Source organism: Clostridium sp. YIM B02569 (assembly GCF_022320765.1).
GTDB lineage: Bacteria > Bacillota > Clostridia > Clostridiales > Clostridiaceae > Clostridium > Clostridium beijerinckii.
In genome coordinates this window covers 115,344-173,014 of the sequence record NZ_JAKJJX010000010.1, presented here as the reverse complement: position 1 = coordinate 173,014, position 57,671 = coordinate 115,344, and the positions used below count along the sequence as shown (strand labels likewise).

Below are 57,671 nucleotides of genomic sequence, written 5' to 3'. Positions count from 1 at the left end.
ATTATGAAAAAATACTTTAACTATGTAAAAGAGGGGGAGTTAATATGTCAGTAACAAAAGGATCAGTGATATTTTATGGACTAGATGGTCTTGATAAGAAGGTTAATGATATCATTGAGGTTTTGGATTTAAAAAAACAATCTTTTGAAGTGAAACTTATAATATTTGAAGCCGTTAATAATGCGTATATTCATGGAAATAGTAGTGATAGCAACAAACCAATTTATGTTGATTGGGAATTGAAAGATAATTTACTAAGCGTTATAGTAAAAGATTGTGGGCAAGGATTTGAGAATATAAATTTGCATAAGAAAATAGACGAAGAGAATATATTAGATGAATCAGGTAGAGGCTTGTATATTATAAGTTGTTATACTGATGAACTAATCTTAGACGGAAGTTCTATAATTATGCGTAAGAGTCTTTTATGTGACATATAGATTGATATATGGTTAGTAATTGATACCTAATGAATATTGTACATGCTAGGGAGGCAACTCGATGAAAATTTCTTTGAAGATAAAACTTATGATCACTTTTTTTGTACTCATTTCCTTACCAATGGGGTTACTTGGGTATATATCGTATAGAATGTCCAGCGCATCTATACAAACGGCTGTTCAACAACAATTAAAGGAACAGACTTACGATACATCTAATTTAATAAATAAAACGATAGATTCAACAAAACATTCTTTGGAAGTTGCAAGTTTGAATGGCGATATTATAAAAGCAGTTGAAAATTCAAATACAAGCAATCTAGATACAGCTTCTGAATATATAAGAGCGGTCCAAGAGAAAAATAAAGATTTTATGGAAGTATTAATTATTACAGATGCTTATGGCAAGGTAATTGTAAATACTCAGTCAAAAGAGAATGATATAGATTTAAGTGATAGAGATTATATGAAACAAGTACTTAGTAGCGGTAAGGAAGTTGTTAGTGAAGTATTAACTTCTAGATTTACTGGTAATCCAGCTATTTTTATAGCTTATCCATTGAAGGAAAATGGTAAATTGATTGGTACACTTGTAGGAAGTATAAAGTTTGATAGTATATCAAGTTATGCATCTCAAATAAAAGTTGGTAAAAGTGGATATGCATATATGATTGATAAAACAGGGTTAATTGTTTATCATCCAGATTCAAGTAAAATCCTAAAAGAAAATGCAAATGATAATGCAGGAGAAGATTTAAAAGTTTTAGTTCAGGAAATGAAAGAAGGAAAATCTTCAGAAGGATTCTATACATATGGGAATATATATAAATATGTTGTTTTCCAACCTGTTGGTAACTGGGTGATTGCAGTTACAGCGCAATATGACGAATATATGTCAGCGGCTTTAAGTATAAGGAACTATACAATAATTATTTCTTTAATATCAATCATTATAGCAATGATATGTGCTTATACATATTCAACAATAGGAATAATTAATCCAATTAAGAAACTAGAGAGATTAATGAGATCTGCAGGAGAAGGAGATTTAACTGTTAAGATTGATATACAAAGCAAAGATGAAATTGAGGAACTTGGAAAATCATTCAATGAAATGATAAAGCATCAAGATCGAATAGTAAGAAATGTAACTAACGCAGCAGAACAGTTGAATGCAGCATCAGAAGAAATGGCAGCTTCTTCAGAAGAAATAAGTGCCGCAACTGAAGAAATAAGTGCTACAGTTAATCAAGTGGCGCAAGATGCAGAAAAACAAAACGAATCTATAGTTGATGTTTCAAAAGTGTTGGTTCAGCTTTCAAGTCTTGTTCAATTAGCTCAAAGTAGAGCTAAAGCTACAAGTTCAAATGCAGCTAATACAATGTCAGCAGCTGATCTTGGAAGAGAAAAAGTTGAGGAAACTGTAAAGGCAATGGATATTATAAGTAAAGGCAGTGAAGAAACTTCGCAGGCATTAGAATCTTTAAGTGGATTATCGAATAAAGTAGATGGTATTATAAACATAATAAATTCTATTGCAGAGCAGACTAATCTTTTAGCATTGAATGCAGCTATAGAGGCTGCTAGAGCAGGGGAGCATGGGAAGGGATTTAGTGTAGTTGCAGATGAGGTTCGTAAATTATCCGAAGAATCAAATGATAGGGCAAGAGAGATTGCTGTACTAGTTAGTGAAATGGTAAAGCAAACACAGAATGCTGTAATAGCAATGGAAAGATCTAAGTCAGAAGTAAACAATGGAGTAAAAATAGTATCGGAAACAGATAAAGCATTTGTAGATATAATTAATGCAATAGAAAATATAGTTAAACATGTCACTGAGATACTTGATATTACTGGTGATGAAGTAGCATCGTCTGATAAGGTAATTGGGCTTATAAATGATATAGCAACAGTAACAGAAAGCAATGCGTCAAATAGTGAAAATGTATCTTCGGCAGCAGAAGAACAAGCTAGTGCAATTAATAATTTAACAGCTACAGCACAGGAAACAAGCGCTATGGCAGAAGAATTAACTAAACTTGTGGAAAGATTTAAAATATGAGGTGATAATTGATGGAAATAAGTATACCAAAAGACTTTGTTGTTGATGAAGTCGCAAATTTTAGAGTAAAAGTAAATAAATTAATAGATGAAGGACAAAAGAATTTTATATTCAATTTTAATGATTGTAATTTTATAGATAGTACAGGACTTGGTGCATTAGTAGCTGTTTATAAAAAATGCGCTGAAAAGAATGGAAGTATAAAATTAAAAGGACTAAAGCCAGAAGTTGAGAAGTTATTTAAATTAACAAGGTTAGATAAGGTATTTGAAATTTGTCCGTAAAAATATCTGGAGTTTTTATGAAGTGAAATTCAGATAGAAAGGACTTTCGATTGTATGCGTGAGGGTAAAGAAAGTATAAAAACATTAGATGAAAGCGTAGAAATAAGTCAAAGTAATTACAAAGAAATTTGGGACAAGGTAAATGAGTTAGTGTTTGTAATTGAGATTAGCAAGGAATTTGTTCCAAAGAACTTTATAGATTTTAATAATAAAGTTTGTAGTAAATTGGGTTATTCTAGAGAGGAACTTATTAAAATTTTACCTTCAAATGTTTTGAACTTAACTAATATAGAAGATAAGATTAGTATATTTGAAAATTTAAGTAATAAGAGAGTATGCGATAAAATAGAGCTTACATTAAAAGCAAAGGATGAAAAACGTATTTACGCTAAATCTAATATATCTATATTTAGTCATGAAGAAAAAGATTTTGCTTTAGTAATTGCAACTGATATTACTGAATACAAAATATTAGAAGAAGAGCTTAAAGGAATATTAAATGGAATACCTGATGTAATAAAAGTATACAATACAGATTATACTATATCTTTTTTTAATGAAGCAGGGTATGAGTTTTATAATAAAACCTCAGAAGAAATAAAGGGAAAAATGTGTTATGAGGTGCTATCTAGAAACGAAAAATGCTTAGATTGTTCTTTTGAAGAAGTAGTGGCGACTAAGAAAATGCTATCGCGTGAAAGATATATTCCAGAATTAAATAAATTTATGGATGTATGCTATAATCCGGTGTTAGATAAAAATGGAGAATTATTATTTATTGTTGAGAGGCTTAGAGACATAACAGAGAAAAAAATGCTTGATAACATAACTAAAGATAGCAGGGAACGATATAAACAAATAATTGATAATTCACCCGATGCTGTAATTATTATAGTAGACAATAAAATTGCTTTAGCTAATAATGAAGCCTGTAATTTGTTTGCAACGCTTTATGATGATTTGATTGGGAGTAATGTATATAGACATTTTGAAGACAAATATAAAAAGGCTTTGCATAAAGTATTTAGAAATATAATATCTGAACGAAAAATGAAAGAAATTTATGATTATGACTTCTACGTTCCAAATAATAAATTAATAAATGTTCAAGTTTCATATAGCTACATATTATACGAAGGTAACCAAGCCATATTGGCAGCAATAAGGGATATTACTGAAATGAAGCGAGATATAAAGAAAGCTGCTGAGTTACAAAGGAGTACGCTTCAAAAAGAATTTCCTGCTCAAAAATTTATTGATACTATGAGTGTGTATATGCCAGCCCATACAATTAGTGGGGATTTCTATAGAATTTATGAAATAAACGAAGACTTTATTATTGGAATGATAATTGATGTTAGAGGTAAGGGGATATCGGCAGCTCTAAATATTTCTGCATTTGATATTTTGTGTTTTCAAGAAGTTAATAAGGGTCACCATGATCCAATGGAGATAGTAAAAAATTTAAATAAGAAGTTAGTAAAATATTACGAAGAAAATTATGTTGCTGTATGTTGTTTTAGCATGGATTTTAATAGTAATGAGCTTAGAGTAGTTGGAGCGGGAATTAATCAATTTCTTTTTCAAAAAAAAGGAGAAAGTTTAGAAGAGAAGATTGTAGAAGGATCTTTTCTAGGTATGTTTGATAATAGTGAATTCTGTGAGCAAACGATCTTTTTTGAATCAGGAGATAAAATTTTCTTTTTTACTGATGGATTAGATTTTATTCTAGAAGAGGATAAAGTTATACAGGAATATATGAGGGATGCAAGCATATTTGAATTTAAGAATTACTTAGATGATTTCTTAAGTGATAGTATTTTAGAGAGTGGAAAATTAAAAGATGATTGTACAATGGTTGCAATAGAAATAAAGTAAATTAAGATTTATTGATTTATATCAAAGGATAAAATTTATAATAAATATTATCCTTTGATTATTAATTTAAAACTTAAAATTTGTAAAATTTTTTAATAAAAGTATTTAATGATTTTAAGTTATAATACAGGATTTTTTGATTGTTGATTCTAACTAAGTAACAATGTACCAGTTGACACTTAGCATCTATTAAGTTAGAATAGGTTATACAAGATGAACATTTCTTTGAAAACAAAATATGTTATTAAACCATCTTTAACTTGGGGGCGTTTTGGCTTCGACGGGGGTAAGAAGGGTTTGTTAAGCGAGTCGAGGGACGCATGGAGCCTCGTTAAAAAAGTATGCACTAAATGTAAACGCAGAAGATAATTTTGCATTAGCAGCTTAGTTTAATAGCTGTTCATCAGCCCAGGTTGCCTACGGCTTGGATCACTGGTGTCATTAAAGTGGGAAACGAAGCCTAGCAAAGCTTTGAGCTAGAGGGGTATTCATGAAGCTACTGAGAAGTATAGCCTGTCTAAGGGCGATACTTTGAGGGAATTTTAAAACTTAGACTGCACTCGGAGAAAGATAAATCAATCTACTTTCGGACACGGGTTCGACACCCGTCGCCTCCACCATAAATGCCTAGGTTTACGGCTATTTGACATCCTTTTTGACATCCGAACGTTTTACAATAGAGTCAAGGATATCTGCTGACTTAGTTTTCATATTAGATAATACATGTTGATATTTTTTAGTCATATTTGTATCTGAATGACCTAATCTTTCGGCCGCTTCTTTATCGCTTATACCGTTTTTAAGCATCATAGTTGCATTGAAATGTCTTAAGTCGTGGAAACGAGTATGAGGAAGACCAGCATTTTTTAACATTCTAGAAAATCTTTTGCTATAATTACCGCCATTCTCTGCAGTCCCATCTTTTTTAGGGTAAACAAATCCTACGTTTTTATATAAAGAAAGCCTTTCTATTACATATTTAGGGGCAATAATTTCCCTATATGATGTTCTGGTTTTTGTATTCTTCTCTATAACATCGCCATTTACATGTACATATGCCTTTCTTATGTAAATTATTCTCTTATCAAAATTTATATCATTCCAAGTTAAACCCATAATTTCAGAAACTCTCAATCCACATAATCCTGCTAATAAAACTGGAATTTCCTCTTTTGTATCAATAACTAGATCTAATAAAGAGTTAAATTCATCCTCATTGTATATATAATATTCATATTTATTTATATCATTTGGAATTTTAATTCCTTCACAGGGATTATTTTTTAAAGTTTTATTAAGTATTGCATATTTAAATACGCCACCTATATCTGAAAGTAAATTTCGGCATGTTTTTTGGGAATGTGTTTTAGAAAATTCATTTATCATTTCTTGGATGTGAATTGGGAGTATCTTGGACATAATAGCATCACCTATATGTTTACAGGCATACGTAAATATACTTATTTTGTATCCGTTCAAAGTGGTGGGAGATAAATTTATACAATAAGTATCTAGCCAAATTTGTGCAAATTCTGTAAAAGTTATTTTGCTTGGATTTAAAACACCATCATTTTCTATTTCTTCAATTAATGCATTTAATTTTTTTCTACACTCTTGACGTGTAGTTGCATAAACATATTTCCTAACTCTTTTTTTTGTTAATGTAGGAACGTCAACAACTCCCTGCCAACGTCCATCTTTGCGTTTTGTAACAGAGCCTTCCATACTTATCACCTTTCTTTTTCATATAGATATGTAATATATTTAATAGCATCTTTTTTTGATTCTTCCGATAATTTAGAAAACATATTAATTAGGCTTTCTTCATCAGAATTAACATCCTCACCACATAAATATTCAATAGTTACATTAAAATATTTAGCTATATTATGAACTAAAACTAAATCAGGATCACGTTTGCCAGTTTCATAACGTGAGATTGTTGCATTGCTAGTTCCAACTATTTCTCCTAATGCACGTGTACTTAACCCATGTTCTTCTCTTAATTTTTTTAATCTCTTTGCAAAAATTTCTAAACTTACCTGTTTCATTATTGATATCCTTTCTTGTGTTTACTATACAATATATAATATTATAAGTGTTACCAAAATGCAATACAAATGTACAAAAAAAAACAAAAAAACTTCAAAAAAGTATTGACTTGGTGCCTGAATAGAAATATACTGATACCAAGAAGTAACAAAAGGAGGTAAACAATATATGATAAAAGATTTAATATATGCAAATGACAATATAAAATTACTACTAAAATATAAAAATTGGACTCAATTAACTCTTTCTAAAAAAACAGGAATGACATCCGTTACTTTGCAAAGAAGATTAAACAGCAAAATACCAAAATGGACAATGTTAGAAGCTTCAAGTATTGCAAAAGCATTCGGCTTATCAGTCGAAGAAATTTTTTTTAATCCTATGGTACCAAAGTGTAACAAAGAAGAAAAAAACACTATCAATTAATTAATTTGCTTAAGTTAAAACCTCAAAAACTACAAATCTTATTTATCATATCTCACAACTCAAAGCAATTACAACCTTGTGATTTTCAGCTAAGAGTAAATATTAAATTTAAGTATAGAAGGAAGTGAGGAAATTATAAAAATGAATGATTTAATTATTGACAATGAGTTTAAAGACTTACTACCTCCATTATCAGAGGAACAAAAAGAAGAGCTTGAAAAAGACATAATTAAAAATGGTTGCATAAATTCACTAACTGTGTGGAAGAACATTTTGATAGATGGTCATCACAGGCATGAGATATGCACAAGGAATAATATTCAATTCGATATAGTTGAAATGGAATTTAAGGACAGGCTCGAGGCTATGGAATGGATTTGGATGAATCAAAAGAATAGAAGGAATTTAACTAAGTATGAGTTAGCGCAAATAGCATTGAAATTTAAGCCAGTAATAGAAGCTAGAGCTAAGGAAAATCAAAAATTATCAGAAGGTAGACCTGAAAAAGGTTTGTCAACATTGTCAAACCTTAAACAAAATACCGTTTTGACAAAACGGAAAGATAAAGAAGATTTTGAGGAAACTGAAGATAACACAAGAGTAGTTGATTCTGATGGAAATCAGCCAATAGATGGACAAGTTGATTTTTCAGAGATAAATGAAGAAAAAATAAAAACAATAGAGTCAATAAATACAAGGAAAGAAATTGCCAAAATTGCAGGAGTATCAGAAGGGACCATCCATAAAGTTGAACTCATAGAAGAAAAAGCTCCAGAAGAAATTAAGCAACAGGTTAAAAAGGGAGACATAACAATTAATAGTGCTTATGTTCTTACTAAATCAGCTATAGAAGCAGAAAAAAAGAATGCTGAATATGAAAAAGAGTACCAGGAGCAATTAGAAAAAGAACAGCAAGAGAATGAAGAAAAAAAGAAGTTAGCAGAAATTCAAAAGAACCTTCCTGAAAATGCGGTTGTACTAGATAAATTCAGGAAACCAAAAGAAGCTCATATTTTTGGAATTGAAGACTTCAATACCCTAACAATGGATCAATTTAATGATTGTATAAAGCATTCTAAAAAATATCGCGATGCAATTAGTAAAGTAGCATTATTAAGTACAGACATAGAGGCATTAATGGCATGGGGGGCAATAGCTAATACTACAGATATTGTAGAAATAGAATTACAAGATATTAATTCAGCTATCCAAAATTTAATTAAGATACAGAACTATTTTAAAGGAGGTAAGTAATATGAGTGAAGCATTAGAAAAAAAGGCCAAAGAAAAGATACTAGAGCAGATGGACGAGCTTGGCGGAGAAATAACTACAGATGATGTTGTAGATCTATTAAGACCACACTATATATTTAATATCCGTAAGCTTAGGGAACAAGCGTTAAGAAGGACAGCCAATAATTTAATGGCAACATATCGTGATAATAAAGGTGTTAGAACTTGTTTTAGCTGCAAAGATGATAGCGGAAATTCAAAATATTTTAATATCGAAACTACAACTGATTTAAAAGCATTAAAAAACATTGAAATCCAGTTAAATAAAAAATATAAAGGTCTTAATATTTCTAAGAAAAAAGTTCAAAGAAGAAGAGATGAACTTTCAGGACAAGTATCATTTAAAGAAGTTAATAATTAATAGATTAGGGGTGGAACAATGGTAGAAAGAACTATTTTTGAATGTGAACATTGCCACAAAAAAAGATTATTTAACCCAACTCAAATGAAAAAGCATGAACAAATATGCTGGTATAATCCTAAAAATAAAACTTGTTTAACATGCGCTAATTACACATATGAGGCACCTTATTCAGAACCTCATCCAGAATTAGAAGGGTGCCCTAACGAATATGTACCAGCACTAAAATATTGTGATTTAACAGGAGATTTGCCAGAACAACCATATACAAATTGTGAAGGTTGGGTAGAAAAAGAATCTATGTAACCACAACCAAATATTTAAGGAGGGATTATAAAATGTCAAAATACAGATTACACGTTGATGAGACAGTAAACAGATTAAATTTTATTGATATTGAAACAAGCTTAAATGAAAAAGAGGTTGATGCATTACTTACTAAAATTGAAAAAGATGATATTACAAGTGCATTAGATTTAAAGCGAAGATTAGAGGCGCAAGGCGTACAGGTAAAATCAATAAAAGTAACTAATGAACCTTATTACAGAAGAGCTGAAACATTGGAAATTGAGGAGCTAGAAGACGTTAAAAGAGAAGGTATTATGGTTAAGTTCAAAGCTTGTGATTTAAGCAAATCAATAATTGAACAAGCTATCGATGAACTAAGGGAAAGGATGCATATTAGTATTTCAGTAAATGGACCACAGTCTGATACAACTATTAAAATAAGTCAGCAACTAGATGAATTGATTGTTGTAGAAATGAGGTCTAGGCTATGAAAAAATGTGAAGATTGCGATGAATGCACATATATAGGCGAAGGTGATTATGTCTGCATTAAGGATGAACCTAAAATTGTTATTACTGAATTTATTATTGCAACAGATGATTATGGACAATGTGGCAGTAAAAACAAAAAAGCTATCAAGGAAACCGACCAAAGTATTCCAAGATAGCGCAAATGGATTATATAAATATTTTCAAAAACATTATAACACATGAGAGGAGGAATTCAAGTGTTAGTTAGATGTCAGTGGAAAACTTGCATTAATTACAAGGATGGAATGTGTAAAGCGCCTGCAATAGAACTTAAGAGCTTTGACTATGAAGAAGATAATGAGGAACTTGAAGGATTAAAATGCGACAGTTATAAATATGATTCCTTTTGGATGTGTGAAAAAGGTAGAGAAGTTGATTCTAAAGATTTTAATAAGGAGGCTGATGTAGTTGGCAAATAATCAAGTACAGAAATACGTAATAGGTGCAGTAAATGAAAAATTAACTAGCATGTTAGAAATAGAAAAGCAAGCACTTCCAGAAGGGTTTAATGGACTTAGGTTTAAGCAAAATGTTTTAAGGGTTTTAAATACTGTTAACTTAGAAAATATGAAAGGGCAGGAGTTTAACCTTGCTAAATGTATAATGCGTGGAGCATATCTGGATTTAGATTTTGCTAACAATGAATGCTATGTAATTACCTATAAGGGCAAACCAGAATTTATGACAGATTACAAAGGCGAAACCAAGCTTGTTAGGAAGTTTAGTTCTAAAAAAATTAAGGATATTTATGCAAAGCTAGTTCGTTATGGTGATGAGTTTGAAGAAGGTGTTGACCATGGTAAGCCATATATAAACTTTAAGCCAAAGCCATTTAATAATGATGATATTACGGGAGTTTTTGCAGTTGTTTATTACGAAGATGGTGCGATGGAATACGAAACCATGTCTAAGGAAGAGGTTGAGTATATTCGAGACAATTGGAGCAAAAAGGATAAGTATGGGAAGTTTTCTGCTGCATGGGTAAAGAGCTTTGGTGAAATGGCCAAAAAGACTGTTTTGAGAAGACTTTGCAAACATATAAATATTGATTTTGATAACATTAAGCAGCTTGAAGCATGGGAAGAAGGTTCGGATATGGAATTTGAAAATGAAAAGCCAAAAGAAGCTGCTACGGAAAAAAGTGATCTTGAAAAAGAGTTAGAGGATAATGAGGACATTGTTAAACAAACTGATTTTGTAGATACTCCATTTGAGGAGGTTAATGAATATGAGGATAACTAAAGAGAACTATTACAGCCTAGAAGCCGATTTAAGCACTATGTCAGTATCACAGTACAAACTATTTAAGCAATGTGAATTAATGGCTATGGCAAAGCTAAAAGGGGAATATAAACAGAGTGAAAGTGATGCATTCCTATTAGGCAAATATATTCATTCATGGAGTGAAGGAACTTTAGATGATTTTAAAAAAGAAAATCCAAGCTTATATTCAACTCAAGGCAAAACTAAAGGGAAATTAAAATCGACTTTTAAAGTAGCTGAAACAATGGTTAAGTCCTTAGAAGATGATTCAAATTGTATGAAATTTTTACAAGGTGAAAAAGAAGTGATTATTCAAGGCGAATTATTTGGTATTAAGTGGCGTGGAATGGTTGATGTATTGAATTTAGAAAAGGGATTCTTTACAGATTTAAAAACAACCCAAGGGATCCATAAAAAATATGCTGGATTAACTTTTATTGAGCATTACGGATACGTAGAACAAATGGCAATTTACAGAGAATTAATTAAACAGCAATTTGGCAAAGATTTAATTCCATACATTGTTGCAGTAGAAAAGAATGATAACCCACTTAAAGCAATAATTAAAGTAGACGAAAGGTACACAATACCAAAGCTTGAGGAAATTGAGTATAACATCGGGCGTATTATAAAAGTTAAAAGTGGAGAAGAAAAACCAATTGCGTGTGGTTTATGTGACCAGTGCAGAAAAACATTATATGTAAGTCAGATATTCACTATTGAAGATTTATAGGGAGGAGAGCCAATGGAAGAAGAAAACTACTTCAAAATAGAAGGAGTAATGTCTAAAGGTTATGGAATAATGCCAAAGATGGTTGCGTTAGATGAAAATCTGTCTATTGAATCAAAAGCAATATATGCATTCTTAACCTCATTTAGTGGAGTTGGACAAGGAGTATATCCTTCAGTGGAAACCATATTACATTATTTAAAGATATCTAAAAATAGATATTACAAATATAGAGATGAACTTATTAAGTATGGATATATAAGTATACAACCCAGACGTAAAGGTCAAAGGGTTATGAGTAATCTATATGTATTGAACATTTCTCTACGTCCTCATTTTGAAGATACACAAAATGAAGATACACAATTTGAAGATACACAAAATGAGGACACAAACAATAACAATAATAACAATAACAATAATAACAATAACAAATCTAATTTAAAAAAGAAAAAGCCTAGTGATTTTGATACCTTAATAACTGAATATACAACTAATGAGGAATTGAGAATTAACATTTATGAATTTATAAAAATGAGAAAAGGAATAAAAGCAGCTATCACAACGTTAGGTCTTAAAAAAATGTTAAATCAATTAGATAAACTTACAACTAATGATTCTGTCAAAATTAAAATTCTTGATAAATCTATTATGAATAGCTGGAAAGGAATCTATGAGTTAAAGGGAGAGAGTTATGGAGTCACTAAACAGAATACTGGATCAAGTGAAAAGAAGTTCAATGTTAAAATCCCAGAATGGAAGCCAAGCTATACAGAATCAACAGGAGACGAACCTATATAAATGTGAATTATGTAGAGATACAGGCTATATAATAACGCCTCAGATAGATAAACAGCCCTTAATGACACCGTGTAAGTGCTTGGAGAATGAAAAGATAAAAAGGCTATGGCAGAATAGTGGAATTAATACAGATAACCTAGGAAAGTCTTTTAGTAACTTTGAAGAATGGTCTAATAAGTCTAAGGAAATGAAATCAAAGGCAATAGAATATTATAAAAGTTTTAATACTTTAAGAACTGAAAGAAGGAATTCAATCTTGCTTTGTGGCAATCCTGGAAGTGGTAAAACTCATATGGCTCTAGCACTAGCAAATAACTTTTTAAAGAAAGATATAAGAGTTGTGTATATGCCTTATAGAGATATAGTGACAAGCCTAAAACAAAATATGATAGATGAAGAATACTATAAAAAAACATTAAGCAAATACCAGACCTGTGAAGTGCTGCTATTAGACGATCTATATAAAGGAAAGGTTAATGAAACAGATATTAACATAATGTTTGAATTAATAAATTATAGATACCTTAATCATTTACCTTTAATAGTGTCTACAGAGTTTACAGTTGAGAAACTTTTAAGCTTTGACGAGGCAATAGGCAGCAGGATATATGAAATGTCTAAAGACTTTATAGTTGAGATTGAAGGAACGGAAAATAATTATAGGTTAAGATAAAGGAGAAACAAATGGTAGTAGTTGAAGGAACAATAAAAGGCAAAGGACGGCCTAGATTTTTTAATGGACATGCAACAACTCCTGAAGATACAGTGACTTATGAAAATTGGGTAAGAATTTGTTATCAACAACAGGATAGAAGGTATTTAGAGGGTTCTATAAAGGCAACAATTATAGCTTACTACAAAATACCTAAGAGTTATTCAAAGAAAAGGTTAGAAGCGATAAGGTCAGGGATAGAGCGTCCACAGAAGAAACCTGATATTGATAATGTGGCTAAGGTTATTTTGGATAGTTTAAATAAAATTGCCTATAAAGATGATAGTCAGGTCACAGAATTGATTGTTAAGAAAGTATTTACTGAAGAATTAGAAAGAGTCGAATTTGAATTGGAGGGAATAAGATAATGGGTAAAACAAGTGAATTAGCGGATTTGAGTAAGAGAGTATTAAGTATAGATATTGATAGCCCTGTATTTAATGCAATGTTAACTGATTTAAATGAGGAAATACAAAGAGTTATAAAAAGTGTATATAATGGCGAATTTGCAAGCGGAGAAATATCTCTTAAACTCGAATTGAAAATAAGAGATGCTTACAAGGAAATACCTGCAACAGATGATTATGGCAATATAATAAATGATAAGTATGAATATAAAAAACCTAATTTTGAACACAAGATAACATCAACTTTAAAGAAACAATATAACTCAAAAGGTTGCTATGACGAGAATAAAGAAGTTGTATGGGATGATATAAATGGCAAATATGTAGTGCAACCACTAATAAATCCGCAAATGAATTTCATGGATATAAATAAAAATAGAGAGTAAGTGAGTTCTTGCAGGACTAGGAGTGTTAGCAGCAGGGATTACAATTGCTAATGTTAAGGTTACTGCAAATTAAGAGGGGGATTATTCCCCTCAACATAATATGTAGATGTTACAAAGAAACGAGGTAATATTTTGGGTAGAAAGTGGATTTCGGTAAATGATAAGCTACCTACTTCAAGTGGAAGATTTGAAGTTACAATAAAAGGTTGCAACAATAAACGTCATGTGGAGATGTGCAATTTCAATAAAGATTCCGAAGTCCATGCATGGGGAGACAGGTGGAATCAAGTTAAAGTTATTGCATGGAGAGAACGAGATGTTCCTTATTTGGGAAGTTAAAATCGTTTCATGTTGAAAGAGCAAAGAAAGGATTTGAAATATGATAGTGAAAATACAAAAATCCCTAAATGATAACAGTATGCTTATCTATAGTGAGGATAGAGAAATAATGTATCAAGATACTTTGGATCCTGATATAGATAAAGTATTAGGTAATAAATGCAAAGGATATTTTCAAGCTGAATTAGATAAAAACAATCAATTAGTAATTGGTAAAAAAATAAGAAATCAAAATTGGTAATAGTACACCATATGTAGATATGGCGTATTAGTTTAAGTAATAGTTTATAAATAAAAAATGACTTCATGACTTTCTAGAGTTATATATATTTTATTTAGTTTCACATACTTATAGCTATTAGCTATAAGTCTTCACTCTAGATGAAGAAGATTAGTACAGTTTCTATAGCAATAATTATTGCAAGAATAAAAGCTATAGCTTTTTTAAAAATCTCCTTAGTCAATGAAGTCACCTCCATTCAACGCTGAATGTAATATTCAATTATTTTTATTATAACCAAGAAAAATAAGTTTATTCAAAAATAAAAATCGGAGTAATTCTAGATAAATGTATGGCCATACCTCCAGACGTGGAGGGGAAAATGAAAATATTATTAGTTAATGTAGATTCAAAATTTAATATAGCAATAAGGCGAATGTATAACTATTTTAAAGATGATCATGAGGTAGTTATGAAAGATTTAAAGTTGGATGGTTATCCAGATAGAAAAAAAGTAATAGTTGATGCAGCTGGGTTTGATAAAGTTTATTCCAGCAATATCTTTGAAATTAATCAAGATAGATTTGAAATATTAGGTTGTAATAATGTTGAATATGGTGGTATTGGTTCAATAAATCCTTCATTAAAATTGCCTATAGAGATAGAGCAAACAGAACCATTTTATTATCCAGAAGAAGATACAAGCTATGGATTCCTCACTAGAGGATGTATAAGAAATTGCTTTTTCTGCAAGGTACCCAAATATGAGGGGAAATTAAAGGTTTATAACTCTCTAGAGAGCATTATTAAACATCATAAGGTTAAGTTTCTAGATAACAATATACTTGCTTATGACAAGCACATGGAAGTATTTAAATATCTTATAGAACATAATATCAGATGTGAATTTAACCAAGGATTAGACTTTAGATTGATTAATGAAGATAATGCTAAGTTACTATCAGAACTTAATTACATGGGTGAATATATATTTGCTTTTGATGATCCTAAATACCAATCACTATTGGAAAAGCAATTAAAAATCATAAAGAAATATATTCCTAAGGATTGGAAAGTTAAATTTTATATCTACCATAACAAAGATATGAGTATACCATTATTAATTCATAGAGTTGAATGGTGCAGAAAAAATAAGTGTCTACCTTATGTTATGAGAGATGTTAATTGCTGGGATAGTGAAGAAAGAAACTTTTATATAGATTATGCAGCATATTGTAATCAGCCAAGTTTCTTTAAGAGTATTGATTTTGAAATATTTTTAAATAAAAGACATAAGAACCAGGAGCGGATCAGAGAGAGTTTGAAAATTTATAACTCTAATAGCACTTTTGAATGTGCAATCTAATTCGCAATACTAAAATAGGGTAAATAACACTATTGTTACAAGTCTTTATTATCATATGAAAATCAAGTGAAAAAGAAGGCGAGATAATTTTGAAGAAAATAATTGTGCTAGAAGGGCAAATTGATTTATTTAATATGCCAATTCAAGAACCTATTATAAAGCCTAAAGAAAAAGTTATAGTTGATAAACAAGAGATGAATGAAGACCACTTCCAGAAGATAATAAACCTTTATAAAGAGAGCTGCAATAGAATCATAAAAACTGTTTCTGGAGCATTACTTGTTGAATTAGAAGATAAGACAAAGTATTTTAATGGACAAGGCGTGCATGAATTTGATTTAGGTACAGATGTAGGATTGATACCAGCAGATGAAATTCTTATTGTTAACCAAGACAAAACTTTAAATGAAATGCAGCTCAAAAAATTAGGAGAGATGAATCCAGATAGATATATAAAGCGTAAAGGTGATGCAAATATAATAGTACCTGGTGAGAAAACTACAGTTATAACACCTCGCGGATGGATAATAGAGTGGGAACAGAAGCCAGTATATAAAGAGGATGAAGTTGTTCCGTTAGAAATAAAAGATGAAAACCTAAATATAGGCGATACAGTTGAATTTATGTATAGCGAAGAGAAACATAAAGGAAAGATAGTAAGCATGTATAACAACGGTGAAACTGTAAATGTAGTTTGGAATGGAAAGCATACAGCCTTTTATTATAAATGTGTAAGAAAGATAGCATAGGAGGGCAGATAAATGAGATATAAGTTTACAGAGACAGAAACAACAGAATTACTAAATAAATTGGTTATTTTAGTAGATACAAGAGAGCAAGCGAATCAACATGTAATCCAATGGTTAAGAAAGAGGAAAAGACCCTTTAAAATACAAACGCTTAAATATGGGGATTATTCATGTATGTTACCAATAGGAAGCTTTAAGGGACAAATAAGGGATATTTATTTCACTGATGAAATTGTGATTGAAAGAAAATTTTGTATTGACGAATTGGCCATGAATTTAAAAGATAATAAGACTAACATCAATGAAATTAAAAAAGAAATAATCGAATTGTTTGGAGAAAAGTATTTAGAAAAAGTACTTAAGACTGATTATAACAGGCTAAAATACGAATTTGCCACCTTGAATAAATACAATATAAGATTCTTCATTTTTTTGGAGGACAAAAATTTTGATATAAATATAAGAGATTCATCTAGTTATAGATCAAAATACGAGCCAGATAGATTATACAAAAGACTTAAAGGCCTACAAAGTGAGTTTAATACTCAAATAAGGCCAATAGATAAGGAATTTATAGGATGCGAAATATATAACACTCTGAGATATGAAGTGAGAAATGTATTGGTTCATAAAGGATTTATAGAAGATACAGATTTGTTTTTGGAAGAATCAGCGCTATAAAAGAAACATAGTTTGAAGGTTAGGTGAGTAAATGGATAACACAGTATATAGGATACGGAAATATAAAGAGCTTAAAGCAGACATACAAGAGATTGATATAAAAGTCCAAGAACTTGAGGAAGAAATATTAGGAGTAAGTGGACAAGGTACAGAGGAAAGAACAGGAAAGACCTACAAGATAACTTCTAGTGTTGAGCAACAAGCGGAAGCGTTAATGGAAAAGAAAGAAGAATTATATAGACAACAGGCAGTTAAAAAGAGAGAATTAAGGCGAATTGACAATGCACTTACAATGCTGACTGATGAAGAAAAGGAAATAATCCAGATTGTGCTAATAGAACGCAAGAAATACTGGAGAGTTGAACAAAAATTAAATTTAAGTTACTCCAGGATCAAGCAAATGGAATATGAGGCAATAAGGAAAATGAAGAAATATATACCCTAAAATTTATTGATTATAGAAAAACAGTAGAAAAACAGAAGGAAAACAGTAGAAAGTCTGTAAAAAATACTGGAAAAGTGAGATATAATAATATTGTCAAGAATTTCATTAAAGCCCTTTTAGAAGGCATTCATTAAGTTGGATGCCTTTTTTGCGTGGTAAATAATGTGATCTTAGATTCAACGAAAGGAGATTTAGAACATGGCTAAAAGAAAGAAAGTTAAATTGAATGTGAGATTTAAAGAAGGAAAAATAATATGCGCTAAGTCTCCGGATGAATGCAAAGATTGCGAAAAAGAATGTGAGAAGATGGACTTTTATTATTGTCCATTCAATAATAGAGATCTAATGGAATGCTTTAAAAATAATGAAAAAAGAAGATGAAAGTTTGCAGGAATGAATTAAAAGATTTGTTAGATATTAATCTTAATGCTCTAAAGCAAATTGAAAGGCGCAATACATTAGAAAAAAGGCTATTGGAAAGAGGTTATATCTTGCTAAATAAATCCATTGAGAATAAAAAGACAATATACGAGTTGGGAATAAGCAAAGATAAGCAGATAATTAATAAACTCTATAATATTAGCAAAACTGAATGCTTTATTAATTATTTCAACATAAGAACTGCTGAGGAACCCGACACAATAGACGATATAGCCAGCAAGGTAAAGATAAATAAAAACACTGTTATTAAGTGGGATAATACGCTCCAGGATAAAAAGATAATTTCAAAGGATGGTTATTATTACTTTAAATTGGATAAAGCGCTGGGAGAACTGTCTCAAGTAACGATTGAAGAATACAAATCATTTTGGAAGAATAAAGCGTATGTGAACGCATTTAAGAAACTCCAAGATAAATATACACGGAGTGAAATAACCCTTGCTGAATTGCAATTAGCCAAAGGGGAACTGGACGTAATAATAAGAACTATAGAAAATAAGTATTATTACAAGGTTAAGAAATATAAAGTTAACAAAGATAACAAACTTTATATTGACACGATGAATTTAATCAGGGGGTACGTTGAGTAGTACATATATATTAATATATATCTCCTAGTGACCGTACCCCTTTAGTAAATGAATAATGCTATCTGTTTCAATGTACTTATTAGGCGCATAGAGAGGTTTTATTTGAATGTGAAATAGTACTCAAGAATTTGGATAGAACTTAACAGTGGAGACGATAGATATATAAAACGGGTAATATTATGTAAGAATTATATATAATTTGATGTAAAGATGTAAAAAGGGGTGATTATGATAATATGGCTACTAAAGAATTAAATGATAAGCAGCTAAGAGCAATTGAATTATTGGTTGAAGGTGAGAGTGTTAATGATGTTGCAACAACTATTGGAGTAAGTAGACAAACAGTATCGACATGGAAGAATAAAGATGAATTGTTTAAGGCCGAGCTTGACAAATGCAGACAGGGTTTAAAATCTGAGGTTGATGGTAGATTATTAACGCAGGTTGTCCCACTAACAGATAAGCTTATTAAGATTGCCCTTAAGAGCAGCAGTGATAAGACCTCACTAGATGCTATCATATACGCAATCAATAGACTTTGTGGTACTCCTACTAATAAGATACAGGACGTAAGCAATGATAAAGATAATAACGTCGAGCTTGATATAGATCAGTTAGTTAGTGAGATTAAAAGTGATAATAATGTGATAGATATTTCCCAAGCTAAATAATTGTGAAAGGCTGAAATATTCAAAGTTATTTCGCAAAGGATTTATTTAGCGAAATAATTGCATAAACTGGAATTTTAAAGAATGGCTTGCCTACTGGAATAGAATAGATTTCGCATTTTATGAATAAAGAAATGCATAAAAAGTGTGAATAATTCGTGTATAATTATTGTTTTATGCACTGGTAAATGAATAAAAATAAATAATTATTTCCCTTGTTTTATGTGCTTTTTTTATTGCAATTATATCATATATCCTGTAGGGTGGGTAGGTTCTAAAATTGAAAAAACCAAAATCTAGGGGTGGCAAGCTCCATAAAATTTTGTAGTATTTTTTAAACTTGAACCTTAAAATAGAGTAAAGGGGTTGATTAAGTGATAAAGCAAGGCAAAAATACAATATATTGTGATGAATGTAAGTCTGAAATTAAACAAACTAAGGATTTGATCGAAATTAAACATTTAAATGGCGGAATACAAATTAGATTCTTTAGGTGTAAGAATTGTGGAGTTAAATACTTGGTTGATGTTACAGATCGTGAGGTTAGAGAAAAAGTAATCAAGTTGAATAAATGGTCAGAGCAGCACAAGAAAGCCTTAGATATTGTAATTGATGGAATGAGTAAAGAAGAATTAAAGAAACTTGCAATCTTAGTTGATGAAACTGCTTTTAATATGGATAAACTGCAAGAAGAAATAAAAGTTACTAAAGCTAAATTAAAAGAAAAATATGAATCAGAACTCTAGAAATAGGGTTCTTTTATTATGCCCAAAAGGAGGAATAACATGATATACTTTGACAACTTAAAATTCGATACAGAGCTTAAATATGAGGTATATCTGTTAAATAGATACCTCGCTAAGCATTATGATGAAGAGACAGCTGATAAGCTATTAAAAGCCAATAACAGGGATTTAGGCAGGCTTGCAAAGGCATTGGGTGAAAAAGATATTGAATTTTTCTGCTTATATTTCATAAGTGATATATTTGTACCTAAAGGATTGAATGAAGACAATTCATACCCAGAAGATCATAAGCCGAATGTGGCTAGACAACTTTCTAAAGGTCATTATGAATTATGGGATGTAGCTAATGATATATTTGTAAAGGACAAAAGAGATAAAGCAGCAATAATTGAGCCTAGAGGATTTGCAAAGACAACAATATTTGATATGGCTGTTAGTGTATATTTACATTGTTATAAAAAATCTTTATTTACTTTACTGGGTGCCAAAACCGATACAGATGCAACTCAATTCTTGGATTCCATTAAGAAAGTATTCAATGAAAATCAAAAGATAATTAAATGTTTTGGTAAATTAATTGATATAAAGGCTGCAAAGGTAAATGGTGAAAGATATACCGTTAATGCCAATGAAGTTGAGTTTACCAATGGAACCTATATAAGAACTGTTGGTTCTGGAACATCTGTCAGAGGTGCGAATTGGGGAGGAATTAGACCGACTGTATTTATCGGTGATGACTTTCAAGATGAAAAGAACATTCTTACAGATGCAGCAAGAGAAAAACAATACTCTAAATGGACCAAGGAAGTTGAAGAAGTTGGAGACAAGGCAGTATATAGAAATGGCAAGAAAATAAAGTCTGCTACAAAGATTATTGCTATTGGTACAGTATTGCATATCGATTGTCTAATGAGTAGATTGAGCCGTAATGGTGATTACTATAGTATCTTAAGACGTGCAATTATTCTTAAAGATGATGAAACTGTTGAAGATATCTTTGAATATGGAGAAACAATCGAGAATGAATTTAAACCCGGTTTATGGTTGCAATGCCATAATATATATTTTGATGAAAAACTAAATAAAGAGGAAAGAAAAGAAAAAGCAAAGCAATTCTATGAGGACCATAGGGAAGAAATGCAATTCGAAACCTGGTGGCCTGAAAAATGGGATTGCTTTAATGATTTAGCGGTTAAGTACTGGGAAAATCGAGCGGCTTTCATGTCAGAGCTTATGAATGATGCAAGTGCTATAGGTGAAAAGTGGTTTAAATCAGTTTCAACTAGAACTAGTGCAGAAATAGAAAGGAATAAATTCTTAAAAACAATTCTAGTTATAGATCCAGCAGCAAGTACAAGTAAGAAAAATGACTATACTGCTATGGGTGTAATGAGTAAGGCAACAAATGACTTTACTTATGTTAGAGATTTACTCATGAAAAGGCTAGGATATGATGATTATTGCCAAAAAGCTGTTGGTTTTATTAAAAAACATAAGAATATTACCCATGTTGTAATTGAAAAAAATACGTTTATGGGTGCTGATGTTCTTAAGATAAAGGAATTAATTAATAAAAATCGTAAATTAAGGGGCAGACGTATTGAATTTATCAATAAAATGCAAAGAACAAATAAAGATGAAAAAATAAGTACTGTTATGGACCCTATGAATAATGGTCAGATAGTTATTTGTTCTGATTGTGAAGACAGTGCAGCAGCTGTAAAACAAGTTCTTGAATTTCAAGGCCAGCAATACACTCCACATGATGACTTTATAGATATGATTTCAGAAGGAGAAAATGCTCTAAAGGAAATAAAAGTAGTAAGGCCACTTAAAGTTAGAAAACTAAGTGATTTATACGGGTAGGAGGTGAATTATGGATATTTCAGAAGAGATTATTAAAAAAGCTTATCAAAGATATCAGAATAACTCAAAACATTACAATGATATAAATAAATATTATTATGGCACTACAGAAGCTTTAAAAGACTTTAAACCTATAGAGGGAAGAAGTAATTTAAAAGTGAATGCTAATTTTGTACAAAAACTAGTAGATGAAGAAGCAACTTATAGTTTTGGAAATTCAGTTACTTATGTATCTACTGATAATAACTCACAAGTCACCAAGGATATAGAATATAATTTGAAAAATAACTTAGAAGATCATGATTTAAATGGTGGTATTGAATTAGTTAAGAATGGAACAGGATATGAAATTAATTATCTTGATAAAGAAAAGAAATTTAAAAATAGAATGATAAGTGCTTTAGATGGATATATGTATAGGGTTAATGAGGAGCCTTTATTTTTCTTGCATGTTCATGAAGAAGATACGGATGATGGAGGAACTGAAACATTTATTGACATGTATACTGATAAGCAGATTATACATTATGATAGTGAATTTAATGAAGTTGAACTAGCTACACCGCATTACTTCGGAATAGTACCTGTAGGTTATGGAATAGTTGGTGGTAAGGAATATAGTGAAAGAAGAGGATATGTCGAAGGTGATAAAACAATCTACAGGACCATAAAAACAATTCAGGATGCACTTGAAACTAATTTATCTGATATGGTTTGTGAAATTAGTGATTTTAGAAATGCAATCTTAAAATTGTTCAATGCTAGTCAAGAAGACGAAGATGGAACTAAACAGCCTATAATTAAGGATAATGCAGTAATGGAATTCGAAGATAAGGAAACACAGGATGCAGAATGGCTAATAAAAGAAATTAATGATGCATTTATCAAAAATACTCGAGATGATTTAATTGCTCTAATCTATGTTTTAACTTGTCATATTGATAATAATGAAAAGATGCAGAGTAATTTAAGTGGTATTGCTCTAAGATCTAGATTACAAATGCTAGAAAGTAAATGCCGAATGAATGAAAAGGCAATGGCTAATATCATAAAAACTAGATTGAAATGCTTATTTAAGTACCTGGAGATAACAGAAGGCAAAAAGTATGATGTAAATAAAATAGAAATTAAGTTTACTCCAAATGTTCCAGCTGATTTAACTGCTTTAGCTGACATAGTTTCTAAAATACCTCATGAAGTTATGAGCAATAGAAGCAAAAGAGCTTTGATTCCAACAATCACTGATGTAGATAAAGAAGGAGAGCAAATAGAACTAGAAAATAATGCTGAAAATCAAGGAATGGGTGATTATACAGAAAATAACAACGCTGATGATATAGTTGGTGATGGAAATGAAACTGAATAGATTTCAACTATTTTTTCAAGCTGCATATTTAAAGTTTACAAAATATATTTTTGATAAGGGCGAAGAAGATATCAAGCCATTGCTTGAACAGCAATCTAAAGATATGAAAAACTTATTAAATGAAATATCTAATATGATGCTAATTTATAAGATTCATGACACTGTTATGAGCATGTCTGAGAGCGACCAGAAGAAAGAGAAGAGTAGACTTGATAAAGTTATCGAGAACACATTTAAAAGCCAATACAGAGCCGAGCGGAAGCAAATAACAGGCATGTTAAATGAAGTGGGACAAGATAAATATAATTCAAATAGTTTTTTATTTACTTTAGATAAAAATAATAAAAGAAAAAGACTTAATACTGAAGAACTTAAGAAGATTATTAGTCAAAAAGTTGAAGGTAAAAGTTATTCAGAACGTCTGTGGGATGATAAGAACCAAGTAGCAAGCACCTTACAAAAAGAAATTAAGAAATTTATGCAAGGTAAGACTAATGTTAATGATATTAAGCAGGTAATAGAAAAAAGATTTGCTGCTAATGAATTTAACACTAGAAGAATTGTAGCTAGTGAAATTGCAAGAGTTCAAAGTGCTGTAAGTGATAAATGGTGTAAAGACAATGGTATAGAATATCAGATATTCTCAGTAGTTCTTGATAGTGCAACTTCAAGATTTTGTAGACCTCATGCAAATGATCCACCATATAGGATTAATGATATTAATAAGCCAATACCACCACTTCACCCCTTTTGCAGAAGTACATTGATTCCAATTACACCTATAGGATATAAACCCAATATACCTAAAAATGTTGATTGGGGAGATTATGAAGAGTGGTATAACGCATAAAGGAGTTGATTATATTGCCTAAGAAAGTAAACAAGCATCCTGAATTTAATTTACAGAAGTCTATCTCTAAAGGTGGTAAAAAGTACAATGTAGGCGTTGGAAAAGATGATGATGGTTATTTTGTACACACTCATAGAGCTAGAAGCAAAAGTTACAAGAGTAAATCAGATATTCCTATTAAGGATTTAAAATTTATTGAAAGTACAGGTTAAGGAGTGATTAGAATGAATATTAAACTAGATTTAAATCAAACTTACACAACAGAAGAGGAAAAAGAATTAATTTGCTATGAAAAGACAGATAAGTTTGCTTTTTTATGCCCTTATAAACTTTTAGATGAAAATAAAGTTGAGCTGAATATAAAAGAAACTTTAGTTTATTCAATGCAGAAACAAGATGAAACACCAATAGAAGCAATTGAAAATTTACTAGTTTTAAAATAGAAAATTATTTTAGGAGGAATGTATAAATGGAATTTCCATACATTAAAGTTAACCAAGGTTGTGTCGAGCTTAATGGTAAAAGAGTAGATACAATTCTTGAAATGAATGTACATTATAAACCAGAAAAGAAAGGTATTGCAGAAGTCACAATGAAGATAGATGCAAAAGTAGACTTAGAAGGGATAGCGGAAATAAAAAAAGAAAATAGCATAAGTAAAAATGAAAAGTAATTAAGTCTTAGAAATAAGGCTTTTTATTATGTCTTTTATTACTATACAGCAGAGTTTAAAGAACTGGATTAGTAAAAGTAATTTATACTTTGTGGGACATTGGACTGCAAGGGATAAGGAGGAACTTAGAATGAAAAAAGCAGATATAAAAGCATTAATTGAAAGTGCAACAGATGACCAAGACATTAATGAAATTATCCTAGGACATGATGAATTTAAGGACTTGGGAAAGGTTGATTTAACTAAGCTAAGTACAGAGGATTTTAATAAATTAGTAACTGAAAACGCAACTATTAGTGGTTATTATAAATCCAAAATTGATAGCGCTATTGGAACAGCAATAACTACACATGACAAAAAATTCAATGAAGAAAAACTTCCTAAAATTATTGAAGAAGAACTAAAGAAGAAATCAAATGAAAATAAAACACCTACTGAAATTGCACTTGATGAAGTAAAGGCAGAGCTTGAAAGAATGAAAACTGAAAAACAACTTTCAGATATGGTCGCAAAATATCAAGGAGTTTTAACAGAAAAGAAAATTCCAATAAAAGCAATTGAGTTAATTTTAGGTAAGGATGAAGAAACAACAGATACTAAAATTGCTTTACTAGAGGAAATATTACAACCTTTAGTGGATGAAAAAGTAATGGAAAGGTTAGGTACAAGTTCTTATGAACCACCTGCAGGTGGAGGAGCACCAAAAATAAAGAATCCTTGGGCGAAGGAAACTTTTAATTTAACAGAGCAAGCAAAAATATTAAGAGAAAATCCAGAACTGGCTAAAAAATTAAAAGCTATGGCTGGAAAATAATTAGAAAGAGAGATGATTTTAAATGGCAACAACAAAAATTAGTGACATTATAGAACCAAAGGTATTTAATCCATATGTAGTAGAAAAAACCATGGAGTTATCAGCGCTTTATAGTAGTGGAATTGTTCAAAATAATCCAGAACTAGATGCATTAGCTTTAAGTGGTGGAAGAATATTAAATATGCCTTACTGGGATGATTTGAATGGTGATGATGAAGTTCTTTCAGACGATGGAGCATTAACACCTGAGAAAATCACATCAGGTCAAGATCAAGCAGTATTATTAATGAGAGGTAAAGCATGGTCAGTGAATGATCTAGCAAAGGCACTTAGTGGAGATGATCCAATGAGAGCTATAGGTGATTTAGTAGCTGGATACTGGGCAAGAAAAATGCAAAAAACTCTTATTGCCATGTTAAATGGTGTTTTCAGTTCAGCTTCAATGAGTGGAAACGTACATGATATTTCAGGGAAAACAGGAGATGCTGCCATTATAGGTGGAACAACATTTATTGATGCAGTTCAACTTTTAGGAGATGCTAAAGATAAACTTACTGCTATTGGAATGCATTCAGCAGCTGTTTCAGAACTTGCGAAAAGAGATTTAATTCAAACAGTAAGAGATAGTGAAGGGAAAGTCGTTCTTAAAACTTATATGGAAAAGGCTGTTATTGAAGATGATGGATGTCCAGTAGATACTGCTAATGGTATTTTTACTAGTTATATATTTGGAGCTGGTGCAGTTGGTTTGGGTAATGGAAATGCACCAGTACCTACAGAAACCGATAGAGATTCACTTGCGGGTAATGACATATTAATTAATAGAAAGCATTATATCTTACACCCAAGAGGAATAAAATTCACAAATTCAAGTGTGGCAGGAGCTTCACCTACTAATACAGAACTTTCAACAGCAGCAAATTGGCAAAGAGTATATGATAACAAGGCGATTAGAATTGTTCAATTTAAACATAAAATAGTTTAGTAGAGTAGCAAATGCTGCTCTATTTGTATTTAAGGAGGAAATTACATGGGTTTAGCTGCATTCAATAGAATGAGAAGAGAACAGGAAGAGTTGAAAAAAAATAAAGAGAAAGATGCCTTAAAACTGGAACAGGAAAGGTTGGAAAAAGAAGAAGCATTAAAGCAAGAAGCTATGAAAGCTGAAGAGGAAAGATTGAAGCAAGAGGAATTGAAAAAAGCTGAAGAAGAAGCATTGAAACAAAAAGAACAGGAGCAGGAAAAAGAATCTTCAACTGAAAATATTGAAACAGATGATAAAGGGGCAGATAAAAAGGGCAAAAAAGAAGGTGAATAATTATGTTTACTGATGATGAATTACACGAAATGGCTCTTACAGCTATCTATAATCATTATAATGGCAAATATGAAAAGGCTGATATAGAAGCTAATTATCCATTAGCAATTAAATTATTTATCAATAATATAAGTAAAATAATGAACTCAAAGACTCCAGGAGTAAGGTCATTTACTGAAGGTAAACAGAGCATGACTTTTGATAGTGAACTTGAAGCTTTAACTCTTACTAAAGATGTGCTTGCATTGTTACCTAAAAAGGGTAATTTAAGGGTGTGGTAAGTATGGTTATTAATAAAAATTGTGATATAACCCTATATAATCGCTATGTAGATAAATCTACAGGCATAGATAAATATCAAAGAACAGTAATTGAAGGTTGTAACTGGCAAGGGGGAATAAGTGTAACAGTAAGCGCTGATGATAAGGGAATAACCTTTATGAATGGTGTTTCTATTATTATTGATAGGCTGAGTAATTACATGCCACCTAAGAAGTTTGCTAAGTTGCCTGATAATGAAAAACCAAATTATTTTACTTTTAATATTTCTGACAAAATAGTTAAAGGAAAAATTGACTTTGAAATTACAGGAGTTAAACCAAACGCATTAGCTGATTTAGTCAAAAACTTTGATGATGTTATAGATATTAAAGGCATTGATACTAATTTACCAAGTCATTTTGAAATTGAGGGGGTATAAGCTTGGCAGTAAGAATCCAATTAAACACAGGTGAAATATTAAGGAAAAGAGGCTTAGACAAAAATGGAGCTGTTCAAAGAGCTTTTACACAAGAATGTGCAAAGGAAATGAATCCTTATATACCCTATAGAACAGGAAATTTAAAGGACCAAGATGTAAAAATAAATGTAGATAGTATTGAGTATTCCGCAGAGTATGCAGAAGAGCAATACTATGAAAATGAAGGCCAAGGAATGAATGGTACAGCTAATGGAGGAATTAGAGGCAAGCAATGGGATAAAAGAATGTGGGCAGACCAAGGCGAAAAGATTGTAAAGAAAATGGCTGATATGGCAGGAGGCAAAGCAAAATGACAATAGTTGAATCTATTAGAGATTATATAAGGACATGTCCTTATTTAGAAATGTTTGATGATGCTATAAAGGTTAATGTGGATTATCTTAGCGGTGATGCAGATAGCTATTCTATTGAAGAGGTACCTTGTGAACCTATAGTAAAAAAATATATTGATAGGAGTTCAACAAGGCAATTTGAGTTTATATTTTGTAGCAGAGAACCATATTCAGAAAACATACTTCAAAATATAGATAATAGTGGATTCTATGAGAAATTTGCTGATTGGATAGAGGAGAACACAAGGGCAAATATATTACCAATAATGGGAGATGGCAAGCGTGCGGAGAAACTAGAGGTATTAACACATGGTTATTTACTTCATAACACTCAGAACACAGCACGTTATCAAATACAATGTAAGTTAACATATTTTCAAAAGAAATAATTAGAGAAGGATGATGAAGAATGAGTAATAAAAAAATAGGACGATATGACATAGCTGATTATTTGCTTATTAAAGATACTGGAAAGAATGCTTTTATGGGTACAGGCTTCAATACTCTTAACGAAGATGTTGGGGCGCAGGTAGAAGGCAAAACATATATAAAAGATAAGAATAAATCAACTACAATAAAGGGATATGATACAAAATTCTCTTATGATCTAGATTTAATGTATAACGATGCAGACGATGAAGAAAAAGCGGAAATTGAAGCAGTCCAAGAATTATATTTTATAGGAAGAAACCATGCAGTAGGTGTAGAGGCAGAAAGATATTACGTTAGAACAGAATTATTTTTACCTGCTGTGCCAAATTCAACAAGATACTTTAAGGCTAGAAAATTTAAGGTTGCAGTAGAAGTAACAAACAGCCAAGGTGCTGGTGGTGAAACAATGACTGGGGCAGGAAATTTAAACTGTGTTGGTGATCCTGTCTTTGGATATTTCGATATTCAAGAAAAAGAATTCCATGAAGGAGAGTACTTAGAAAGTCTTGGAACATTAACAGTTACATCAGTTGAAGGTTCGTCTACTGGAACAACTAAAATTACAATAACTCAACCACTAACAAGCGGTAATTTCTATATGTATAAGACAGCAAGTACAGTAACGACGCCAGCGTTAAATGATGATTGTTCAGGATATCAAGTATGGAATGGAAGCGCGGATATAACCGCAGTTACAGGTAATAAAATTTGCATAGTTGAAGTTGATTCAAGTCTAAAAGCTAAAAAAGCAGGTATTGCTACAGTAGTAGCTAAAGCATAGTAAGAAAGGGGCAATGATATGAGTATTTTACTAGAAAAATTGCCCGAATATGTTTTAATAGATGGAACGGAAGTCAAAATAAATACTGACTTTCGTTTTTCTATTAAGTTTGAGCAATTATTTAATGACAAATCATTAGATGATCAAGAAATATTTACTAGAGCATTAGAGATTTATTATCCTAATATTCCATTAAATATAAATCAAGCTATAGAGCAAATGATTTGGTTTTATAGGTGTGGTAAAGAAGAAAGTAAAAAGAAAAAAGCAAATTCTAATAAAGAAGATATTTATAATTTCGACTACGATGGAGATAAAATTTATAGTGCATTTTTAGACCAATATGGAGTAGATTTACAAGAAACAAATCTTCATTGGTGGAAATTTAAAGCTATGTTTAATTCCTTAAAAGAAGATAATGAGATATCGAAAATAATGTCTATAAGAGCTATGGATTTAAGTAAAATTACAGATAAAAATATAAAAGATCATTATACTAAAATAAAAAAAATATACGCAATACCGCGAAGCAAAGAAGAGGTTAAGCATACTAAAAACTTAGCAGCAATATTAAAACGTGGTGGAGATTTATCAGAACTACAAGAGTAACTTAGGTTGCTCTTTTTTGTTTGGAAGGAGGTGTTACTTGTATGGCAAATGACGGAAAGATAATTATTGATACTAAGCTAGATACCAGTGGATTTGAAAAGGATGTTGATACTGCCAGTAAAAAGGTTGCTGATGGACTTGGAAAAGGCGTTGATAAGGCAATGAAGCAAGCCGAAAGTTCTATTAATAATGTTGGTAAAGCAGCTAAGAATATTGATTTTAGCAAAATTCCTAAGCAACTAGAGAATGTTTCTAAAAGTATAGAAAAAACTAGCACTCAATTGGATAAGCAGAAAGAAAAACTTGAGAATTTAAAGAAAGCTTATGAGAATGCTACAAATGTAAAAGATCAAAACAAAATATCTAGTCAGATGGAAAAAGCTGAAGCCAGTGTTGCGAAGTTAGAAACTAGATTGAATAGCTTAAATAATAAAAAAATAAGCTTAGATTCTGCTAAGGATGCTATTAATGGTTTGGATGGCAATTTTTCTAGTGCCAGTATGTCTGCAACTAAATCTATTGATAATATAAAGAAAAAGGTAGAAGAGGCGGAAAAGAGCTTTAAGAACTTTTCTGTAGCTGAAAGTATAAGTAAAACAGGGAAATTAATTTCCGATGTAGGAGATTCTTTCACAAGAAATGTAACAGCTCCACTTACATTAATGGGGGCAGTAGCATTAAAAACTGGTGCTGACTTCGATGCGCAAATGTCGAGAGTTAAAGCCATCTCAGGCGCAACTGGAGAAGAATTTAAACAACTACATGATCAAGCTTTACAGTTAGGGAAAGATACTGCTTTCAGTGCAAAAGCTGCAGCTGAGGGGATGGAAGCACTTTCTGCAGCTGGGTTTAATACACAAGAAACTATGGCAGCAATGCCAGGACTGTTAGATTTAGCAGCAGCAAGTGGGGAAAATCTCGCAACAAGTTCTGATATTGCAGCTTCAACATTACGTGGGTTTGGTTTAGAAGCTAACCAAGCTGGACATGTAGCTGATGTATTAGCAAAGAATGCGAATGCAACAAATGCAGCGGTAGCAGATACGGGCGAAGCGATGAAGTACATTAGTCCAGTCGCTCATTCTATGGGGCTATCTTTAGAAGAAGTTACAGCAGCCATCGGAGAAATGGCTAACAGCGGAATCAAAGGAAGTCAAGCTGGAACTACTTTAAGAAGTGCATTAACTAGATTGGCAAGTCCTAGTAATGAAGCAGCCGGAGCAATGGCATCTATTGGTTTTAATGCTTTTGATTCACAAGGAAAATTAAAATCTTTGAGTACAATAGTTGGAGAATATTCAAAAGCTTTAGAGGGTAAGACAGAACAGCAAAAGCAAGACTTAACAGCTACAATCTTTGGGCAAGAAGCTATGAGTGGAATGCTTGTTCTAATGCAAGGTGGTAAAAAAGGCTTAGATGATTTAACAGAGTCTTATAAAAATTCTGACGGTGCAGCTAAAGATATGGCAACAACTATGCAAGATAATGCTAAATCTGCTATAGAACAAATGACAGGTAGTATTGAAACAGCAGCTATTAAACTAGAAGAAGCAGCAGCACCAGCAATAACGAAAATAGCAAATGAAGTTCAAGACATGGCGAATAGATTTGCTGATTTACCAGAACCAATGCAAGAAAGCATTATTAAAACTGCTTTATTTGCAGCGGCTATCGGACCAGTTACCAAAACTATCGGAACAGTGACAAACAGTATAGGTGGATTAATTAAATTAGGTGGAACTTTAGGAAAAGGGTTAGGACTAATTGGAACAGGAGCAGAAGCTGGAGAAGCAGCACTTGCTGGTTTTAGTGTAGCAGGAGGGTTAGCAGCTGGAGCAGCTAGTGCGTTGATAGTTGGAATAGCTGGAGCGGTAACATATCACGAATTATTAAGCAAATCAGTAGATGCTAGTACAGATGATTTGAATGGCTGGGAAAAAGCAGTCAATGCATGTACTGGCGGAGTAGTTAAGTCAAAGGCAGAATTACAAAAGGCTAAACTTATTTACAAAGACTTCGGGGAAGGCGTTTCAGATTCTTTCAAAGATGGAATTGAAAAAGCTACAAAGCAATATCATGATTTTGAAATGGTTCTTACTGGTGCGAATTCAGATGATAAAATGAGTAAGGAAAACCAAGACAAAATACAAAGCAAGATAAATGAAATGATTGATGGTGCTAAATCTACAATCAATAAAAGAAAAGGCGAACTACAAAGCGAACTTTCTAAAATGTTCAATGAAAAAGGCGGAATAGATGCAGATGAGCAAGGCGTTTTAGATGAAGCCGGAAAAGCAAGCGACGAAAAATTAAAGCAAGTAGAAGATATTCAAAATAAAATCACAGATAGATGGCAAAGGGCGATTCAAGAACATGGAAAGCTAAGTCAAGAAGATGTAGAGACTATTGAAAGCTACTTACAACAAGTAAAACAAATTCAAGCTGAGGTTGAAGCTAAGAATACAGCTGAATCAGATTTTACTAAAAACCAATTTGGCGAAAGATTAAAAGGAATTAGTGCTGAGGATGCAACCAAGGAATACCAATCAGCGTCCCAAGATCTTTCAAAAAGTTTTGCTGATGCTCGTGCAACTTATAAAACTGGTTTAGATGAACTTGCCAATATGGAAAAACAAGCTGAAAAAGCTGGTGAGACCGCAAGAGCTGAAAGTTATAAGAAGCAAATTGAAGATAAGAAAAAAGAATATGATGATCTAATTAATGTTGAGAAGTCCAAACGTAGAGAATATCTCAATATGCTTTATGAGAAAAATCCATCATTAGAAGGTAATTTAAATGAAGTTGATGGAACAATGTTTTCGCCAGCTGATAGGAATACACAAGGCGATTTATATAAATTAAAACAACAATATTCTGAAATAGCTGATGCTACCGAAAGTGGAATGAAAAGAGTACAAGATAGCACAGGTAAGTGGCATGATATTTATGTTACAGTAGATCAAGCTACAGGAAATATTACAAGTGCTTATGATACTTTTACAGGGAAGTTTGGCGGATATAGCGAGAAATTTGCTAATGATGCAAAAGCAACAGGTGAAAAAGTTTCTAAGGAAATGCAACAATTAGCATCTAATGTTCAGTACGGTATGAGCAATTTAAAACTTGACGGGAACAGCATCATAAAAATAGATACTGGTGAGACAGTTTCTAAAATGCAGACTATTATTGAAAAAGCTAATGGAATGAAAGTAGCTATAGCAAATATAAATGGAGAACAAGTCAAGATCGAATTTAATAAAGATGGAACTATTGCAAATGCAGATGATGTAAAAAAAGCAGTAGTTGACCATTTAGCAAGCAGTCCAGCGAAAGTGGATATTGATGTTAATAATAAAGACGCTTTAGAAAAATTTAAAGAAACAGAAGATAAAGCTGATGAATTAGGATCTAAAACCCCAACAGTGGAAACGTCAGCTAATAATGAACAAGCAAATGCAAATATAGACACTACCAATCGAAAGATAGAAGACTTAAATGGGAAAGAAGCTAATACATCAGTGCATGTTGATGCTGGTAATTCGTTATCCATATTAGAAAGTATAAGTGACTTTTTTAGGCAACTTTCAGGGAAAAGTGTAAATGCTGCCGTAAATGTTGCTAAAAGTGTAATAGATTCAAATTATACTGGTACTAGTGGTGGAGATGAAGGGCTAACAACTTTGCATGAACATGGCTGGGAAATGTCTACAGGTGAAAACGAACTATACTACTTAGGCGGCGGAACTGGAATCTTAGACCACGGTTCTAGCGTTAATGCAATGAAAAAAGACGTTTCTAATGCTGTAGATAGTCGTTTTGGCGTTGTTGTTAACAAATTGCTTAGTGCTATGAGCGCCCAAAATAACTTATTAGGTAATATATCTAGTAATACAAAAGAAAGTGCTAAAAATGGCGTACAGCTAAATGAGAAATTAGCAAATGGCTTAGTTGATGCCTTTAATTCAAGTTCTGGTAATTCAAGTTTCTCAAGCCTAAACAACGAGCTAGATATGGCTAATATTTCAAAAGATAAAGCTAGTAAAATGAAAGCTGAAGATGATGCCAATTATGCTTCACTGAAGAGTCAAGTTGATAGTTTAAAAGCAGATATAGATGATTTAGATACAACAATAGATAATACAACAGATTCTAGCACTAAGAAGCAACTAGAAGCACAAAAGAAGGTTTTAAAGGCAAAACAAGATAGCGTAGAAAAAGAAATGGATTTAGCTAAAATGGTTGCTGAAAATGAAATCCAAAATGCTAAGGATTCAGCAGAACAGCAAGTCAAAATTGCGGAGGAAAAGAAGGATAAGCTTACAAAAATAGCCGAAGCTGTAACTACAGCGATAGAGAATGAATTAAAAGCCGAAGAAACCGCAGCTGAAAATTCAATAAATTCTAAATTAACTAAACTAGAAAGTAATTATAATAAAAAATTAGCTGCCTTGGAAAAAGAAAGTACAGAGACAAGCAGGAGTGATACTGAGCAGGGATATAATAATAAAATTGCAGTATTACAAGCTAAAATGAATAACACTGCTAGCTATGCAGATAAACAAGCTTATGCGTTACAAATTAAAGACTTGCAAAAAGAATTATCAAAACAACAGGATGAATGGAATACAGACGATAAAAAGAAAGCCTTAGAAGAAGAATACAATAAGCAAAAAGACACCCTAGAGAAGCAATTAAAAGATACTAAGGATTATTATTCTAAACTTCAAGAAACTGATTCAGTGAATGCACAAGCTAGATATATATTACTAAATGGCAATAACCAGGAGTTAGTTGATTTATTAAATTCCTATAATCCACAATGGCAAAATGCAGGTCAAAGCTTATCAGATTCGTTGTTAACTGGGCTAAATTCTAATAAACAAACTATTCAAGAAGCAGTAGGAGAATTAATCCATATAAGAAGTGGTAATGAATATGGTTCGGATAGCGATTCTGGAACTTATACTTATTATGATACAGCGAGTCAAAGTACAAAGATAGGACATTATGCAACCGGAACTAGTTCAAATCCTAAAGCTGGATTATATTATACAAATGAAATAGCACCAGAAATGTCCACTAAAGGTGATGTGGCATATGTAAGCCAAGGTGCAGCAATTAAAAATCATATGCAAACAGAGCAGTTTATAAAGTCAGAGATATCTAATCAAGTAGCAGCTATGAGATCTGCTGTAATGGCTGAACAAGCTCAAATGCAATCTTTATTATCTGGAAGTATTACTAATAGCATAAGTAATTCAACCACAAATGATTATGGGAATACGCTTAAAGTTAATATAGAAAATTATCATCAACATACTGACCAAGACCTAGAATCATGGTCAAGCGATATGGGATACTATGCATTTAAGAAAAAAAACTATTAAAGGAGGTTTTATAATTGAAAGAAAATAAAATATTGGTATTTAATGGTAAAAACAATGTAGATATGAATCTTGAAATTGTGAGCCTCCCTCCTATTCAAGATTCTACAAAATCAACTAATGATGTGGATATTGATGGAGCAGACGGAACTTTAACAGAATTTAATAAGTATACGTCAGATATTAAACAGGTGGAATGTGACTATAAAGGTAATGACCCAAATAAAATAGTCCGTTGGCTACGAGGGAAAGGACATGTTATTTTTGGAAATAGGCCGGATAGATTTTATGATGCTGAAATAGTTAACCCGGTACCTATAAATCAAATTGTTGAAAATCAAGTATATGATTTCTTAGTACAATTCAAGTGTCAGCCTTTTGGTTATTTGCTAGATGGTCAAGACTTCAGGACCATTACAAATGGAACTATATTAAACCATAATAAAGCGGACTATATAAGCTTGCCAATAATAACTATTTACGGAACAGGAAGTTGTATAGTTACTATTAACAATAGGAATTTTAATATTACAGAAATAGGAACGAGCATCACAATAGATAGTTCGATTCAAAATTGCTATGCTGGAAAAGAAAATAAAATAAATGGTCCTTATCCCTACCTAGACATTGGTGAGAATCTAATCACATGGACAGGAACAGGAGTTACTAAAGTAGAGATTAAACCAAACTGGAGGTGCATATAATGATAAGCTTATTCAAAAAGGGCACAACAGATTTTAATAATAATGGAATGGTACTAATTGATTGTATAAAAGATTCTGTGAAAATTACTGAAGATATAGAAGGGATCTTTGATTTAGAATTGGAATACCCAATGCAAGATAGAAAAAATATTAGTCAATTTCTAGTACAAGGCAATATAATTCGTTCGCCTGTATATGATGATAGACCAGACCAATTATTTAGAATAAGAAAAGTATCTGTAGATAGCAATGATAAAAAGATAAGCATTTATGCTCAAGCTATAGCAAGATGCGATCTTATGAATGATTTTGTGTTTGGTGGTGGGAATTCCCCTTTAGTACCTAGTGGGAAGACAAGAAAACAAGCAATAGCATTAGTATTAGGATCGGTACAAGATAATGTAGGTAAATTTCATGTAGGGAACTTAGATACTAGCACAAATACAAGCGTTAATCTTGGTTTAGATGATAATGGGAATATTATAAATTATGTTGATGTTGCTTATGTATCTCCGTTAGCTGGAATATTAGATAATTCAAATGGTTCTAAATCAATTTATAACGCCTATGGTGGAGAAATAATATTTAATAATTTCACCATAGATATGGTGGACGAGAGAGGAAAAACCGATAGTCCTCTTGTAATAAGAAGTGGAAAGAATCTTCAAGAATTTCAGCAGGACGTTGATGATATAAGTGATGATTTTGCGACAGTTCTTATTATGAAGTCTAGTGACGGAATCTATCTTCCTAACAATGAAGTCATAACTTCCCCTAATGTGGGTGTTCTAGGCAAGAAATATAAAGTCATAACTTGCGAAGATGTTTCGGCAGTAGATGATACTCCAGCTGCCTTAAATGTAGTCTACAACCAATTAAGGGAGAGAGGACAAAAGAAATTCACAGAAGACGGAATCGATTCTTTGACAGTTAGCAATACAGTTAAATTCGCTCAATTAAAAAAGACAGAGCAGTATAAAGATTATGATATTTTAGAAAAATGTGAATTAGGTAATAATGTTACAGTATACTATGAAAAACTAAATATAACAGCTGTAGCTAGAGTAACAAAGATAGTTTATAATCCCCTTGCTTTAAATGGACAAGGGAAAATATTAGAAGTAACTATTGGAAACAGAAAGAAAACCAATATAGTTAATATTATTAATAATACAAGTAATTTAGCCAATACAGTTAATACTAAAACTAATACAAATACAGCTACAATTAAAAAAGTCAAAAAGAAATCAGAAGAATTTCAAGTGACCATGGAAGCCAGAGCAGATTCTATAGAATTAAGTGTAACTAACCTAAAGGAAGATACAGAAGCTTCAATTGAGGTACTAGATGATAGAATACAATCTAAAGTAAGCAAAGGGGAATTTGGTTCTTATATAGAGCAGAATGTCGATAGTGTAGTTGAAGCGATTAAAGATGCTACAGGAACTCATTCTATGACGTTAGATACAAACGGAGTTACTATAGAAAATGGTGGGTTAATAGTAAAAGTTAATGGAGACATGGTTTTTAATTTTACAACATCAGGACATGCGGTGGTTAAGGATATTGATATACAAAATACAGATGATAAAAGTGATTTTTACAGAACTTTAAGGAATATGGACCAAGTTGAATTTTTTGGAGATGTACATTTTAATAGAATATACGTTGGAGACGGTTCAAGCATACTCATCGATAATCAAACATTGAGAGATTATATTGATTCTAGGATAGATGATAAAATGTAAACAAAACTATTTGACAAAAGTTCCAAAAAATATATAATTTAAGTAAAAAGATAAGGAGTGATATTTATGAAGAGGGTAATTTTGTCGCTTGTTATGAGCTTAATCGTTATATCGTCATTTGGAGCTGAAGCTGCTACAAGGCAATCAATACAAGAAAACAAATCTACAGGATGGTTTTACGTAGATGAGACTAACAATGAAGGATATTTTGTAAATGGAGTTCAGATTATAAATAAATGGCTAAATCTAAACGGAAAATGGTATTTTTTTAAGGAAGATGGTTCTAGGGCAAAAGGATGGTTAGAATTAAATAACAACTGGTATTATTTGAATTCTGAAGGAGCAATGGAAACCGGATGGGTTAAAGACAATAATAAAAAATGGTACTATCTAAATTCAGACGGAATAATGGCGCATGATACTTATATAGGTAACTACCATGTAGGTTCAGATGGAGTTTGGATTAAATAATTATATAAATCAAGAACTTATGTTAAAGCATAGGTTCTTTTTATTTTATCTGAAAAGGAAGGAGGGATAACATGCAAAAGCCTATAAAGTTATCTATAGACACAACAAATGCTAATGGGGAATGCCTTTATGAAAACATACGTAAGGGTGATACATTAGCTATGACTATAAAAATATTTCAAGGATCTGCAAGCCTTGATTTAACAGGACAGAAAATGCATATAGTTCTACAAAAACCGGATGGATATAGTGTTGAAAAGATAGTTCAAAGTGTTACAGGGAACCAGTTCGTAGTTAATTTTGATGTGCAGGCGACTCTTGGAATTGGTGATGTTGAGGGAATTGTTGAAATATCAGATTCTAATGGTACCAACATAACTAATACTTTTACCTTTGAAGTAAAACCAAATCCAAGTACTAATATTGTTATTAAATCTAGTGACCAGATAGAAACCTTGCAGCAGATTCAAAAGCTTATAGATAACTACAATGATAATGCTGATAATTTAGCGTTGCAAAATCAATTAGCTTTGCAACATGAAAATACATTAACCAATTTAAATAATACAAGCGGAACTCTTGCAAGTAGGCTTGAAACTGATATTGCAACAGGTACAAGCGTAGCAGAAAGGTTAGAAGATGATATAACTACTGGAAATGCACTAGATGCTACATTAAAAGCTGATATAGCAAATGGAACTACATTAAATAATAATTTAACCATTACAATATCTGATGGCAAAAACGTTATAGCTCAGTTACAGAATAATGCTAATTGGCAGCTAATTCAGCAAATGTTTTTTCTAATAAATAAAATGTCTATCAGTAATCTTGAAGATGAAAACGGAGATTATTTGGTGGATGAAAATAATGAACAATTTATAGGATAGGAGATGATTTAAATGGGATGGAAAATAGGAGATAAACCAACAGTAGATCCAAAAGATACAGACCTAGCATTGATAGAACAGGACGGGAATACCAGGAATACTACTTGGGCAAAACTCAAAGCATTCTTTCTTGGAACAGCAACATTAACAACTACAGACCAAACAATCAAAGGGGCGATAAATGAGGTCAAAGCTTCAACCGATGCTAATACTACATCATTGTCAGAAAATACGCAGAACATATCTAATCTAGGTACTACTAAAGCACCATTAGCAAGTCCGAATTTTACAGGAACACCGCAAATAAATAGTAAATCAATTCCTACAAGCGAAACTGGAACTATAACATTATTAAATGCTTGGGCATTATATGCTGGAACTTTAGATGTCACTAAAATAGGTAATAGAGCATTTTTAGCGTTATCGGTGTCAAGTGGAGATGTTACAAATGGTGTTATAGTAGGAACTTTACCAACTGGATTTACACCAAGTGCAACGCAACAGTTAATTGTACCAACATTAAATTCTTCAAATTCAGTAGTAAATGTAAAATTAGCTATTACTTCCGGTGGGAATATTGTTTTATATAAGCTTAACACAGGAGATACAATTGGGAATTCTATAGTAAATTTATATATTAATTTTAAAGCATAGGAGGAGTCATGATGGAAAAATTAGAAACAGAATACGGGACATTTACTAATAATGAAGAGACTGGAGAAACTGCTCAACAAGTTTATGAAAGATGGCTGGCTAATAAAGATAAAGTAGTTACATTACCTCCAACCAATGCAGATTTACAGGCTCAGATATTTAATTTAATTACTCAATTAGTTAATGGAGGTGTTATATAAATGGATTGGTATAATTTTTGCAAAACTAATTTTGATTTAAATATTGCAACTACAGATAGTTTAAAAATATATGTAGCAAAAGGAAAGATAACAGCAGAACAATACAAGACTATTACAGGTATTGATTATGTGGTAAGCGCTACGTCATAGGAAACTAGGAAGTAGTAAATAAAATAATATAATATAAGCAGCAGATCAGCACCGATAAGGTGTTTTTTAGTGCTATTTTAAATTTGAAATAGGAAAGGTGACTTATGAATGAAGAATTAATTAGGGATAAAATAAAAACGTATGATAAAAAGCTTGATAATCATGATGATAGGCTTGATAAACTAGAGCAGGATGGAAGAGAACTAAAGACAGAACTTAAAAATTTATGTGAAAATCTAAAATCACTTACAGGTATGATAAGGTGGTTTATAACTGCAATTGGAGGGGCTTTAATAAGCTTCTTTTTTTATGCAATTCAAACAGGAATATTTAATAAATAATTGGAGGTATGTAAAATGATAAGAACAGCATTAAAATTAATAATTAAGGTATTAGAAAGTAAATTAGTTAAAAGTGGAGTTGAAGAAACTATATTAAAGAATAAAAACTATATAACTGTAGGTAAAGCTATCTGGAACATAGTAGATGAGAACTTTAGAATAAGCAAAACAGTAGAGGAAAAGGTATTATCTAAAGCAGATCAGTTTGATAAATTGCTATTAGCTAAGTTCCCTGAATTAAGCCAAAATGATGTAGCAGAAATTAGGCAAGCAATTGCCGGAGAGATAAACCAAGGGAAATCAGCAGTAGTAGATAATTCTACTTTACTCAAGCAGCTACAAGATGACAATGCAAGTCTAAAAGCTGAATTGGAAGCATTAACAGAACAATTTAATAAAGTCCAAGCATTAATGGTAAAGCCTGCTGATGCACCTCAAACAGTGCAAGCGTAATTTTAGAGTAGCCTTTAGGGTTACTCTTATTTTTATATTTAAAATAAGAAAGGATGATATAAGTGAAAGGTATAGATGTAAGTAATCATAATGGAAATATAAATTTTAACCAGGTAAAAGCAGCAGGAGTAGAAGCTGTTTATATTAAAGCAACAGAAGGAACAACATTTGTTGATAGTTACTTAGACACTAATTATTCTAACGCACATTACTCAGGATTAAAAACAGGATTTTATCATTTCTTAGTTGGAACTAGCGCTCCAGAAACTCAGGCCAATAGTTTTTATAATGCTATAAAGGATAAAACTAATGATCTTATTCCAATGTTAGATGTAGAAACTAATTTTGATGGACTAATGGACTATATTTTAAGATTTATTGCTAAATTCAAAGAGCTATCTAATATGCAAATAGGTATTTATACTTATACTAGTTTTATGGATAACTTAGATAATAGAATTGCGAATTATCCATTATGGGAAGCAAATTATAACAATATACCATGGAAATTAAATGCTAATTTCTTTACTAATAGAGTAGGCCATCAGTATTCTGAAACAGGATCAGTTCCTGGGATAAATGCTGATTGCGATATGAATGAATTTAATGAAGGGATATTAAATAAAACTACTGGGTATGTAGTTACAAATTATTTACCTGATGGCTATCAAGGAGATAATAGCTTTAATGGTGTTGATGCTGATTATGTACTCCAATATTTCAAAGATGTTAGGTGTTACTTCAGAGGAAATGAAAAGGGTGTATGGATTGAAACTCAAAACTTGCCTATGAGCAAATGTTTAGAATTAAAAGAAACATTGGGAAGTTGGTTTTATTCCATAGAATAATAAAAATAATTTAATACTTACGAGTGTCAAAGGCTAGGATTAATTTCCTAGCCTTATTTTTAGTGGTAATTAATGGAATAATAGCATATAATATAACATATACTAAATAACTTGTGGGTGGATGAGAAGATGGTTAAGAATAAGCTTAAAGAAATTCGTATGAAAGAGTATATGTTAAATCAGAAAGAATTCTGCAATATGCTAGGAATAAGTCAGAGTACTTACTCTAGTATAGAGGCTAATAAAATACAAGGAAATATTGAAAACATAATGGTAATAGCAAAAGCACTTAATCGAAAGGTAGAAGATATATGGTACCTTGAAGATTAGGTGCCTTTTTTTATATTTATAATTATCGAATACTAGAATAAATATCATATATTAAAATTATTTTTGATAAGTAGGAAATTTTTCAAATAGTAGTGCATACATATATAACATAGCAATAAAGAAAAGGAAAAAGCAATGATAGCTTTGTACGTTAAGTTAGTTATTTTAGCATCTATAGGATATACTTTCTACGATTTTTTAATTCCAGAAAAACTAAGAATACAATTAAGTTTTAGAAGGTTCTTTAAAGATAAGAAAATAGAAAACAATAGCTTTTTGCCTATAGTTAAAGATATTCAGAAAAGTGAATTTGGATTTTCTGCAACAATAGATATAGGTGGAATATGCAGCTTTGAAGATATCGAAAAACAAAAGAGTTATATAAGATCACTGTTTGGTGCTGAAGAAGTAAATATTGAGTTAACTAATGATGCAAAAGTAAATATTGAGGTAATAGATACATCAGCTAAAGACTTAAATTTTGAAAAACATAAATTAAAGAATACTGAACTGTTATTGGGGTATGATTCTAGAGCTAAACCAATTATAGCTGATATGAAAAAATGTCCTCACTTACTAGTAACAGGCTTATCAGGGCAAGGGAAAACAGGTTTAATAAAGTGCATTATTAACAATCTAAATGATGCTGATATAGTTCTTTGCAATGCGTTTTTAGATGACTTTATAGGTTATAATAAGACACCAAAATTACTGGGAGAAAGAAATATACTTAACTATCTAAAGCCCTTGTTAGAACGCCCACATAAGCATGATAGACCACTCTATATATTAATAGAAGAATTAGCAACTATTAAGGACAAGAATTTAAACAACACAATAAAAGAATTGTTATGTATCGCGCGACATTACAATATATTTATAATTGGCATAATACAGATAGCAACTAAAGAAGAATTGAAATTTAAGAGTTATTTTAATAGTAGATGCAGTTTTAAACAGCTTGATGAAAGTTCCTATAGGGTTGCATTAGGGTGTAGTGTTGATGGTGAATTGAATAATCGGGAATTCTATTTTTACAGTGATAATTTATACAAAGGACGTACCTACTCACTAACTCAGTAAAGGTTCAACAACTGGAACTAAGAGTTTTTAAGCGTAGAGGTGCGGTTATAAACTTGTTTATATTAGCAACCTCGGAGCGCAAAAAGTCTTAGTGGAAGGCGTTAGCTTTTAACTTGTTAGTAGTTGGATAAGTCGGAATGTATAATCTTAGAATTATAAAATGCAATTCCCGGTTAGAAATTTACAAGGTTCACAATTACATCATTAGAAAATCTAAGAAACATGAAGGATTTAAACGAATTGAGAAACTGCAAAAAGAAATTGAGAAGTCTACAAGCAAAGAAGAAGTAAAAAAATCAAACAAACAGAGTAAGAAAAATAGAGTTGCAACATTAACAGCAGCAAGAAACAATATTATAAGGCTGATAAAGTGTAATGATGATATGACAACATTTATTACTTTAACATTTGCAAAAGAGCAGGATTATAAAGAAAGTAAAAAAAGCTTAGACAATCTATTTCATAAGCTAAGGAAAAGATATAAAAATTTAAAGTATCTATGGGTATTAGAGTACGGAGATATAAACCATAGACTACATTTCCATGTGCTAACTAATATGCCTATGGAGATCAAATTAAACAATTCTAATGAGGTTAAATCTAAAGAACATAAACTATTAGAACAAAGTTTCTCAGCCTCATATTGGAAGTATGGTTGGGTAGATATAAGGTCATTAGCTCAGGAGGATAATACTAACGTTGCTTTATATGTAAGTAGTTATATTGTAAAGAGTTTAAAAGATGTAGATTTGGAAGGATATCGAATATATGGATATAGTCAAAAGACTTTAGAAAAGCCCATAGAGGAAAAAATATTTTGCGAGGCTTCAATCGAACAGATATTAAGTCGGTATGGAGATTATGAATTGAAATTTACTAATAGCTATCCTATAGGGTATACAGATTGGAAAGGAAACCATTTAGGTAATGTAACTTATTTTGATTTAAATAAAAAGGAGTGTATTAATAATGAAAGTAAATAATGTTGATGTTTTAGTAAGTAGTTTGGAAGTAAAGAAGAATAGTAACACTAAGGAAGATTATATATCACTTGGAATATTGACTCTAGATGATGGAACTAATTTTACAATATCAGAAAAGGATATGAATAAATTACCTTTATTAAAACCAATGAATAAGTATAGAATGAATCTGTTAATATCAAGTAGCCAATATGGTATTAGAGTTTCCATAGGAGATATTATTAAAGATCTAGGCGGAATTTTAGGAGTGCCAATTCAGCAACCTATAGAGAAAAAATAATATAGATTTTAAAGACCAAGATATTTTTTAATTATCCTGGTCTCTTTTTTATTCTATAATATCATCTTTTAATTCAGTGTTAATTACTATGTCCTTTCTCAGATCTGCAAAATATAAATATACTGTTCCATGTTCAACTAATAATGATTTTTCTAATTTAAACATTATTTCAAAGGTTGGATTACACTTATTAGGGTATCTTTCCATAGAGATTAGATATGTTTTTGAGATTCCACTTAGTTTAGATAGTTTGCGTAAAGAGAGCCCTATATCATTTCGCCGCTTTCGTAACAATTCAATCACCCCTGAGCATGAATTTTATCTTATAGTTATTTTTAGTTGAATAATATTATTCTGCATTTGTGATTAAATTCCTTTATATTTCTACAAAATAATTCATAAAATAACAACTAATTTATAAATTATTTAATACAAAAATAAAAAGTAAAATATTGAGTTATAATTCTCTATACTTTCGCTATTATAGGATTTTTTTGCTTCGTTTATATAAAAATTGTAAGCAATTTATGTGAGAATAAAGTCGAAAGGTCACTGACGCTGACCTATTTGGCATGATATAATTAGATTGCAAGCAAGGGTTGGCCAACTTATAAGCAAAGTAGATAGTGAGGTGAAAGAAAAGTTAAAAAATTAACGAAAAATATTAATTGAATAGAAAGAAGATTGAAATGTAATTTTCAAAAAGAGTTAAGGTATAGATTGTGTTCTAAAAAGTTTTCTTGGGATAAGGCTTTCTAATATCAGTTCTACCAACCAAAAAATCAAGACTAACTCCATAAAAATCCGCAAATAAAATTAAAGTAGAAATCGGCGGATCATGTTGGCCACTTTCATAATGTGAATAAGCGCTACGTGATATTTTAAGTTTTTTTGAAAGTTCGGCTTGAGTAAGTTCAAGCTCTTTACGAAGATATGTTAATCTCAAAGCTAACATTATTAATCACCTCGAGATAATTTTAACAAGGAGATTCAAAAATGTGCTATTTTGCTAACAAAAGGAGCAAAATTACATAAAAAAGAAATAGTTAAGGAAATCTTATGCATTTTAAGAGAACATATGTTTGTTTTTATCGGTGTATATGATATAATTTAATCAATGATTAATTCAAGGGTAAAATACAAGGGGGTCAAAGCTATGACAGAAAAAACATTAAACATTAAAGTAGAATTTGAGAAGGGGAAACAAGTGCAAATGGTCAGCCAAATAAATATAAAGAAGAATATCAAAAGATATATGCATGGTAGAAAAGAAAAGATGGTTTCATTATCTAATAAAGCTAATATAAATATATTAAAATTGATATGTTTGTTATATTGTCCTTTTTCTAAAGTAAAATTATCTACATCCATAAAGTTATGTAAAGCCTTGAATATAGAGCTATCAGAGATACTCAATTGACATCCCATTTTGACACACATTTTTTAAATCTATACTGCATATGTTACCATACAGTAATGAATATGCAGTATATCAAAAATGATATTTTTCAAACATCTTGTTATAAGAGGAACTAGTAAAATACACGTTACCATTATGTAATAAACACGGGTTCGACACCCGTCGCCTCCACCATGAAACCCACGAAAATCTGGAATTCGGATTTTCGTGGGTTATTTTATTATAACAAATTATATATAATAACATTGTTAAGAACCAATAAACAGATTTAATGGTGAATTTGTAAAAGGTAGACCTTTCATATAATATGATAACGTTCAAACAGGATAAATTTTAGATTTATTTGAGAATGTCCTATATGAGAAACCTGTACATTCTTATTTCTATAATTCATTAACTCAGTAAAATCTATTGCATTAATCAATCTATTTTGATATGAAACTTCATTTATATAAATAAATTGAAAGCAAATCCTTATTATCTACAAATTTAGTTAATATATTAAATATAATGTTACCATAATGAGCTTAGCTTATAATAATATGTTACACTTTCTATTTCATGAGGATCTTTATTTTTATGTTTTTTTAGTCAGGTTTTCTTAAAATAAATTTTATTTCTAATGCTGTGATATATTTTTTGCTAAATTATTCTAATGTTATTCTAATGCTATTTTAATCTTATTTTAATGCTTTAATGCAAAAATACAAATGTGAACATTAAGAATATTAACTAATGGAGGAAGAAATAAACATGTTTAGAAGAGCAAATAAAATTACATCATTATTATTAGCAGCAGCTGCTATTGTTTCAATAGCACCTGCAACTGGAGCTTATGCTGCAGATTATAAAAAAATAGAAGCACAAGATGGTACTATTTATGATGCCGTAGCATATAAAGACGGTAAATTTTATATTGATGGAGAGGTTAATGATAAAGACGAAGCTGTTTATTATTTAAATAATGGTAAATACAATGATGTATCAGATATTGATACAGGATCATCTGTTGCAGCATATGGTGATAAATATGTTGATGTATCAAATGGTGATTATTTCCTTGATTTAGGAACAGGTAAAGCAACTGATGAATCTATAAAATCTAATGCAGAAGATGATGCTGCTGCAGCTTTAAGAAAAAAGATTAAAAAGGATACAGATGGAAGATATGTTGAAGGAAGTTCAGCGAACCAATCAGAAGCAATTCCAACTGTAACAGAGCTTCCTGGAGCAAAGTTTGGAGAAGTATGGTATGAAACTCAATATTCTGCACAGGATGCAACAAATAAAAATACTTCATATTTAAATGTATACACAGATGCAAATGGAGCATATATTGATGCAGATTACAAATTAGGAAAAATTAAAGTAACAACAACAGAAAGCGGAGTTAGTAAAGCAGTAAGTGTAGATAATACAAATGATAAGTATGATGCAAATACTACTAAAGGTGATGTAACAGGAAGTGTTGACAGTACAACTGCAAAAGTAATTGGACAAGATGCAGATTATATCTATAGAACAGCAACTGTTACTATAAGCACTACTAATTCAATTGTACAAAAAATAAATGGAATTGCTGTTAGTGGTAATAGTGCATTTAAGCAAACAACTGGTGCAGTAACTTTTGATGTCATTCAAAAAATATCAAAAGCGCAAGCATCTGATAATATTAAGGGAGCAAAGTATGCTAAGACAGTAACTGCTTATGTAATCTCTGATGATAAAGGTGCAGATAAAACTGGCGATTTAATTAATGCTGCTAACGGTTATACGGATTCAGGATACACTGTTGTAGATGGAAAAATAGTTAATTATGGAATAACATCGGACAAGCAAATAGCTACTCAAACAATAACATTAAAAGGTACTAATGGATATACTTACACCGACTTTGCAGATTTAAGCAAGGGTGAAGATATAGAAAAGTCATCTGATAGTGGTAATAGTTATGACGGTTATGCATTTGATATAGATGCAAGTGGAAACCTTTGGAGATTAAACGGAGGATATATCTATGAATGGAATAATGATAAAGATTGGGACAAAGTATATAAAGTAGATGGCTCTTTTGATGAAATGTCAGTCTATAATAAAGATAATATTGTTGCTTGGAATCAAAGTGATGCAGTTTACTCAGTAATCGGTGGAACAAAAGCTGATGATACCACAACTGATACAGCAGCTACAACACCAGCAGTAACCGCTGGATGGGTACAAGCTACTAACGGTACTTGGACTTATAACAAAGCTGATGGAACTAAAGCTGCAGGATGGTTAAACTTAGGTGGTAATTGGTACTACTTAAAAGCTGATGGTGTTATGGGGACAGGCTGGGTAAATGATAACGGAACTTGGTATTTCTTATCAGCATCAGGTGCCATGGCAACTGGATGGTTAAATGACAATGGAACTTGGTACTACTTAAATTCATCAGGCGCTATGCTAGCTAACACAACTGTTGATGGTTATGTATTAGGAGCTAATGGAGCTTGGATTAGATAACTTACTGAAAGGACATATAGTCTTTTGCTCTGTTGCTAGAGAATAGGGCTGCGGATTTCTAACAGTAGAAGTTGTACCTATTTTAACTTGCTCTCAATGTGAAGTTGGGACAAGTTAAAATGGAACAACTTCTATATGAAGAAATTCTTATAGCCCTATTCTCAATGCAACACCGCGAAAAGGACTATATGTTCTTTCTGTTGTAGTATATAATTTAAGATATTAATCTGATTTAAGAGTGAGATCCATTGATGGAATATCCCCGTATATTTGTATTTGCTAAACTTTAACTTATTTCGGAGAGTTATCGCATAATTCTAGGTTTTGTGTAATTTACCTATAATATTATATTACCATTCTAATGTTATTCTAATACTATTTTAATGTTATCTTAATGTTTTGATGTGACAATAAGAATGTAGAAAAAATTGTTTGCTGTTTTAAACATTTTTCCTAAAATTTAAGTTTCTGCATGCTCGGGCAGAGATTTATAATAAAATTTTTAAACATAATTTTTAAGATCCAAAATATTGCTGGGAACTTTGTTCCCAGCAATATTTTTGGCAATTTAGTATATTAAATAAATTATATATAAATTGATAAAGAAAAGTACATAATAGTTAAAAATATGGTTATAAACATTACCATGATATGGGAAAGGCTGTTTGAATAGTAACATTATAATTATAAAAAACAATATTTTTTATAAAGCTGAAAATAATTTTGATGGGAGATGATAACATGGGGAAGCATAAAATTTTAATAGTAGAAGATGAGAAACAAATGTCAATGTTTATTGAAATGGAGCTTAAGCATGAAGGATATATAACGTATACAGAATATGATGGAAGAAAAGCATTGGAGAAGGTTGAGAATACTGAGTATGATTTAATTCTCCTAGATATAATGATACCAAGTTTAAATGGAATTGAAGTTTGTAGGAGAATTAGGCAATTCTCTAATGTTCCTATTATAATGATTACTGCTAAAAGTGACATATCTGACAAAGTTCTAGGACTTGATATTGGAGCTAATGATTATTTAACAAAGCCATTTGCAATAGAAGAATTATTAGCAAGAATTAGAGTGTATACAAGAGAAAATGTATTGAAAAATAAGATTGATGAAATAAAAGTTAAGGATATTGTAATTAATAATGCAACTCATCAGGTATGGAGATCAGGTAAGGAAATTAAACTCACCAAAAAGGAATATGATCTTCTTGAGACTTTATTGATTAATAAAAATATTGTGCTTTCAAGAGATAAATTAACTGAAGATGTATGGGGGTATGATTATGCAGGAGATACAAATGTTGTAGATGTATTTATAAGATATTTGCGAAGCAAAATTGATGATAGTTTTGAAGAGAGTCTTATAACTACAATAAGGGGAGTAGGCTATGTTATCAAAGATAATTAGTAAGGTTTTAAAAAGTATTAAAAACAGAAAAATTTCTATTAAGATAGCAATAGTTTATGCCTTTATGTTTCTAGGAATATTACTTTTGTTAAATGCTTCAATTTTATATGGAGTAAAGTATCATTTATATAATGAAGGGATTAATCAAATTGAAGATACGAAGGACGTTGTATTAAATGACATCAAATCAGAAAATCAACATTTAGATGTATCAGATGATGATATTTTTTCAGATGTTCCATCTAATCAAAATATATTCATAAGGGTAATAAAGGAAGATGGGACAGTAATAAATACATCTGATGATTTTAACTATGAAATTGAAATGCCTCAGGATAAAACAGATCCCTCACTAGAAAAGGTAAAATATTTAAAAGAAAATGACGTTTATTTATTATATGAAAATGTTGAATATGAAAGTAAAGAATATGGCGGTGTATATTTTCAAATAGTAAAAGATATGAATAATGAATATCATTTTTTAGAAACGTTATTTGTATCTATGGTTATAACTGATTTTATAGGTATGATAATATCTCTAATATTAGGGTACATAGTAAGTAAGAAAATGTTAAAGCCTATTGATTATATAACTACAACTGCTGAAAATATAAGCATTAATAACTTAAAGGAAAGAATAGAAGGAACTGATTCTGATGATGAACTTAATAGACTTGTAAATACTTTTAATAAGATGATAGATAGGCTTCAAGAGTCATTTAGCAGGCAGGCCCAGTTTGTATCAGATGCATCACATGAACTTAGAACTCCCATTGCAGTTATTCGAGGATATGCAAATCTATTAGATAGATGGGGAAAAGATGATAGAGAAGCGTTGGAAAAATCTATTTATGCAATTAAATTAGAGGCTACTAATATGGCTGATTTAGTTGAAAAGCTATTATTTCTGGCAAGAGGTGATAGCGGAACTCAAGTGATTGAAAAGAAAAGCTTTTATCTGAATGAACTTGTTGATGAAATAGTAACAGAAAGCAAACTGATAGCTCCAAATCATATAATCACAAGTAATAAAAATGATGCGGTTCTCATTATAGCTGATTATAAAAGGATAAAACAAATGCTAAGGATATTTATTGATAATGGTATTAAATTCACACAAGAGGGAAATAAAATAGATGTAAGTTCAGAGATACAGGATAATGTTGTGAAGCTAACTATTACTGATAACGGCATTGGAATACCTGGGGATGAAATTAAGAATATATTTGATAGATTTTATATCGTTGATAAATCCAGGTCTAAGGAAAAAGGTGGAACAGGTCTTGGTTTATCTATTGCAAAATGGATTGCTGATATGCATAGGGGTACAATAGATGTAGAAAGCGAAGAAGGCATTGGAACAAAACTAACTATTACATTAAATTTGTAAATAATAGCTGAAACTGTCCTGTTGTATTCTTAATTTTTTTTATATAATCCCCCAAATAGGGATATTTTAAAGGCCGTACTTCTCGAAGGAACATTTGGAGTTCTAAAAAGTGATTATGAATTCAATAGATTTTTAACACGTGGAAAAAATAGCGTTCAAACTGAATTTATTTTGCTTTGTTTTGGTTATAACATTAACAAATTACATTCAAAAATACAAAATGAAAAAACTAAGAATCATCTTCATGAATTGAAACCTACTGCCTAATTATGGAATAAATTAACTGGGCTTATTTTAGTGCACTTAAAAATTAGAAATCTTTAAATAATTAATATTGTATTTCAAATATTTAGAAATTTGTTATTTTAAACCGAAAAGGAGTATCGCTCCTGATTAAAATTTAATCATTTTGCGACACTCCCTTGTGTAAAATTATAGAAAAAACAAGAAGTATTAGATATAATAAAAGTAGTATGATGGTACAAAAGAATTTATGGGATGGAGAGATACATATGGAAAAAGAATTTTCAGAATTACTCTCTTTTACGGCTGATACAAATGGGTTTGATAAAGTGCTCATTCATCTAAATAGGTGTAGTCCACTCGCATTCACATGATTTATAGTTAGCTGTTATCCCTACGAATAAAGAATATAAAATAAATTCGCTCAAAGCCAAGAATCGATAGAATTTAATTGCGTTTTGTGCCTTGAGCAAAGCGCGAAAGGAATGGTTATGAAAATGAAAAAATTATTTATAAAGAAAATTTCTGCTGTTTTTATACTTTTACTTATGTTAATAGGTTTATTTGGGTGTGCAGCAACAAATAAAACTGCTGTAAATAAGCAGCAGGATAACCATGTGGAAGCTACAAAATCAGAAGATAAAAAGATAGATTCTAGCCAAGATGGAGATTCAAAGAATAAAAAGATAATTAATGATTTTCAAGGCGTTGCAGATTATATACATAAAAATGGAACTTTGCCTGAAAATTTTATAACAAAAGCGCAGGCTAATAAACTTGGATGGAAGCCAGGAGACGATCTTAGCAAAGTAGCGCCTGGTAAAAGCATAGGGGGAGATATTTTTAAGAATGCTGAAAAATCTCTACCAGATGCGCCTAATAGAATTTGGCATGAATGCGATATTAACTATAATGGAGGACATCGTGGGGATGATAGGATTCTTTATTCAAATGATGGATTAATTTACTCTACCTCAGATCATTATAAAACATTCAAATTATTATATAAAGGAAAGTAGTTTTTTTAAGGATGTGAATAGCTTGAATAAAGTAGTAATACAAGGCAGTAAGCTTACGGATAAAAATATGTTACACCAAATTTTAAAACAGGAATTAAAGCTTCCTGCTCATTACGGTGAAAACTTAGATGCACTCTGGGATTGTCTAACTGCTGATGTTCAATTGCCAGTTACAATTGAATGGGTTGACTTTCAAAAAAGTAAAGACTTATTAGGTGATTATGCTGAAAATACATTAGAAATTTTTAATGAAGCTGAAAAATTTACTGGAGGAAAACTTAAGATAAAAATTATTTCCAACTTTTAATTGACTCAAACTTATATCTATCTTGATTGAAAAAAACGTTATCAGTTGATATAATGTATGCAATAGTCCAATGGAAGGAAGTATTATATGTTCAGTTATAGTCAAATCAAAAGTCTTAATGATTTAGAAATTTCTGTTTATAATTATATTATGGATAATAAAGATAAGGTCCGATATATGAAAATAAGGGAATTAGCAGTTGAATCTCATGTTTCAACTACAACCATATTAAATTTCTGCAAAAAAGTAGGGTGTAGTGGTTATTCAGAGTTTAAACTAAAATTTAAATTATTTATAGAGGAAAAAGAAATTAAAAAAGTAAGTGAAGATAATACAGAGATAATTGATTTTTTTAAGAAAACAAATACTGAAGAATATGATGAGAAGATAGAGGAAATTGTAAAAGCTATATTAAAAGCAAAGAGAACAATTTTTATAGGAAGTAGTATGTCTGGAATTGTAGCAAGATATGGAGCACGATATCTATCAAGTGTTGGACAATTTAGTTTATGCATTGATGATCCGTATTACCCTACTACAGGTAAATTTTATGAAAATTCAGTTGTAATAGTATGTTCTGTGTCTGGTGAATCAAAAGATATTATAGGTCATATAAATAGATTTAAAAAAGATGATTGCTGTATTGTTAGTATTACTAACACTGAAAATTGCACTATAGCAAAAATGTCTGATTATAATATCCCATATTATGTACCATATGTTAAAGTAGGAATATATGATATTACAACTCAAATTCCAATAATCAGTATAATAGAAAGAATTGGAAGGAAACTACAAAATCGTCGAGAAGAATCTATACAAGATGAGTAAATAGCTATGCGCAAAAAATAAAAGTATTTTACATAGGGCTTTATTGATTTGAAGTTTTTAACTCAAATTGATAAAGCTTATTTTAATTACTCTTTTTGTTTGTTAATCACAGTTTTTTAAATATATGAAATGTCAAGAACACATTTCGATTTTAATTGCAAAAAAACATTTTGTTTTTTTGCAATAACAAATTATTAAAAAACAGACATGTTTTTTATAATGGTTTACATAGTGACAGAATAAGCTTTTTCAATTAATATTAAGATACATTCAATAGCTATTCGAAAATAATAAATATAAGTGAGGTAATAAAATGGCAAAGGATTATGCATTAATTGCGAAAACGATTGCAAAAAATTTAGGCGGTATCTCAAATATTGAAAGTGTAACTCATTGTATGACTCGTTTAAGAGTTTGTTTAAAGGACGACTCAAAAGTAAATGTAGATGAGATTAAAAAAATTAATGGAGTAATGGGATATGTAAACCAAGGTGGGCAACATCAAGTTATTATTGGAAATAATGTATCTTATGTTTATAAGGAAGTTTTAAAATTAGGAAACTTTGGAGATCAAAGTGACATTGCAAAAGGGATAAAAAAAGAAAAGCTAACTATCAAAAAAGTTGGAACTAATATATTGGATGCATTAGTAAGTACAATGTCACCATTGATACCAGCAATTATTGGTGGTTCAATGGTAAAGTTAGTAGTAATGATGTTATCTATGTTAAAAGTACTACCAGCAGACAGTACTACATATACATTACTAAATGCTATGGGAGATGCAGCGTTTTATTTCCTTCCAATTATGGTGGCAGTATCAGCATCTAAGAAATTTAAAACTAATACTTATTTAGCTATTGCAATAGCAGGACTTATGGTACATCCAGATTTTATGAAACTAATGGTAAGCGCATCAGAAGGTAAGGAAGTAACTTTAGCGTTTATTCCTATTGCATCCGTTAAGTATACGTATACGGTAATACCAGCACTTTGTATGACTTGGATATTATCATATATTGAAAGATTTGTAGATAAGATAACACCAGAAGTAACTAAAAATTTCTTAAAACCAGCGATTATAGTATTGATTGCAGCTCCAATAGCAATTGGACTTATAGGACCTTTAGGTATATGGATTGGTACAGCAATATCAGGTTTAGTTTATTTTGTTCACAGCAAATTAGGATGGGTGTCAGTAGCAATAATGGGAGCTTTATGGCCATTACTTGTTATGACTGGAATGCATAGAGTATTTACTCCAACTATATTAACAACTATAGCAGAAACAGGCATGGAAGGAATGGTAATGCCTTCAGAAATAGGTGCGAACCTTTCATTAGGAGGATCAGCTTTAGCTGTTGCTTTCAAAACTAAAAATAAAGAGTTAAGACAAACTGCAATTGCAGCTGCTTCTTCTGCAATCATTGCAGGAATCACAGAGCCAGCACTGTATGGAGTAGCATTAAGATTTAAAAGGCCTTTGATAGCATCATTAATTTCAGGTGGTGTATGTGGTGCCGTAGCAGGGATAGCAGGACTCGCAAGTAGATCTATGGCTGCACCAGGTTTATTCACAAGTGTTCAGTTTTTTGATCCACAAAATCCATCAAGCCTTATTTGGATAATTGGAATAATGATACTGGCAGTCGTATTATCTTTCGTATTAACTCTAATATTTGGATTTGAAGATATTCCAGCAGAAGAGAATATCGAAATAATGGGGGCAGATAATGAGTAAATACAGTTTTCCAGAGGAATTTCTATGGGGCGGAGCTATTGCAGCAAATCAGGCTGAAGGTGCGTATAGAGAAGATGGAAAAGGTTTAAGCACTGTAGATGTTATACCACATGGAATAAACAGAATGAAAGTAAAATTAGGGTTAGAAGAAGATTTGACTTTGAAAGATAGTGAATTTTATCCAAGTCATGAGGCAATTGATTTTTATCATCATTATAAAGAAGATATTGCTCTGATGGCTGAAATGGGCTTCAAAGTTTTTAGAACTTCAATCGCATGGACAAGAATCTTCCCTAATGGAGATGATAGTAAACCTAATGAAGCAGGAATTAAATTTTATAAAGATTTATTTTTAGAATGTAAAAAATATAATATAGAACCATTAGTAACCTTATGTCACTTTGATGTTCCAATGGAACTGGTTAATAAATATGGATCATGGAAGAGTAGAAAAATGATATCATTTTTTGAAAATTATGCAAGATGCTGCTTTAAAGAATTTGATGGCTTGGTTAAATACTGGCTGACATTTAATGAAATAAATATATTGATACACAGTCCTTTTTCGGGAGCCGGTATATATTTCAAAGAAGGTGAAAACAAAGAGCAGGTTAAGTATCAGGCAGCTCATCATATGTTAGTAGCAAGTGCTTTAGTAACTAAAATAGCCCATGAACAAAATCAAGAAAATAAAGTTGGATGTATGCTTGCTGGAGGAGATTTTTATCCGTATTCATGTGATCCAAGAGATGTATGGATGGCTCATACAAAGGATAGAGAAAATTTATTTTTCATAGATGTACAGGCTAGAGGTAAGTATCCATCTTATTCAAAGAGGGTATTTGCAGAAAAAGAAGTTAGTATTGTAATGGAAGAAAATGATTTGGATATATTAAAAAATACAGTAGATTTTATATCTTTTAGTTATTATGCTTCTAGATGTGCATCTAAGGATATGGAAAATCAAACTGAAGCTAATGTTGTTAAATCCATAAAAAATCCTCATTTAGAAGTTAGTGAATGGGGATGGGCCATTGATCCATTAGGACTTAGAATAACTATGAATACTCTATATGATAGATACGAAAAGCCTTTATTTATAGTAGAAAATGGACTAGGTGCTAAAGATACAATAGAAGAGGATGGCTCAATAAATGATGATTACAGGATTGATTATCTTAGACAGCATATCATGGAAATGAAAGAAGCCATGGAAGATGGAGTTGAACTATTAGGATATACATCTTGGGGATGTATAGATTTAGTTTCAGCATCCACTGGAGAGATGAGTAAAAGATATGGATTTGTATATGTAGATAAACAAGATGATGGAACTGGAACTTTAGAGAGAAAAAGAAAAAAATCTTTTTATTGGTATAAAAAAGTAATAGAAACGAACGGTGAATGTTTAATATAAGAAATTTAAAGGTTACGCTGCGCTGTAACTATAAAACCCAAGACAATATTTATTAGTATTGTCTTGGGTTATTTTAGTTTATAGATATTAAGAGAATGACATCACTATAAAAAACATATTAAAAAGTAGCAATAGAAAAGTATTTTAGAATTAGCAAAGGTGAACTATATACAAATGATGCAGGTTTTTATTAAAAATATTGATAGTATTTTTCCTTTTATTTATTAAAAATAACAATCAAATCCGTTTTTAAGAAATATATTTTTATAATCTAATAAATCTTCTTCATGAAGTTGTTGCGTATTTTGGAAAGCATATGGTTTGTTCAGAAGTTCGTATTTTTTCTGCCCAAATTGATGGAATGGAAGTAAGTTTACTTTCTTAGCATTAACGGACTCAAGTAATTTACAAAATTCTTTAGCATCTTCTAAACTAGAGTTTATGTTTGGAATGACAGGAATACGAATAATGACATCTTTACCGTTATCTATAGCAATTTTCAAATTTTCAATAATTAAATCATTATAAACATTTGTTACTTTAAAATGCTTTTCTCTATCATAGTGTTTTATATCAAATAATAATAAATCTACATCTTGTATAAAATTTGAGAATGTTTTATTTGAAGCATATCCAGTGGTTTCAATGGTTGTGTGTATGTTTCTATTCTTCAATAGTTTTAATAATTCTGATGCAAACTCATGCTGCATTAATACTTCACCACCAGATAAAGTAACGCCACCATTTGATTCTTCATAAAACATTTCATCTTTCATAACTTCATTCATAACATGAGAAAGGGTTAAAAATTCACCTTCTGCTGAAAGAGCTTTATGAGGACAGGAATTTTTACAAGCAAAACAAGAAATACAGTTGTTAGAATCAATTTTTATATGAT

Annotated in this window: 71 protein-coding genes, 1 other RNA gene and 1 pseudogene (1 of these 73 only partly in view); 68 read left to right on the top strand and 5 right to left on the bottom strand. The window is 31.0% G+C overall.

What is annotated here, in order from left to right:
* Window positions 1-44 precede the first annotated feature (44 nt).
* The 5 genes from L3B96_RS11160 (at window position 45) to ssrA (ending at window position 5,284) form a co-directional block, all read left to right on the top strand.
* Window positions 45-440, top strand: coding sequence for an ATP-binding protein (locus L3B96_RS11160; RefSeq protein WP_238860937.1), 396 nt, complete (start codon window positions 45-47; stop codon window positions 438-440).
* A 61-nt stretch (window positions 441-501) separates the two neighbouring features.
* Complete coding sequence (locus L3B96_RS11155) at window positions 502-2,502, top strand: methyl-accepting chemotaxis protein (protein WP_238860934.1); 2,001 nt, start codon at window positions 502-504, stop codon at window positions 2,500-2,502.
* 11 nt (window positions 2,503-2,513) lie between these two features.
* Window positions 2,514-2,786, top strand: a complete 273-nt coding sequence (locus tag L3B96_RS11150) for an STAS domain-containing protein (protein ID WP_011968016.1) — start codon at window positions 2,514-2,516, stop codon at window positions 2,784-2,786.
* 54 nt (window positions 2,787-2,840) lie between these two features.
* Window positions 2,841-4,664 (top strand): PAS domain-containing protein, encoded by a 1,824-nt coding sequence (locus L3B96_RS11145; RefSeq protein WP_173711287.1) that lies wholly within the window; start codon window positions 2,841-2,843, stop codon window positions 4,662-4,664.
* Window positions 4,665-4,926: 262 nt separating this feature from the next.
* Window positions 4,927-5,284: a transfer-messenger RNA gene (gene ssrA, locus L3B96_RS11140) on the top strand.
* Window positions 5,285-5,303: 19 nt separating this feature from the next.
* Here the strand turns inward: ssrA and L3B96_RS11135 are convergent.
* Together L3B96_RS11135 and L3B96_RS11130 are read right to left on the bottom strand one after the other, a co-directional pair.
* The gene (locus tag L3B96_RS11135) at window positions 5,304-6,389 is read right to left on the bottom strand and encodes a site-specific integrase (protein WP_238860933.1); all 1,086 of its coding nucleotides are present in this window, start codon (window positions 6,387-6,389) and stop codon (window positions 5,304-5,306) included.
* A gap of 5 nt (window positions 6,390-6,394) precedes the next feature.
* Window positions 6,395-6,715 (bottom strand): helix-turn-helix transcriptional regulator, encoded by a 321-nt coding sequence (locus L3B96_RS11130; protein ID WP_238860931.1) that lies wholly within the window; start codon window positions 6,713-6,715, stop codon window positions 6,395-6,397.
* A gap of 169 nt (window positions 6,716-6,884) precedes the next feature.
* On the opposite strand from L3B96_RS11130, the gene L3B96_RS11125 reads away from it, so the two are divergent.
* From L3B96_RS11125 to L3B96_RS10865, 53 genes are all read left to right on the top strand, one after another.
* Window positions 6,885-7,142 carry a helix-turn-helix transcriptional regulator gene (locus L3B96_RS11125; RefSeq protein ID WP_238860929.1) on the top strand — a complete coding sequence of 86 codons (258 nt, stop codon included), beginning with the start codon at window positions 6,885-6,887 and terminating at the stop codon, window positions 7,140-7,142.
* Window positions 7,143-7,283: 141 nt separating this feature from the next.
* Window positions 7,284-8,396 carry a hypothetical protein gene (locus L3B96_RS11120; RefSeq protein ID WP_238860927.1) on the top strand — a complete coding sequence of 371 codons (1,113 nt, stop codon included), beginning with the start codon at window positions 7,284-7,286 and terminating at the stop codon, window positions 8,394-8,396.
* 1 nt (window position 8,397) lies between these two features.
* Entirely contained in the window at window positions 8,398-8,796 is a 399-nt protein-coding gene (locus tag L3B96_RS11115) for a hypothetical protein (RefSeq protein WP_238860925.1), read from the top strand.
* Between the two features lie 18 nt (window positions 8,797-8,814).
* Window positions 8,815-9,102, top strand: coding sequence for a hypothetical protein (locus tag L3B96_RS11110; RefSeq protein WP_238860923.1), 288 nt, complete (start codon window positions 8,815-8,817; stop codon window positions 9,100-9,102).
* A 32-nt stretch (window positions 9,103-9,134) separates the two neighbouring features.
* On the top strand, window positions 9,135-9,575 hold the full coding sequence (locus L3B96_RS11105; RefSeq protein ID WP_238860921.1) for an aspartyl-phosphate phosphatase Spo0E family protein: 441 nt from the start codon (window positions 9,135-9,137) through the stop codon (window positions 9,573-9,575).
* Entirely contained in the window at window positions 9,572-9,751 is a 180-nt protein-coding gene (locus L3B96_RS11100; protein WP_173711408.1) for a hypothetical protein, read from the top strand. Before L3B96_RS11105 ends, L3B96_RS11100 begins: the two co-directional genes overlap by 4 nt.
* A 60-nt stretch (window positions 9,752-9,811) precedes the next feature.
* Window positions 9,812-10,033 carry a DUF1540 domain-containing protein gene (locus L3B96_RS11095; RefSeq protein WP_238860919.1) on the top strand — a complete coding sequence of 74 codons (222 nt, stop codon included), beginning with the start codon at window positions 9,812-9,814 and terminating at the stop codon, window positions 10,031-10,033.
* Window positions 10,023-10,856, top strand: coding sequence for a RecT family recombinase (locus L3B96_RS11090; RefSeq protein WP_238860917.1), 834 nt, complete (start codon window positions 10,023-10,025; stop codon window positions 10,854-10,856). Before L3B96_RS11095 ends, L3B96_RS11090 begins: the two co-directional genes overlap by 11 nt.
* Window positions 10,843-11,610 (top strand): PD-(D/E)XK nuclease-like domain-containing protein, encoded by a 768-nt coding sequence (locus tag L3B96_RS11085; RefSeq protein ID WP_238860915.1) that lies wholly within the window; start codon window positions 10,843-10,845, stop codon window positions 11,608-11,610. The genes L3B96_RS11090 and L3B96_RS11085 overlap by 14 nt, the downstream gene beginning before the upstream one ends.
* 12 nt (window positions 11,611-11,622) lie before the next feature.
* A complete protein-coding gene (locus L3B96_RS11080) occupies window positions 11,623-12,408 on the top strand; it encodes a helix-turn-helix domain-containing protein (protein ID WP_238860913.1) in 786 nt (261 codons plus the stop codon).
* Window positions 12,347-13,081: an ATP-binding protein gene (locus L3B96_RS11075; RefSeq protein ID WP_238860945.1), complete on the top strand. Its 735-nt coding sequence runs from the start codon at window positions 12,347-12,349 to the stop codon at window positions 13,079-13,081. The genes L3B96_RS11080 and L3B96_RS11075 overlap by 62 nt, the downstream gene beginning before the upstream one ends.
* Before the next feature lie 11 nt (window positions 13,082-13,092).
* A complete protein-coding gene (locus L3B96_RS11070) occupies window positions 13,093-13,488 on the top strand; it encodes a RusA family crossover junction endodeoxyribonuclease (protein WP_238860911.1) in 396 nt (131 codons plus the stop codon).
* Entirely contained in the window at window positions 13,488-13,913 is a 426-nt protein-coding gene (locus L3B96_RS11065) for a hypothetical protein (protein WP_238860909.1), read from the top strand. Before L3B96_RS11070 ends, L3B96_RS11065 begins: the two co-directional genes overlap by 1 nt.
* A gap of 132 nt (window positions 13,914-14,045) precedes the next feature.
* Window positions 14,046-14,252, top strand: coding sequence for a hypothetical protein (locus L3B96_RS11060; RefSeq protein WP_238860908.1), 207 nt, complete (start codon window positions 14,046-14,048; stop codon window positions 14,250-14,252).
* 40 nt (window positions 14,253-14,292) lie between these two features.
* Window positions 14,293-14,493 carry a hypothetical protein gene (locus L3B96_RS11055; protein ID WP_077855560.1) on the top strand — a complete coding sequence of 67 codons (201 nt, stop codon included), beginning with the start codon at window positions 14,293-14,295 and terminating at the stop codon, window positions 14,491-14,493.
* Window positions 14,494-14,854: 361 nt separating this feature from the next.
* Entirely contained in the window at window positions 14,855-15,838 is a 984-nt protein-coding gene (locus tag L3B96_RS11050; protein WP_238860906.1) for a hypothetical protein, read from the top strand.
* 89 nt (window positions 15,839-15,927) lie between these two features.
* Window positions 15,928-16,587, top strand: a complete 660-nt coding sequence (locus L3B96_RS11045) for a hypothetical protein (RefSeq protein ID WP_238860904.1) — start codon at window positions 15,928-15,930, stop codon at window positions 16,585-16,587.
* Between the two features lie 12 nt (window positions 16,588-16,599).
* Window positions 16,600-17,268 carry an ERCC4 domain-containing protein gene (locus L3B96_RS11040; RefSeq protein WP_238860902.1) on the top strand — a complete coding sequence of 223 codons (669 nt, stop codon included), beginning with the start codon at window positions 16,600-16,602 and terminating at the stop codon, window positions 17,266-17,268.
* Window positions 17,269-17,299: 31 nt separating this feature from the next.
* On the top strand, window positions 17,300-17,713 hold the full coding sequence (locus tag L3B96_RS11035; protein ID WP_077853813.1) for a sigma-70 family RNA polymerase sigma factor: 414 nt from the start codon (window positions 17,300-17,302) through the stop codon (window positions 17,711-17,713).
* Between the two features lie 198 nt (window positions 17,714-17,911).
* Window positions 17,912-18,094, top strand: a complete 183-nt coding sequence (locus L3B96_RS11030) for a hypothetical protein (RefSeq protein ID WP_238860900.1) — start codon at window positions 17,912-17,914, stop codon at window positions 18,092-18,094.
* Window positions 18,091-18,744 (top strand): hypothetical protein, encoded by a 654-nt coding sequence (locus L3B96_RS11025; protein ID WP_238860898.1) that lies wholly within the window; start codon window positions 18,091-18,093, stop codon window positions 18,742-18,744. Before L3B96_RS11030 ends, L3B96_RS11025 begins: the two co-directional genes overlap by 4 nt.
* 236 nt (window positions 18,745-18,980) lie before the next feature.
* Window positions 18,981-19,415: a phBC6A51 family helix-turn-helix protein gene (locus L3B96_RS11020; RefSeq protein ID WP_238860896.1), complete on the top strand. Its 435-nt coding sequence runs from the start codon at window positions 18,981-18,983 to the stop codon at window positions 19,413-19,415.
* 371 nt (window positions 19,416-19,786) lie between these two features.
* Window positions 19,787-20,158, top strand: a complete 372-nt coding sequence (locus tag L3B96_RS11015; RefSeq protein WP_238860894.1) for a hypothetical protein — start codon at window positions 19,787-19,789, stop codon at window positions 20,156-20,158.
* 39 nt (window positions 20,159-20,197) lie between these two features.
* On the top strand, window positions 20,198-22,024 hold the full coding sequence (locus L3B96_RS11010) for a terminase (RefSeq protein WP_238860892.1): 1,827 nt from the start codon (window positions 20,198-20,200) through the stop codon (window positions 22,022-22,024).
* A 10-nt stretch (window positions 22,025-22,034) separates the two neighbouring features.
* Entirely contained in the window at window positions 22,035-23,390 is a 1,356-nt protein-coding gene (locus tag L3B96_RS11005) for a phage portal protein (RefSeq protein ID WP_238860891.1), read from the top strand.
* Window positions 23,377-24,240, top strand: a complete 864-nt coding sequence (locus tag L3B96_RS11000) for a minor capsid protein (RefSeq protein ID WP_238860889.1) — start codon at window positions 23,377-23,379, stop codon at window positions 24,238-24,240. Before L3B96_RS11005 ends, L3B96_RS11000 begins: the two co-directional genes overlap by 14 nt.
* 14 nt (window positions 24,241-24,254) lie before the next feature.
* Complete coding sequence (locus L3B96_RS10995) at window positions 24,255-24,452, top strand: hypothetical protein (protein WP_238860887.1); 198 nt, start codon at window positions 24,255-24,257, stop codon at window positions 24,450-24,452.
* A 12-nt stretch (window positions 24,453-24,464) separates the two neighbouring features.
* Window positions 24,465-24,683, top strand: coding sequence for a hypothetical protein (locus L3B96_RS10990; RefSeq protein ID WP_238860885.1), 219 nt, complete (start codon window positions 24,465-24,467; stop codon window positions 24,681-24,683).
* A 26-nt stretch (window positions 24,684-24,709) separates the two neighbouring features.
* On the top strand, window positions 24,710-24,913 hold the full coding sequence (locus tag L3B96_RS10985; protein ID WP_238860883.1) for a hypothetical protein: 204 nt from the start codon (window positions 24,710-24,712) through the stop codon (window positions 24,911-24,913).
* 130 nt (window positions 24,914-25,043) lie between these two features.
* The gene (locus tag L3B96_RS10980) at window positions 25,044-25,727 is read left to right on the top strand and encodes a DUF4355 domain-containing protein (RefSeq protein WP_238860881.1); all 684 of its coding nucleotides are present in this window, start codon (window positions 25,044-25,046) and stop codon (window positions 25,725-25,727) included.
* 22 nt (window positions 25,728-25,749) lie between these two features.
* Window positions 25,750-26,712 carry a major capsid protein gene (locus L3B96_RS10975; protein ID WP_238860879.1) on the top strand — a complete coding sequence of 321 codons (963 nt, stop codon included), beginning with the start codon at window positions 25,750-25,752 and terminating at the stop codon, window positions 26,710-26,712.
* Window positions 26,713-26,757: 45 nt separating this feature from the next.
* On the top strand, window positions 26,758-27,045 hold the full coding sequence (locus tag L3B96_RS10970; protein ID WP_238860877.1) for a hypothetical protein: 288 nt from the start codon (window positions 26,758-26,760) through the stop codon (window positions 27,043-27,045).
* Between the two features lie 2 nt (window positions 27,046-27,047).
* The gene (locus tag L3B96_RS10965) at window positions 27,048-27,326 is read left to right on the top strand and encodes a hypothetical protein (RefSeq protein ID WP_238860875.1); all 279 of its coding nucleotides are present in this window, start codon (window positions 27,048-27,050) and stop codon (window positions 27,324-27,326) included.
* A gap of 2 nt (window positions 27,327-27,328) precedes the next feature.
* Window positions 27,329-27,745 carry a DUF6751 family protein gene (locus tag L3B96_RS10960; protein WP_238860873.1) on the top strand — a complete coding sequence of 139 codons (417 nt, stop codon included), beginning with the start codon at window positions 27,329-27,331 and terminating at the stop codon, window positions 27,743-27,745.
* Between the two features lie 2 nt (window positions 27,746-27,747).
* Window positions 27,748-28,098 carry a minor capsid protein gene (locus L3B96_RS10955; RefSeq protein ID WP_207716715.1) on the top strand — a complete coding sequence of 117 codons (351 nt, stop codon included), beginning with the start codon at window positions 27,748-27,750 and terminating at the stop codon, window positions 28,096-28,098.
* Window positions 28,095-28,526 (top strand): chloramphenicol resistance protein, encoded by a 432-nt coding sequence (locus L3B96_RS10950; protein ID WP_077845174.1) that lies wholly within the window; start codon window positions 28,095-28,097, stop codon window positions 28,524-28,526. Before L3B96_RS10955 ends, L3B96_RS10950 begins: the two co-directional genes overlap by 4 nt.
* Before the next feature lie 20 nt (window positions 28,527-28,546).
* A complete protein-coding gene (locus L3B96_RS10945) occupies window positions 28,547-29,350 on the top strand; it encodes a hypothetical protein (protein WP_238860871.1) in 804 nt (267 codons plus the stop codon).
* 18 nt (window positions 29,351-29,368) lie between these two features.
* A complete protein-coding gene (locus L3B96_RS10940) occupies window positions 29,369-29,959 on the top strand; it encodes a bacteriophage Gp15 family protein (RefSeq protein ID WP_238860869.1) in 591 nt (196 codons plus the stop codon).
* A 41-nt stretch (window positions 29,960-30,000) separates the two neighbouring features.
* Window positions 30,001-35,346: a phage tail tape measure protein gene (locus L3B96_RS10935; protein ID WP_238860867.1), complete on the top strand. Its 5,346-nt coding sequence runs from the start codon at window positions 30,001-30,003 to the stop codon at window positions 35,344-35,346.
* Window positions 35,347-35,360: 14 nt separating this feature from the next.
* Complete coding sequence (locus L3B96_RS10930) at window positions 35,361-36,047, top strand: phage tail protein (protein ID WP_238860865.1); 687 nt, start codon at window positions 35,361-35,363, stop codon at window positions 36,045-36,047.
* A complete protein-coding gene (locus L3B96_RS10925) occupies window positions 36,047-37,795 on the top strand; it encodes a phage tail spike protein (RefSeq protein WP_238860864.1) in 1,749 nt (582 codons plus the stop codon). The genes L3B96_RS10930 and L3B96_RS10925 overlap by 1 nt, the downstream gene beginning before the upstream one ends.
* Window positions 37,796-37,861: 66 nt before the next feature.
* A complete protein-coding gene (locus tag L3B96_RS10920; protein ID WP_238860862.1) occupies window positions 37,862-38,266 on the top strand; it encodes a hypothetical protein in 405 nt (134 codons plus the stop codon).
* A gap of 71 nt (window positions 38,267-38,337) precedes the next feature.
* Window positions 38,338-39,156, top strand: a complete 819-nt coding sequence (locus L3B96_RS10915) for an emp24/gp25L/p24 family protein (protein WP_238860860.1) — start codon at window positions 38,338-38,340, stop codon at window positions 39,154-39,156.
* A 12-nt stretch (window positions 39,157-39,168) separates the two neighbouring features.
* Complete coding sequence (locus L3B96_RS10910) at window positions 39,169-39,810, top strand: hypothetical protein (protein WP_238860858.1); 642 nt, start codon at window positions 39,169-39,171, stop codon at window positions 39,808-39,810.
* An 11-nt stretch (window positions 39,811-39,821) separates the two neighbouring features.
* Window positions 39,822-40,010 (top strand): hypothetical protein, encoded by a 189-nt coding sequence (locus L3B96_RS10905; RefSeq protein WP_238860856.1) that lies wholly within the window; start codon window positions 39,822-39,824, stop codon window positions 40,008-40,010.
* Complete coding sequence (locus tag L3B96_RS10900) at window positions 40,011-40,160, top strand: XkdX family protein (RefSeq protein ID WP_238860854.1); 150 nt, start codon at window positions 40,011-40,013, stop codon at window positions 40,158-40,160.
* A 104-nt stretch (window positions 40,161-40,264) separates the two neighbouring features.
* Entirely contained in the window at window positions 40,265-40,501 is a 237-nt protein-coding gene (locus tag L3B96_RS10895; protein WP_238860852.1) for a hemolysin XhlA family protein, read from the top strand.
* 15 nt (window positions 40,502-40,516) lie between these two features.
* Window positions 40,517-40,954 carry a hypothetical protein gene (locus tag L3B96_RS10890; RefSeq protein WP_238860850.1) on the top strand — a complete coding sequence of 146 codons (438 nt, stop codon included), beginning with the start codon at window positions 40,517-40,519 and terminating at the stop codon, window positions 40,952-40,954.
* A gap of 62 nt (window positions 40,955-41,016) precedes the next feature.
* The gene (locus L3B96_RS10885) at window positions 41,017-41,802 is read left to right on the top strand and encodes a GH25 family lysozyme (RefSeq protein WP_238860849.1); all 786 of its coding nucleotides are present in this window, start codon (window positions 41,017-41,019) and stop codon (window positions 41,800-41,802) included.
* A gap of 129 nt (window positions 41,803-41,931) precedes the next feature.
* On the top strand, window positions 41,932-42,132 hold the full coding sequence (locus L3B96_RS10880; protein ID WP_238860847.1) for a helix-turn-helix domain-containing protein: 201 nt from the start codon (window positions 41,932-41,934) through the stop codon (window positions 42,130-42,132).
* Window positions 42,133-42,267: 135 nt separating this feature from the next.
* Window positions 42,268-43,215, top strand: a complete 948-nt coding sequence (locus tag L3B96_RS10875; RefSeq protein WP_238860845.1) for a hypothetical protein — start codon at window positions 42,268-42,270, stop codon at window positions 43,213-43,215.
* Window positions 43,216-43,352: 137 nt separating this feature from the next.
* Window positions 43,353-44,198, top strand: coding sequence for a hypothetical protein (locus tag L3B96_RS10870; protein WP_238860843.1), 846 nt, complete (start codon window positions 43,353-43,355; stop codon window positions 44,196-44,198).
* Window positions 44,185-44,478 (top strand): hypothetical protein, encoded by a 294-nt coding sequence (locus tag L3B96_RS10865; protein WP_238860841.1) that lies wholly within the window; start codon window positions 44,185-44,187, stop codon window positions 44,476-44,478. Before L3B96_RS10870 ends, L3B96_RS10865 begins: the two co-directional genes overlap by 14 nt.
* A 48-nt stretch (window positions 44,479-44,526) precedes the next feature.
* Here the strand turns inward: L3B96_RS10865 and L3B96_RS10860 are convergent, their stop codons facing one another.
* A complete protein-coding gene (locus tag L3B96_RS10860; protein ID WP_238860839.1) occupies window positions 44,527-44,772 on the bottom strand; it encodes a helix-turn-helix transcriptional regulator in 246 nt (81 codons plus the stop codon).
* A gap of 433 nt (window positions 44,773-45,205) precedes the next feature.
* Complete coding sequence (locus L3B96_RS10855; protein WP_238860838.1) at window positions 45,206-45,433, bottom strand: helix-turn-helix transcriptional regulator; 228 nt, start codon at window positions 45,431-45,433, stop codon at window positions 45,206-45,208.
* Window positions 45,434-45,634: 201 nt separating this feature from the next.
* Here L3B96_RS10855 and L3B96_RS10850 point away from each other — a divergent pair, with 201 nt between their 5' ends.
* From L3B96_RS10850 to ascB, 10 genes and pseudogenes are all read left to right on the top strand, one after another.
* Window positions 45,635-45,898 (top strand): hypothetical protein, encoded by a 264-nt coding sequence (locus L3B96_RS10850; RefSeq protein ID WP_238860835.1) that lies wholly within the window; start codon window positions 45,635-45,637, stop codon window positions 45,896-45,898.
* Window positions 45,899-46,651: 753 nt separating this feature from the next.
* The gene (locus L3B96_RS10845) at window positions 46,652-48,403 is read left to right on the top strand and encodes an N-acetylmuramoyl-L-alanine amidase family protein (protein ID WP_238860833.1); all 1,752 of its coding nucleotides are present in this window, start codon (window positions 46,652-46,654) and stop codon (window positions 48,401-48,403) included.
* 741 nt (window positions 48,404-49,144) lie between these two features.
* Window positions 49,145-49,825, top strand: coding sequence for a response regulator transcription factor (locus L3B96_RS10840; protein ID WP_238860831.1), 681 nt, complete (start codon window positions 49,145-49,147; stop codon window positions 49,823-49,825).
* A complete protein-coding gene (locus tag L3B96_RS10835; RefSeq protein ID WP_238860830.1) occupies window positions 49,806-51,215 on the top strand; it encodes a HAMP domain-containing histidine kinase in 1,410 nt (469 codons plus the stop codon). The genes L3B96_RS10840 and L3B96_RS10835 overlap by 20 nt, the downstream gene beginning before the upstream one ends.
* Before the next feature lie 69 nt (window positions 51,216-51,284).
* Window positions 51,285-51,482 (top strand): annotated as a pseudogene (locus L3B96_RS10830) (transposase); the annotation flags it as partial.
* Between the two features lie 473 nt (window positions 51,483-51,955).
* Window positions 51,956-52,477 carry a ribonuclease domain-containing protein gene (locus L3B96_RS10825; RefSeq protein WP_238860828.1) on the top strand — a complete coding sequence of 174 codons (522 nt, stop codon included), beginning with the start codon at window positions 51,956-51,958 and terminating at the stop codon, window positions 52,475-52,477.
* Window positions 52,478-52,499: 22 nt separating this feature from the next.
* A complete protein-coding gene (locus tag L3B96_RS10820; protein ID WP_017209407.1) occupies window positions 52,500-52,784 on the top strand; it encodes a barstar family protein in 285 nt (94 codons plus the stop codon).
* Window positions 52,785-52,871: 87 nt separating this feature from the next.
* A complete protein-coding gene (locus tag L3B96_RS10815; RefSeq protein WP_023975752.1) occupies window positions 52,872-53,615 on the top strand; it encodes a MurR/RpiR family transcriptional regulator in 744 nt (247 codons plus the stop codon).
* Window positions 53,616-53,928: 313 nt separating this feature from the next.
* Complete coding sequence (ascF, locus tag L3B96_RS10810) at window positions 53,929-55,356, top strand: PTS cellobiose/arbutin/salicin transporter subunit IIBC (protein WP_171780031.1); 1,428 nt, start codon at window positions 53,929-53,931, stop codon at window positions 55,354-55,356.
* Window positions 55,349-56,773 carry a 6-phospho-beta-glucosidase gene (gene ascB, locus L3B96_RS10805; RefSeq protein WP_238860826.1) on the top strand — a complete coding sequence of 475 codons (1,425 nt, stop codon included), beginning with the start codon at window positions 55,349-55,351 and terminating at the stop codon, window positions 56,771-56,773. Before ascF ends, ascB begins: the two co-directional genes overlap by 8 nt.
* Before the next feature lie 224 nt (window positions 56,774-56,997).
* Here the strand turns inward: ascB and L3B96_RS10800 are convergent, their stop codons facing one another.
* Window positions 56,998-57,671: the 3' portion of a glycyl-radical enzyme activating protein gene (locus L3B96_RS10800; protein WP_238860824.1), read on the bottom strand. It continues 229 nt past the right edge of the window; 674 of the gene's 903 nt are visible here — the last part of the coding sequence; its start codon lies beyond the right edge, outside the window — the gene reads right to left on this strand; the stop codon is at window positions 56,998-57,000.

Bases quoted from the DNA above. Each gene is read 5' to 3' on its own strand.
- L3B96_RS11160 (WP_238860937.1), top strand. From the start codon at position 45: ATGTCAGTAACAAAAGGATCAGTGATATTTTATGGACTAGATGGTCTT.
- L3B96_RS11155 (WP_238860934.1), top strand. From the start codon at position 502: ATGAAAATTTCTTTGAAGATAAAACTTATGATCACTTTTTTTGTACTC.
- L3B96_RS11150 (WP_011968016.1), top strand. From the start codon at position 2,514: ATGGAAATAAGTATACCAAAAGACTTTGTTGTTGATGAAGTCGCAAAT.
- L3B96_RS11145 (WP_173711287.1), top strand. From the start codon at position 2,841: ATGCGTGAGGGTAAAGAAAGTATAAAAACATTAGATGAAAGCGTAGAA.
- L3B96_RS11135 (WP_238860933.1), bottom strand. From the start codon at position 6,389: ATGGAAGGCTCTGTTACAAAACGCAAAGATGGACGTTGGCAGGGAGTT.
- L3B96_RS11130 (WP_238860931.1), bottom strand. From the start codon at position 6,715: ATGAAACAGGTAAGTTTAGAAATTTTTGCAAAGAGATTAAAAAAATTA.
- L3B96_RS11125 (WP_238860929.1), top strand. From the start codon at position 6,885: ATGATAAAAGATTTAATATATGCAAATGACAATATAAAATTACTACTA.
- L3B96_RS11120 (WP_238860927.1), top strand. From the start codon at position 7,284: ATGAATGATTTAATTATTGACAATGAGTTTAAAGACTTACTACCTCCA.
- L3B96_RS11115 (WP_238860925.1), top strand. From the start codon at position 8,398: ATGAGTGAAGCATTAGAAAAAAAGGCCAAAGAAAAGATACTAGAGCAG.
- L3B96_RS11110 (WP_238860923.1), top strand. From the start codon at position 8,815: ATGGTAGAAAGAACTATTTTTGAATGTGAACATTGCCACAAAAAAAGA.
- L3B96_RS11105 (WP_238860921.1), top strand. From the start codon at position 9,135: ATGTCAAAATACAGATTACACGTTGATGAGACAGTAAACAGATTAAAT.
- L3B96_RS11100 (WP_173711408.1), top strand. From the start codon at position 9,572: ATGAAAAAATGTGAAGATTGCGATGAATGCACATATATAGGCGAAGGT.
- L3B96_RS11085 (WP_238860915.1), top strand. From the start codon at position 10,843: ATGAGGATAACTAAAGAGAACTATTACAGCCTAGAAGCCGATTTAAGC.
- L3B96_RS11080 (WP_238860913.1), top strand. From the start codon at position 11,623: ATGGAAGAAGAAAACTACTTCAAAATAGAAGGAGTAATGTCTAAAGGT.
- L3B96_RS11075 (WP_238860945.1), top strand. From the start codon at position 12,347: ATGTTAAAATCCCAGAATGGAAGCCAAGCTATACAGAATCAACAGGAG.
- L3B96_RS11070 (WP_238860911.1), top strand. From the start codon at position 13,093: ATGGTAGTAGTTGAAGGAACAATAAAAGGCAAAGGACGGCCTAGATTT.
- L3B96_RS11065 (WP_238860909.1), top strand. From the start codon at position 13,488: ATGGGTAAAACAAGTGAATTAGCGGATTTGAGTAAGAGAGTATTAAGT.
- L3B96_RS11055 (WP_077855560.1), top strand. From the start codon at position 14,293: ATGATAGTGAAAATACAAAAATCCCTAAATGATAACAGTATGCTTATC.
- L3B96_RS11050 (WP_238860906.1), top strand. From the start codon at position 14,855: ATGAAAATATTATTAGTTAATGTAGATTCAAAATTTAATATAGCAATA.
- L3B96_RS11040 (WP_238860902.1), top strand. From the start codon at position 16,600: ATGAGATATAAGTTTACAGAGACAGAAACAACAGAATTACTAAATAAA.
- L3B96_RS11035 (WP_077853813.1), top strand. From the start codon at position 17,300: ATGGATAACACAGTATATAGGATACGGAAATATAAAGAGCTTAAAGCA.
- L3B96_RS11030 (WP_238860900.1), top strand. From the start codon at position 17,912: ATGGCTAAAAGAAAGAAAGTTAAATTGAATGTGAGATTTAAAGAAGGA.
- L3B96_RS11025 (WP_238860898.1), top strand. From the start codon at position 18,091: ATGAAAGTTTGCAGGAATGAATTAAAAGATTTGTTAGATATTAATCTT.
- L3B96_RS11020 (WP_238860896.1), top strand. From the start codon at position 18,981: ATGGCTACTAAAGAATTAAATGATAAGCAGCTAAGAGCAATTGAATTA.
- L3B96_RS11010 (WP_238860892.1), top strand. From the start codon at position 20,198: ATGATATACTTTGACAACTTAAAATTCGATACAGAGCTTAAATATGAG.
- L3B96_RS11005 (WP_238860891.1), top strand. From the start codon at position 22,035: ATGGATATTTCAGAAGAGATTATTAAAAAAGCTTATCAAAGATATCAG.
- L3B96_RS11000 (WP_238860889.1), top strand. From the start codon at position 23,377: ATGAAACTGAATAGATTTCAACTATTTTTTCAAGCTGCATATTTAAAG.
- L3B96_RS10990 (WP_238860885.1), top strand. From the start codon at position 24,465: ATGAATATTAAACTAGATTTAAATCAAACTTACACAACAGAAGAGGAA.
- L3B96_RS10985 (WP_238860883.1), top strand. From the start codon at position 24,710: ATGGAATTTCCATACATTAAAGTTAACCAAGGTTGTGTCGAGCTTAAT.
- L3B96_RS10980 (WP_238860881.1), top strand. From the start codon at position 25,044: ATGAAAAAAGCAGATATAAAAGCATTAATTGAAAGTGCAACAGATGAC.
- L3B96_RS10975 (WP_238860879.1), top strand. From the start codon at position 25,750: ATGGCAACAACAAAAATTAGTGACATTATAGAACCAAAGGTATTTAAT.
- L3B96_RS10970 (WP_238860877.1), top strand. From the start codon at position 26,758: ATGGGTTTAGCTGCATTCAATAGAATGAGAAGAGAACAGGAAGAGTTG.
- L3B96_RS10965 (WP_238860875.1), top strand. From the start codon at position 27,048: ATGTTTACTGATGATGAATTACACGAAATGGCTCTTACAGCTATCTAT.
- L3B96_RS10960 (WP_238860873.1), top strand. From the start codon at position 27,329: ATGGTTATTAATAAAAATTGTGATATAACCCTATATAATCGCTATGTA.
- L3B96_RS10950 (WP_077845174.1), top strand. From the start codon at position 28,095: ATGACAATAGTTGAATCTATTAGAGATTATATAAGGACATGTCCTTAT.
- L3B96_RS10945 (WP_238860871.1), top strand. From the start codon at position 28,547: ATGAGTAATAAAAAAATAGGACGATATGACATAGCTGATTATTTGCTT.
- L3B96_RS10940 (WP_238860869.1), top strand. From the start codon at position 29,369: ATGAGTATTTTACTAGAAAAATTGCCCGAATATGTTTTAATAGATGGA.
- L3B96_RS10935 (WP_238860867.1), top strand. From the start codon at position 30,001: ATGGCAAATGACGGAAAGATAATTATTGATACTAAGCTAGATACCAGT.
- L3B96_RS10925 (WP_238860864.1), top strand. From the start codon at position 36,047: ATGATAAGCTTATTCAAAAAGGGCACAACAGATTTTAATAATAATGGA.
- L3B96_RS10920 (WP_238860862.1), top strand. From the start codon at position 37,862: ATGAAGAGGGTAATTTTGTCGCTTGTTATGAGCTTAATCGTTATATCG.
- L3B96_RS10915 (WP_238860860.1), top strand. From the start codon at position 38,338: ATGCAAAAGCCTATAAAGTTATCTATAGACACAACAAATGCTAATGGG.
- L3B96_RS10910 (WP_238860858.1), top strand. From the start codon at position 39,169: ATGGGATGGAAAATAGGAGATAAACCAACAGTAGATCCAAAAGATACA.
- L3B96_RS10905 (WP_238860856.1), top strand. From the start codon at position 39,822: ATGGAAAAATTAGAAACAGAATACGGGACATTTACTAATAATGAAGAG.
- L3B96_RS10900 (WP_238860854.1), top strand. From the start codon at position 40,011: ATGGATTGGTATAATTTTTGCAAAACTAATTTTGATTTAAATATTGCA.
- L3B96_RS10895 (WP_238860852.1), top strand. From the start codon at position 40,265: ATGAATGAAGAATTAATTAGGGATAAAATAAAAACGTATGATAAAAAG.
- L3B96_RS10890 (WP_238860850.1), top strand. From the start codon at position 40,517: ATGATAAGAACAGCATTAAAATTAATAATTAAGGTATTAGAAAGTAAA.
- L3B96_RS10880 (WP_238860847.1), top strand. From the start codon at position 41,932: ATGGTTAAGAATAAGCTTAAAGAAATTCGTATGAAAGAGTATATGTTA.
- L3B96_RS10875 (WP_238860845.1), top strand. From the start codon at position 42,268: ATGATAGCTTTGTACGTTAAGTTAGTTATTTTAGCATCTATAGGATAT.
- L3B96_RS10870 (WP_238860843.1), top strand. From the start codon at position 43,353: ATGTATAATCTTAGAATTATAAAATGCAATTCCCGGTTAGAAATTTAC.
- L3B96_RS10865 (WP_238860841.1), top strand. From the start codon at position 44,185: ATGAAAGTAAATAATGTTGATGTTTTAGTAAGTAGTTTGGAAGTAAAG.
- L3B96_RS10855 (WP_238860838.1), bottom strand. From the start codon at position 45,433: ATGTTAGCTTTGAGATTAACATATCTTCGTAAAGAGCTTGAACTTACT.
- L3B96_RS10850 (WP_238860835.1), top strand. From the start codon at position 45,635: ATGACAGAAAAAACATTAAACATTAAAGTAGAATTTGAGAAGGGGAAA.
- L3B96_RS10845 (WP_238860833.1), top strand. From the start codon at position 46,652: ATGTTTAGAAGAGCAAATAAAATTACATCATTATTATTAGCAGCAGCT.
- L3B96_RS10840 (WP_238860831.1), top strand. From the start codon at position 49,145: ATGGGGAAGCATAAAATTTTAATAGTAGAAGATGAGAAACAAATGTCA.
- L3B96_RS10835 (WP_238860830.1), top strand. From the start codon at position 49,806: ATGTTATCAAAGATAATTAGTAAGGTTTTAAAAAGTATTAAAAACAGA.
- L3B96_RS10825 (WP_238860828.1), top strand. From the start codon at position 51,956: ATGAAAAAATTATTTATAAAGAAAATTTCTGCTGTTTTTATACTTTTA.
- L3B96_RS10815 (WP_023975752.1), top strand. From the start codon at position 52,872: ATGTTCAGTTATAGTCAAATCAAAAGTCTTAATGATTTAGAAATTTCT.
- ascF (WP_171780031.1), top strand. From the start codon at position 53,929: ATGGCAAAGGATTATGCATTAATTGCGAAAACGATTGCAAAAAATTTA.
- ascB (WP_238860826.1), top strand. From the start codon at position 55,349: ATGAGTAAATACAGTTTTCCAGAGGAATTTCTATGGGGCGGAGCTATT.